The following is a 52,348-nucleotide window of genomic DNA, read 5'->3' as shown; positions in this document are numbered from 1 at the left end:
CGCGTCGACCCAGGTCAGGCGCTCCAGCGGCAGGCCGGCCTCGGCCAGCGCCGGGGCATAGGGGATCCACGGCGGCGCGACGAAGGCGATGCGCTCGCGGCGGGCGATCCTGCGCAGGGCCGGCAGCAGCAGGCCGAGTTCGCCGATGCCGTCGGCCGGCAGCAGCAGCTCGGTCAGCGCCGCGCGCGGGAAACCGCCCCAGGGCAGGGCGGCGTCGAGCACGTCCAGCCCGCTGGCCACCGCCTCGGTGGTCCGCGCCAGCGGCCTGCCGGCACGGTACAGCCGGCCGTCGCCGAGCGCAGCGGAGAGGGAGACGACGGCACCCATGGCTCAGGCGCCCCCGGTCGCAGGCGCGGCCTGGTCCCGCGCAGGCGCGGCTCCGGCCGCGAGCCTCCCCTGTGGGAGGGGCTTCAGCCCCGACGCCTGCCCGGAGCGGGCCGAGCCGACCGCGGCCGAGGCCGCTCCGGCGGAAGTCTGTCGCGCCCGGGGGGGCTCTCCGGATGTGGCTCGCGCCCCTGCAGGCGCGGCTCCGGCCGCGACGGGTGCACCCCGGCCGGGACGCCCGTCGGGGCTGAAGCCCCTCCCACAGATCGCAGCTGGGGCCGCTCCGGCGAAGGGGCGGGGGAAGGCGGGAATGCGCATGACGGCCTCAGGTGCGGCGGATGGCACCGACATACAGGCCCTCGATCGCAAAGTCCGAGACGTCGCGGCCGATCTCGATGGGGGCGAAGGCGGGGTTCTCCGACAGCAGCCGGATCCGCGCCGGGCTGGCGTCCAGGCGCTTGACGGTGATTTCGCCCTCGACGCGGGCCACCACGATGCGGCCGCTGTCGGCCACCGGGGTGCGGTGCACGGCGATGAGGTCGCCGTCGAGGATGCCGGCGCCGGTCATGCTCTGGCCCTCGACCCGCAGCAGGAAGTGCGGGCGCGGCCGGAACAGCGCGGGATCGAGGCCGAAGTGCGCCTCGATGTTGCCTTCGGAGAGGATCGGACTGCCGGCGGCGACGCGGCCGACCAGGGGCAGGCTCAGGCCGCCGGGCAGGGCACGCAGCCGCGGTGCGCGCGCCGCGCTCGCCCCGCTGGACGACGGCGAGGGCGCCCTGCCGCCCAGCAGCCGGATCCCCCGCGCCTTGCCGGCGGCGAGCTCGATCCAGCCCTTGGCCTCCAGCGCCTGCAGGTGCTTGCGCGCGGCATTGGGAAGGATGCCGAAGGCCCGCGCCAGCTCCGCCAGGGTGGGCGGGCGCCCATCCGCGGCGAGGCAGGCGGCGAGGTGGTCGAGGATGGCCTGCTGGCGGTCGGTGGGGGTGTCCATGGTGTCCATTTTTACACCATTCGGGTGGCCGCGGTGTGGAGCCGGTCGCTCCCGCTGATGCGACACTCGCCGGTTCCGGACGGCCCGCGGCCGTCGATGCGCGCGGGGAACGCATGCAGGCAGGACCGTGGATTGCAGTGACGGCAGTGGCGCTCGCCGCGCTCTGGGCCGTCGTGGTGTTCAACCGCCTGGTGCGCCTGCGCAACCGGGTGCGCTCGGCCTGGGCCGACATCGACGTGCAGCTGACCCGGCGGCACGACCTGGTGCCGATGCTGGTGGAGGCCGTGCGCGGCCACGCGGCGCACGAGCGGGCCACCATCGAGGCGGCGACTGCGCTGCGCGCGCAGGCGCTGGCCAGCTCCCGGCCGCCGGAGCTGGCTGCGATCGAAGACGCGCTGGGGCGCTCGCTGGCGCGGCTGCTCGCCCTGCGCGAGGCCTATCCGGACCTCGACGCCAGCGCCAACTTCGCGCAGCTGCAGCGCGACCTGGTGGGGATCGAGGAGCAGCTGCAGTACGCGCGCCGCTTCTACAACGGCGCCGTGCGCGATCTCAACGACGGCGTGCAGCGCGTGCCGGACCGCATCGTCGCCACCGCCGCCGGCGTCCGCGCGGCCGAGTTCTACGAACCCGATCCCGCGGCCCGCGCCGCTCCCGTCGTGGAGGCGACCCGATGAGCCGCAGCCTGTCGTTCCGCCTGCTCCTGGCCGCCGTGCTCGCCTGCCTGGCCTGCGCCGCCGGCGCGCGCGAGCGGGTGCTCGCCTTCGACCAGGACGTGCAGGTCCTGGCCGACGGCAGCCTCGAGGTCATCGAGACCATCACCGTGCGCGCGGAGGGCAGCGCGATCCGCCGCGGCATCTACCGCGAGTTCCCGACCCGCTACCGCGACCGCCTCGGCAACCGCGTAGCGGTCGGATTCGAGGTGCTCGGGGTGGAGCGCGACGGGCGTCCGGAACCCTTCTTCACCGAGGACCGCGCCAACGGCGTGCGCATCAACACCGGCGACGACGCCCTGCTCGATGTGCCGGCCACGATCCGCTACACCCTGCGCTACCGGACCACGCGCCAGCTCGGCTTCTTCGACGACCACGACGAGCTGTACTGGAACGTCACCGGCAACGGCTGGGCGCTGCCGATCGAGGCGGCGTCGGCGCGGATCACGCTGCCCTCGGCGCCCGGCGCCGATGCCATCGCCGCCGAGGCCTACACCGGCGCCTACGGCGCACGCGGGCGCGAGGCGAGGGTGGAGACCCGCGCCGACGGCGCCCTGGTGGAGAGCACCCGCGGCCTGGCCCCGGAGGAAGGCATGACCGCGGTGGTCGCCTTCCCGAAGGGGCTCGTCGCCGCACCGTCGCAGGCGCAGCGGGTGGCCTGGCTGCTGCGCGACAACCTCGGCCTCATCGTCATCGGCCTGGGGCTGGCCGGGGTGCTGGCGATGTACCTGGTCGGCTGGCTGCGCCACGGCCGCGACCCGCGGCCGGGGACGATCATCCCGCGCTACGAGCCGCCCGCCGGCCATACCGCCGGCGGCGTGCGTTTCATGACGAAGATCGCCTACGACGATGCCGCCTTCACCGCGGATGTCGTGCAGCTCGCGGTGGACGGGTTCCTGCGCATCCACCACGACATCGCCGGCAAGGAACCCTGGCGGCTGGAGATCACCGCCGAGGGTCGCATCGGGCCCCCGGACGATCCCGGGCAACGCGCCGTGCTCGCCATGTTCGCGGAAGACCGACGCGTGGTCGCCATCGGACAGGACAACGCCGCCCTCCTGGACGAGGCCAGGACCGGGCACGGCGGTGCCCTGCACGCGCGCTACCGGCCCGCCTACATGCGCGCCAACGGAGGCTGGCTGTTCGCCGGAATCGCCGCCAGCCTGGCGACGGCGGTGCTGGCCTTCGCCGTCAGCGGCGGCCACGGCATCGGCCTGATCGCCGCCGGCGTGCTCCTGCTGGTGGCGCTGAACGTGGTGTTCGGCATCCTGATGCGTGCGCCGACGGCGAAGGGGCGGGCGCTGCTCGACGAGATCGAGGGCTTCCGGCTCTACCTGCGCGTGGCCGAGCGCGAGGAACTGGCCAGGCTCGGCCTGCCCGGGAACGAGCCGCCGCTCGACGGCGGGCGCTACCAGGCGCTGCTGCCCTACGCGCTGGCGCTGGATCTCGAGGAAGCATGGACCGCGCGCTTCACCGAGGCGGTGGGCGAGGCGGCGGCGCGGCGCGAGCTGAGCGGCTCGTCGTGGATGCTGGCGCCGGGCTTCATCGGCGCCAGCGCGCAGGACATCGGACGTGCGCTGGGCGCCTCGCTGTCGTCGCAGATCGCCTCGGCGACGACGCCGCCCGGCAGCAGCCCGGGCAGCAGTTCCTTCGGGGGTGGCGGCTTCTCCGGCGGCGGGGGCGGTGGCGGCGGAGGCGGCGGCCGCTAGGTCCGGACGAAGAACGGCCCGCGCGAGGCGGGCCGTCGGATGCATCACTCTTCCTTCCTGTCCTTCTTCTCGCCCGGCGCCTTGGCCGGCACGAACGGCGAGACCGGATCGCTTGCCGGGAAGGTCTCCTCCAGGGCCTCGTCCTGGTTCTCCTCGCAGTGTTCCTTCTCGGTCTCGTCCTTGCCGGGTGCGGGAGTGCGCTCGCGTGGTGTGTTCATGGAACCTCCTGCTGGTCATGGCGACGCGGCGGGGAGGCCCCGACCGCGTTCGACGCAGCAGGGTGCGACGGGGTTCGTGAAGGCCGCGCGGCCTCACTTCTCGACGAAGGCGCGCTCGAACACGTACTCGGCCGGGGTGCCGATCCGCGGCGAGGCGGTGAAGCCGCGGGCGTCGAGCAGCTCGCGGAAGTCGGCGAGCATCTGCGGGCTACCGCAGATCATGGCGCGGTCGTGGGCCGCATCCAGCGGCTCGATGCCGAGGTGCTCCATCATCGCGCCGCTGGCCATCAGCTCGGTCAGGCGGCCGCGGTGCACGAAGTCCTCGCGCGTCACCGCCGGGTAGTACAGCAGCTTGCCGGCGAGGATCTCGCCGAGCAGGTCGTGTTCCTGCAGCTCGTGCTGGATGTAGTCGCGGTAGCAGAGGTCGGCGACGTGGCGCACGCCGTGGCAGACGACGACGCGCTCGAAGCGCTCGTAGGTCTCCGGGTCCTTGATGATCGCCAGGAACGGCGCCAGCCCGGTGCCGGTGCCGAGCAGGTAGAGGTTGCGGCCCTTGTGCAGGTCGTGGATCAGCAGCGTGCCGGTCGGCTTGCGGCTGACCAGGATCTCGCTACCGGGCTGGATGTGCTGCAGGCGCGAGGTCAGCGGACCGTCGGCCACCTTGATGCTGAAGAACTCCATCTCCTCCTCCCAGTTGGCGGAGGCGATCGAGTAGGCGCGGACCAGCGGGCGGCCGTCGACCGGCAGGCCGATCATCACGAACTGGCCGTTCTCGAAGCGCAGGCCTGCGCTGCGGGTCGTGGTGAAGCTGAAGTAGGCGTCGGTCCAGTGCCTGACGGCGAGGACGCGCTCGGTATCGAATGCGGACATCGGTCTCGTTGGGTTGGGCCGGCGGCGATACGGCTGACCGGAAGCCGCCCATTGTAAGCCGCCGCGCCGTGCGGGTCTCGCGCACCGGATGCACGCCCCCGGCCGGCGACGCCGCGACCGCTCACGCCAGCGGATGGCGCAGGGTCACGTTCGGATCGTGGATGCGCCAGCTGATGCGCGCAGCGCAGGCGGCGGTTTCCCGGTACAGCGTCTCGTCCTGGGCTTCGCTCACCCCCGGGCGGGTGTCGATCACCACGTCGCCCAGGAGCAGCCAGCCCGACTCGCGCAGGCGCACCTCGGCGTCGGCCACGCCCGGCAGCAGGCGCAGGGCCTCCTCGAAGCGCTCGACCAGGTCGTCGGGTCGGGTGTGGTCGGCGATCTGCATCGGCCGCCGGTCCATCAGCGCGCCGAAGGCGCGGCCGCTGTTGCGCACGCCGTCGTGGATGACGCTGAGCGAGACGAAGATCGCCGCGGCCGCGTCCATCCACCACAGGCCCAGGCCGATGCCGAGCACGCCGACCGCGGCGGCCAGTCCCGTCTGCCAGTCGGCCTTGAGCATCTCCGAGCTGCCGTGGAGGGCGCGGTCGTGCAGGGCGATCGACGGCCCCTGCAGCCTGTGGCCCAGCCATACCGCCGGCGCCACCGCCCACAGCAGGGCCGCCCACATCAGCCAGCCCGTCCACAGCTGGCGCTCGCCGACGAACACCGAGCCGAGCGTCGGGCGCTCCCCGCGTGCCAGCGTCGAGAGGCCTTCGTAGAGCAGGATCCCGCCCACCGCGATCAGCGCGAACGAGCTGACCAGGTAGGCGGCGTTGACCGCGCTGAAGCGGCCGAAGGGGAAGATCGCGTCGGGCTGGCGGCGGCGGAGGCGGTCGGCGACCAGGAAGGCGACCGGCGGCACCAGCATCAGCATGTCCTCGATCCAGGCGGTGCGCATGGCCTGGGATTCGCCGGCGGCCAGGCCCATGGTCGCGATCACGGTGAGGCTGTAGGCGATCATCCAGCCCTGCAGCCGGCGCGCACGTGCGGCGTGGGCGACGACCTCCGGCGGCGCGTGGAACGGGGCGATGGGCCTCACCGGGCCGCCTGCCGGTCCTGCTCAAGGAAGGCCTCGACCCGCAGCAGGAAGCGGTTCTCGCCCGGCTGCACCGCCCACACGTGCGCGGGCACGAAGACCTCGGCATCCGCCGCGGCGTAGCGCTTCGCGGGGAAGGGCCGGCTCATGCCGACGCGGCGGTCCCAGGGCGAATCGGCGGCGATCGCGCCGACCACCAGGTCGACGTCGGCGATCTGAAGCGCGTGCATCAGCTGCGATTCGCTGCCCGCCCGCCACACCGGGCGCGCGCCGAGGGTCGCGGCGAAGCGCCGCACCGCGTCCGCCTCCGCACCCGTCCGCGCCGCCGCATCGGTCCAGCCCGGCGCATCCACCACGCCGATGCGCAGGGTGCCGCCGACGATGCGTTCGGTGCTGCCGGCGGGATCGCGCGGCAGGTCGCAGCCGCAGAGCACGAGGACGAGCGCGAGCGCCGATGCGCGCCGCAGCGGAGACGAGGGGATGGACGCCATGGCGCGCGATCATCCGGCGCCATGGCGTGGTGGAGGCGTGTTGATGCCCCGGCGCGCGGGCGATCAGTCCTTCCAGCCGGCGACCACGATCTTGCCGATCGCGGTGCCGCTCTCGAGGCGGCGGTGTGCCTCGCGCAGGTTGGCCGCATCGATGGGCCCGAGCCGGGTCTTGAGCGTCTGCCTGAGGCTGCCGTCGTCGATCCACGCGGCCACGCGCTCGAGGATGCGGTGCTGCTCGATCATGTCGGGCGTGCGGAAGCGGGCGCGGGTGAACATCATCTCCCAGGCGTGGGTGACGCTCTTGGCCTTGGCCTCGGCGGTCGCCAGCGGCCCGGTGTTGTCGACGATGGTGACGATGCGGCCCTGCGGGCGGACCAGGTCGACCATCTGGTCCCAGTACGGGTCGGTGTTGGCGAAGTCGGCGATCCAGTCGACATGGGCGAAGCCCAGCGCCTCGACCTGCGGCCGCAGCGGCCTGCGATGGTCGACGACGTGGTCGGCACCAAGCTCCTGCACCCAGGCCGAGGTCTCCTCGCGGCTGGCGGTGGTGATCACGGTGAGCCCGGCGCGCCTGGCGAACTGGATGCCGAGCGAGCCCACGCCGCCGCCACCGCCGATGATCAGCAGGCTCTGCCCGGCATTGCCACCCTCGGGGTCGAGCTGCAGGCGGTCGAACAGCGACTCCCAGGCGGTCAGCGCGGTCAGCGGCAGCGCCGCGGCCTGGGCGAAGTCCAGCGTCCTCGGCTTGAGCGCGACGATGCGCTCGTCGGCCACCGCGTAGCGGCTGTTGCCGCCGGGGCGGGTGATGTCGCCGGCGTAGTAGACCTCGTCGCCGGGACGGAACATCGTGACCTCGGCGCCGACCGCCTCGACCACGCCGGCCACGTCCCAGCCGAGGATCCGCGGGCTCGGCTGCACCGGGGCGTCCTTGGGCGCGCGCACCTTGGTGTCGACCGGGTTCACCCCGACCGCCTCGACCCGCACCAGCACGTCGCGCGGCTCCGGCACGGGCATCGGCACGCTGAGATCCTGCAGCGCGTCCGGGTCGTCGATGGGCAGGTAACGGGTGAGGCCGACGGCCTTCATGCTGGCGGTGGACATCGTGGGCTCCGGCGGGGGTGGATCCCGCACTCTAGGCCCGCCGTCGCGCCGCGCGAAGGCCCGCGCGCGGCAAGCAGCTTCTCGCTTGGAGTGAAGATCCGGCCCCACGGGCGCTCACGCCGGCCGCGCGCGCGCGCGGCCTAGAATGCATGTCCAGCCCGCATGGGACCGTCCGCATGACCACCCTCCACGAGTTCAGCGCCCGCGACATCGAAGGCATCGACATCGACCTGGCCCAGTTCCGCGGGCAGGTGCTGCTCGTGGTCAACGTCGCCTCCGAATGCGGCTTCACCCCGCAGTACGAAGGCCTCGAACAGCTGCAGCGCACCTACCGCGACCGCGGCTTCGCCGTCCTGGGATTCCCCTGCGACCAGTTCGGCCATCAGGAGCCGGGCAGCGAGGCGGAGATCGCCGCGTTCTGCAGGACCAAGTTCGACGTCGACTTCCCGCTGTTCTCCAAGGTCGACGTCAACGGCGAGGCCGCGCACCCGTTGTGGAAGTGGCTCAAGGCGCAGAAGCCGGGGATGTTCGGCACCGAGCGGATCAAGTGGAACTTCACCAAGTTCCTGGTCGGCCGCGACGGCGAGGTCATCGCACGCTATGCGCCGACCGCGCGCCCGGCCGAACTCTCGCGCGACATCGAGGCGGCGCTGGGAAGTGCCTGACCCTCACGCCGCCGCGCCTGCGCCGCGGCGATCATCGTGCGTCCGCGGAACGGTTCAAGGGACACCATGAGCGACTGGCGCGACAACCTGATCCAGGACACCGCCGGCATCGACGCCCTGCTCGCCGCGACCCGGCGCATCGCCGTGCTCGGCATCAAGACCGAGGCCCAGCGCGGGCAGCCCGCCTTCGACGTGGCCCACTACCTCGCGGGCGCGGGGCTCGACGTGGTGCCGGTGCCGGTCTACTACCCGGAGGTCACCCGCATCCTCGACCGCCCGGTGCACCGGACGGTGGCGGAGATCGAGCCGCGGGTCGACATGGTCGACGTGTTCCGGCGGCCGCAGGACATCCCCCCGCACGTCGACGACCTGATCGCGGCGCGGCCGGCGTCGGTGTGGTTCCAGCTCGGGATCCGCAACGACGGGGTGGCCGAGGTGCTGGCGAAGGCCGGGATCAAGGTCGTGCAGGACCGCTGCCTGCTGGTCGACCACCGCCGCTGGGCGCGCTCGCGCTGAAGCGCGCCTGGCGCGGCTCGATGCCGCCGAAGATGGTCTCGGCGGCGCGGTACCAGGCCTGCCAGTCGTGGCCGCCGCGCACCACGTGCACCTGGCCGTCCGGCAGGACCTGGCGCATCAGGGGCAGGGCGCCGTTGAAGCGGTCGCGCTCGCCGTAGGCGAGGTGAATGCGCGCGGCCCGGGCGGGCGCGTCGGACAGGGCCTGGATGCGGCGCCAGACCTCGCGCTGGAAGTTGGCCTCGGTGACGGCGGCCGGGGCGGGGCCCGGTGCCCAGCTGCCGATGCCGCCTGCGGCGGCGATCTCCTCGAGGATCGCGCGGTCGCCGAGATAGGGACCGAGCAGGACGACGCCCTCCACCTGGTCGGGATAGGTGCTCTCGTAGACCAGCGCGCCCAGCCCGCCGAGCGAGATGCCGGTGAACCAGACCCGGCGGTAGCCGCCGGCACGGCGCGCCGGAGCGACGACCTCGTCGTGCAGGCGCCGGGCGATCCGCCCCTCGCGGTAGTAGGCGAGGGTGGCGCCGGTCAGCAGCACGTCCGCCTGCGGCCAATGGCGGCGGATGCGCCTTAGCAGGTCGCGTCGGGACAGCGTCTCCAGGTCGTCGCCGCGTCCGGGCAGGACGACCACCAGCACGTCGGCGCTGTGTCCCGGGACGGCTCGGTCCATGAGCGTGGGGATCGGCACGGAGGCATCGCCGATCCTCACGCAGCCCGCGACGACGAGCACGGCGGCGAGCAGCCAGGACAGGGAACGCGGACGGTGCATCGGGCGGGGCGGACGGCTCGGGGCCCGCCAGCATCGGGGCCGCCCCGTGCAGGCGGCGTGGCAGCAGGACGGCGACGCGTCAGCGACAGATCCGGTAGCCGCCGCGGTCGAGATGGAAGTGGTCGCGGTGGGCGCGGTTGTAGTCCGGCCCGAGCACGCCGTTGAACAGGCCGCAGGCGCCGTCGTGGATCTCGCGCAGGAAGGCCGCCTCCTCGTCGCCGCCGTCCCAGTCGCCGGCCACGCGGATGCGGCGGCCGTCGTCCAGGATCACGCCGGCCAGGTCGAAGGCGTTCGCGGTCGCATGCTGGCTGCGGCGGCCGCTCGCGCGCCCGTAGACGTTGCGGCAGGCATAGGAGCCGTAGTGCTCGAGCGCGCGCACGCCGCGGCCGAACCGGCGGCGTGCGGCCGGCTGCAGCACTTGGTGCTCCCACAGCGCGAGCGCGCCGGCGGCCGCGCACTGCAGGGTGAAGGCGCTGCCGACCGCCGGATCGGAGCCTGGGCCGATCCGGACCGCGTTGCGCCAGCCGCAGCCGTCGTCGCCGCGGCGGTCGTCGACGGCGACGGCGGCGAAGCCCGAGGATTCCAGGAGGCGCGCGCAGGCCTGCCGGTCGTCCTCGAGGCGGCCCAGCTTCCAGCGCGTGAACGGCCCGGGTGGCTCGTCGAGGACGAGCGGGGCCCACGGGTCCAGGCGGTCCGGGATGGCTATCCAGCCGCGCATCAGCGCCAGCACGCCCAGGGCGACCGCCAGCACCAGCAGCAGGAAGGTGCGCATCCGCCTAGACGATGAGCGCGAACACGAACACGCCGATCATCACGAACGACAGCGCGATCTTGGCGATGGCGCCGACCACGATGCCCAGCCAGGTCGCCATGCCGACCTGCGAGGCCAGGCCGATGCGCCGGCTGTGGATCAGCTCCCCGACGGCGGCACCGGCGAAGGGGCCGAGGATCAGTCCCGGCAGGCCGAAGAACAGGCCGACGACCGTGCCGATCGCCGAGCCCCACAGCGCGAGCGTGCTGGCGCCGTAGCGCCTGGCGCCGAGCACGCCCGCCGCGAAGTCGATCAGGTAGGCCAGCGCGGCCATCACCGCCAGCACGATCAGGGTGACCGCGCCGACCCGCTCGAAGTCCTCCGCCCACGCGGCTACCAGCATGCCGCCGAAGACCAGCGGCGGGCCGGGCAGGGCGGGCAGGATCAGGCCGGCGATGCCGACCACGACCAGCAGCGCGCCCAGGACATAGAGGAGAAGGGTTGGGTCGAAGCTCATGGGGGGGATCGTACGTGGCGGCGGACACCCTGCAGACGGTTTCGTGGTGACGACGTGCAAGCCGCCCACACGGCGCCTTGTCGCAGCGGCTGCGAACCTGCGCGCAACGTCGCCCCGGGCGACTCCACCCCGACCAAGCGAGGTACGCAATGAGCAAGCAGACCACCAGCCTCAACGACCTGATCGACGTGCTCGAGGACAGCCGCGACTTCTACCGCGATGCCGCCGGCGATGCCGATCACGCGCAGTACAAGCAGCTGTTCGAGCGCATGGCCGCGACCAAGGCCTCGATCGCCGGCGAACTCAAGACCAAGGTCGCCGCCCTCGGCGCCACGCCCAGCGATGGCAGCGTCGGCGGCAGCCTGCGCAAGGGCTGGGGCGAGATGCGCGCCAAGCTCAGCAAGAACTCGGACGTCGAGTACATCTCGCAGCTGGAGGAGTTCGAGGACCGCATCGTGCACGCCTTCCGCGAGGCGGTGAACGACTCCGAGCACGCCGAGGTCCGCGCCATCGCGCAGAAGTACCAGCCGCAGGTCGAGCAGGACCACGCGCAGATGCGCGACCTCAAGCATTCGCTCGGCCGCAACGGCTGACGTCGCCGGCGTTACCCAAGGCGACCGCCCGCGAGCCCGCGCCCCCGGCGCGGGCTCGTTGCGTCTCACCCGGTGAGACGGCCGCGGTGTCCACTGGCCCGCCCGTCCGTCCCCGCGCCCATGCAGCTGGTCGACAAGCTCGCGATCCTGGCCGACGCTGCCAAATACGACGCGTCCTGCGCCTCGTCGGGAGGAACCCGGCGCGATTCGCTGGCCTCGCGCGGCATCGGTTCGACCGAGGGCATGGGCATCTGCCATTCCTATGCGCCCGATGGCCGCTGCATCTCGCTGCTCAAGATCCTGCTGACCAACTTCTGCATCTACGACTGCGCGTACTGCATCAACCGGCGCAGCAGCAACGTCAGGCGCGCACGCTTCACCACCGCGGAAGTGGTCGACCTCACCCTGGACTTCTACCGGCGCAACTACATCGAAGGCCTGTTCCTGAGCTCCGGCATCATCGCGAGTCCCGACCGCACCATGGAGCAGCTGGTCGAGATCGCGCGCAGCCTGCGCGAAGACCATCGCTTCGGTGGCTACATCCACCTGAAGACGATTCCCGATGCGGCGCCGGAGCTGATCGATCTCGCCGGCCGCTACGCCGACCGCCTCAGCATCAATGTCGAGATGCCGACGGAGGCCGGGCTCGGCGCGCTCGCGCCCGAGAAGCGCGCCGGCGACATCCGCGCCTCCATGGGTCGGCTGCGCTGGCGTATCGAGGAGGCGAAGGAGGACCGCCGGGCGCCGAGGTTCGCCGCGGCCGGGCAGAGCACGCAGATGATCGTCGGGGCCGACGCCGCGGACGACCGCAGCATCCTCACCTCCAGCGCCAACCTCTACGGCAACTACCGGCTGCGCCGCGTCTACTACTCGGCCTTCAGCCCGATCCCGGACGCATCGCGGCTGCTGCCGGCCAAGCCGCCACCGCTGGTGCGCGAGAACCGCCTGTACCAGGCGGACTGGCTGCTGCGCTTCTACGGCTTCGACGTCGACGAGATCGCGCCCGCGGGGCAGTCGATGCTGCCGCTCGACATCGATCCCAAGCTGGCGTGGGCGCTGCGCCACCGCGAGCGCTTCCCGGTCGACGTCAACACCGCGCCGCGCGAGGAACTGCTGCGCGTGCCGGGTCTGGGCGCGCGCAACGTCGAGCGGATCCTGGCGCAGCGGCGCTTCGCCCGACTGCGGCTGGACGACCTGCGCCGGCTGCGCGTGCCGCTGCGCAAGGTGCGCCCCTTCGTCGTCACCCTCGACCATCGCCCGGCGCTGCGCGAGCGCGACAGCGCGCGGCTGCAGGCCGAGTTCGCGGCGACGCCGGCGCAGGCGGACCTGTTCGCGCCACGGCCATGATCTATCGCGCGCGGTGCACCGTCGCCGGCTACGCGGCATGGCGGCAGGTCGCGCGGCAGGCGCTGGCGGCCGGTCTGGCGCCCGAGGCGGTGGCGTGGTCGGAGACCGATGCGCCCTCACTGCTCGCCACGGCCGACGTCGAGGACGCGCCCGTGGTCGCCGCCGACGCGGTCGCTCACCTGCGGGTGCCGCGGCGCTTCGCCGCCCTCGCCACCGAGGTGCTGGCGCATCGGGATCCGCAGCGTCTCGGGCTGCTGTACCGCATCCTCTGGCGGCTGGCGCGGGGGGAGGCCGGCGTGCTCGACCGGGCGGCCGATCCGGACGTGCTCCGCGCGCAGGCGATGGCGCGGGAGGTGCGGCGCGACATGCACAAGATGAAGGCGTTCGTCCGCTTCAGGGAGATCGTCGCCGACACCGGGGACGACACGCCGGGATATGCGGCCTGGTTCGAGCCCGAGCACCGCATCCTCGGGCTGGTCGCGCCGTTCTTCGCGCGTCGCTTCGCCGGCATGCGCTGGGCGATCGCGTCGCCCGAGGGCTCGGTCGCCTGGGATGGCGATGCACTCCACCACGGCCCCGGCGCACGTCGCGAGGACGTGCCCGCCGAGGATGCCGTGGAGCCGCTGTGGCGGACCTACTACGCCAGCATCTTCAATCCGGCGCGGGCGAACGCGCGGATGATGCGCAAGGAGATGCCGCGTCGCTACTGGAAGAACCTGCCCGAGGCCACGCTGATCCCGCAGCTCGAGCGCGACGCCGCGCGCCAGGTACAGGCCATGGTCGAACGGGCGCCGGAGCCGGCGCGCAGGCGCATCCCGGGGCCGCTGCCGCCTGCGCCGGCGGAGCAGGGCCTGGCGGGACTGCGCGCGGCGGCGTCGGCATGCCGCGCCTGCCGCCTGTGGGAGCCGGCGACGCAGACGGTGTTCGGCGAAGGCCCCGAGGACGCCGAGGTCATGCTGATCGGCGAGCAGCCGGGCGACGAGGAGGATCTGTCCGGCCGTCCCTTCGTCGGGCCCGCCGGGCGCCTGCTCGACCGGGCCCTGGGCGAACTCGGGCTCGACCGCGGCGCGTTCTACGTCACCAACGCGGTCAAGCACTTCGGCTTCGAGCAGCGCGGCACCCGTCGTCTGCACCGCAATCCCGCGGCGGGCGAGCGTGCCGCCTGCAGCGTCTGGCTCGCGGCCGAGCGCATGCAGGTGCGTCCGCGGCGGATCGTCTGCCTCGGCGCGATCGCGGCGGAAGCCGTGCTCGGGCGTGGCGTACGGCTGCAGGAGGAGCGTGGGCGCTGGTTTCCCGCCGGAGATGCGTCGGTGATGCTCACCGCGCACCCGTCGTTCGTGCTGCGCGCGGGTCCGGAGCGGGCGGCCGCCTATCGCGAGCTGGTCGCCGACCTGGCCCTGCTGCAGGCAGGGTGACGTCCGCCTGCCGGTGTGCGGGCGCCGTTCGTCGACGGGCGAGGGGGCTCCGGGGCGTGTTCTCGCAATCGCCTGAATCCGGGGTTAGCATCGCGCGCGGCTGTGTTTGCCGGTGTCATGCTTCGACTCCTGTCGGTCGCGCCCCCCGCCGACCGGCCGCGGAGCCGGAGAAGATCGCAGTTCCTGCAACCAGCTCGATGGCGCAGCCGCGCCGCAATCCACCCATCGATGTAGTTGTAGGAGTCTTGCAATGTCGGATCGTGAAATCGGCACCGTGAAGTGGTTCAACGACGCCAAGGGCTTCGGCTTCGTGAGCCGCGAGAGCGGTGAGGACGTGTTCGTGCACTTCCGCGCCATCCAGGGCACCGGCTTCAAGTCGCTCAAGGAAGGCCAGAAGGTGAGCTTCAAGGTGGTGCAGGGCCAGAAGGGCCTGCAGGCCGACGAGGTCCAGCCGCTCTGACCCCGGAGGCGCGGGCCGTGGCGTCCGCGCCGGTGTCACGTCGGACGAAGCGAGGGCGGGCCGCAGCGCGACCCGCCCTCGATCGTGTCCGGCGATCTCCTCCGGTCAGTCGTGTCAGCGCAGCCAGCCGGAGAGTTCCTGGCGGGTCAGGCTGCCGTCGTTGTCGCTGTCGACGACATGGAACTGGCCCTGCAACGGATGGCCTGCCGGCACCTCGCCGCGGGTGATCCGGCCGTCGCCGTTGCGATCGAACTGGCCGAAGTCGACGACGTACTGCGACCGGTCGATGTCGCCAGGGCGCGAGCGGATGGTGATCGTCTGCCCGGCGGCGCCACGCAGCTGCACCTGGTTCGCGCCGTAGTTCGGCGCCGGGCCCGACATCGTCGAGGCCGGCGCGGCCTGCGCTGGATAGCTGCGGGGCGCCGACTGCGGCATCGGTGCCGGGGCCGGTGTGGGTGCCGGTGCCGCCGAGGGCGGCGGGGGCAGGGGCGGCGGTGGCGGCAGCGTGGAACCGGTCGGACGCGCGACGGGCGGCGTCTGCGCCAGGACCGGAGCGGCGAGTACCGCGCCGAGCAGCAGCGGAAGCATGCGTGTGGAGGTCATTGCTGTCTCCTTGGGGGAACGGGGTGTGCGCTCAGCGCGGCTCGATGTGGCCGTGCTCGCCCATGGCCGACGAACCCTCGCCCGCGAGCGCACGGGCAAAGCCGATCGCGCGCCCCACGAAATTGCCCGAGCCGGTCCAGTAGTCGGCGCTCTCGATGCGCACGCGCAGCACGACCAGGTCCGGATCGTCCTTGCCCTCGGGGAAGAAGGCCTTCGCCATCGGCGTCCACAGGTCGTCGATGAGGGCGCGGTCGCGCTCGATGGTCGCCGTCCCGCGTACCGAGACATAGACCTGCTTGTCGGGCTCGGCATAGCCCAGGTTGACCTCCGGATGCTGGGTCAGTTCGTCGACCTTGCCGCTGCTGGCGGAGGTGAAGAACAGCAGGTCGCCGGACGGCTCCATGCGCAGGGTCTGCAACGGACGACTGACCATGCCGCCGGACGCGGTGCGGGTCGTCAGCATCGCGACGTCGATGCCGTCGATCAGCTCGCCCAGTTCGTGCAGGCTGCGGGTGTGATCGGCGTTGTTTTCCATGGCGGGGCTCACGGTGGGAACGGTGCCGCACCATCACATCGGCGCTATCAAACGTCCGTGAAACGCGTGCCTGTTGCGGCCGCGAGGCGTGGCATCCTCGCGCGGATGGACATGGACCTGCTGTCGCCCGTCGCTTTCGACGGCCATCGCTGGGCGCTGCGCACCACGAACCGGCCCGAAGCGGTCGTAGCCCTGCTGTGGCTGCCTGCGATGGGCGTCCCGGCACGCAACTACGATGCCTTCGCCGCGACGCTGGCGGGTTCCGGCGTCGCCGTGGCTGTGCACGAATGGCGCGGGCTGGGCAGCAGCAGCCTGCGTGCCGGGCGCCACTGCGACTGGGGCTATCGCGAGCTGCTCGAAAGCGACCTGCCGGCATCGCTGGCTGCGCTGCGCGCAGCGCGCCCGGAGCTGCCGCTGATGCTCGGCGGCCACAGCCTGGGCGGACAGCTCGCCTGCCTGTTCGCGGCTTCGCGCGCGGAGGACGCCGCAGGCCTGCTCGTCGTCGCCAGCGGCACTCCGCACCGCAGTGGCTTCGCAGGGGTGCGCGGCGCGGCGCTGCCGGCGGCGTACCGGCTGGCGGCGGCGCTGGCGCACACGTACGGCCATTTCCCAGGGCGGCGCGTCGGATTCGGCGGGCGCGAGGCGCGCGGCGTCATCGCCGACTGGAGCCGGAGCGGCCGCTCGGGCATCTACAGGGCGGCGGGGATGGACGAGGATCTGGAAGCGAAGCTGCGCGCGGTGCGACTGCCGATGCTCGGCGTCGTGCTGCGCGACGACTGGCTCGCACCGCAGGCCTCGCTCGCCAATCTCATCGCCAAGATGCCGCAGGTCGATGCGCAGGTGGCCGCGATGGGACCGGAGGAACTGGGCGTCGCCGCGGACCACTTCGCGTGGATGCGCGCACCGGATGCCGTCGCGCATCGTATCGGCGCGTGGCTGCAGGAGCGCGGCATCCCGTTGCGGAGCGCGCGTTGCGCGACGCCCTGAAACGCGAACGGCCGGGGGCAGGCCCGGCCGTTCGGAAGTGACGCGGCGTCCGTGGGATCAGCGGATCACGTCGATGTCGTTGCCGTTGACGCGCACGTAGGCGCCCTCGCGCAGACCGTTCGGCAGGCCGTTCTGGTTGATCACGATGCGCCTGCCATCGTCCATGCGGACGTAGATGTCGTAGGTCTGCTCGTTCATCTTGCCTTCGATCGCATTGCCGGCGACGGCACCACCGACCGCGCCCGCAACGGTTGCGGTGTTCCGCCGGCCCTTGCTGTCGGTGGTGTTCTTGGCGATCTGGTTGCCGGCGACGGCACCGATGAGTCCGCCGAGCACCGCGCCGGTGCGGCTGTTGTCGCGTGCGCCGTACACCGTCTCGATGCGCTCGACCTGGCCGCAGTCGTAGCAGACGCGCTGCTGCGGCTGTCCATAACCGGCGTTGCTGTAGCCGCCGCCACCGCCGTAGCCGCCGCCATAGCCACCGCCGGTCGCGCAGGCGGCAAGGGCGACGCTCATGGCGGTCGCGGTCAGAAGCGGCTTGATCTTCATGGGTGGCCTCCTGATGGCTGGGTCGTTGCCCGGGATGCCGGCTAACCTAGTTCGACATTCATGAACGGACTGCGAGCGGTCCGTGGTCGGAATGTCGAGCGTTCTTTCAGCGGAAGGCGCGGTGGCAGCCCGAGCACGTCTCGCCGACGGCGGCGACGGCCTCGCCGACAGCCGCGCAGCCGCGCCCCGAGCCGATGTCGGCATCCAGTCCCGCGAGCGCCTCGCGCAGCGCGACGGCGCGTTCGCCGAACTGGGCGTCGTCCCCGGTCGGCGCGAAGATCGGGCCGAGTTGTCCCGCCAGCGCCTGCATCGACGCGACGTGCGGCTGCAACGTCCCACGGTCGCAGCGACCGCCGTCGAGCGCGGCCTTGATGCCGCCGACGTGGTACGACAGCAATGCCATGCTGCCCGCCTGCACGTTCGGCGGCTGCCGCGACTGCCACGCCGCATACAGACTCACCGCAGCGAAGATCCCGATCACGAAGCCCAGGGCGAGCAGGAAGAACTGGCGCATGGTCGCAGCAGCGGTGGATGAAGGCGCACCGTAGCACGCCGTAAACTGCGCGCATGGACAGCGCATCTTCGACCGCCTTCGACCGCCCCGTCCGGACGGATCCGGAACAGGCGAGGCTCGAACGCTTCGGAGCGATCGAGCGCCTCTACGGGCGCGGGTCGCTGGCGCGCTTCGGCGCCGCCTCGGTCTGCGTGGTCGGGCTCGGCGGCGTGGGCTCGTGGGCGGTGGAGGCGCTGGCGCGCAGCGGGATCGGCCGGCTCGGCCTGCTCGACGCCGACGACGTCTGCGTGTCCAACACCAATCGTCAGCTGCATGCGCTCGACGGCGGCTACGGCCGCAGCAAGGCTTCGGTCCTGGCCGAGCGCTGCAGGGCGATCAGTCCCGGCATCGACCTCGCCGTCGTCGAGCAGTTCCTGACCGTCCCGAACATGGACGTCCTGCTCGACGCCGGCTACGACATCGTCATCGACGCCTGCGACAGCCTGCGGGTCAAGGTCGAGACCGTCGCCTGGGCGCGTCGCCGCAAGCTGCCGCTGGTGGTCGTAGGCTCCGCCGGCGGGCGCACCGACCCGACCCAGGTGCGGGTGCGCGACCTCAGTCGCACCGAGCACGACGCCATGCTCGCCCTGGTCCGCAAGAGGCTGCGCCACGCGCACGGTTTCCCGCGCAATCCGGACCGGTTCTTCGGCGTCTCGGCGGTGTACTCGCTCGAGAACGTGCAGTACCCGCAGGCCGACGGCAGCGTCTGCGGAGTGCGTCCCAGCGGCGGTGCCGACGGCGCCTTGCGCATGGAGTGCGGCGGCGGGCTCGGTTCGGCCACGCACGTCACCGGGGCGTTCGCGTTCGCGGCCGTGTCCCGGACCCTGGCGCTGCTGCTCAGGCAGGCGTCGGCGACGAAGGCAGGCGAAACAGCCTGAGCGCATTGGCCGTGGTCGCCGCCGCGATGGCGTCCTCCGGCGCGCCGCGCAGCCCGGCCACGACGGCCAGAACCGCGCCGAGCCGGGCCGGTTCATTGCGCCGTCCCCGCCACAGGCTGTCGGGCTGGTCGGGCGCATCGGTCTCGAGCAGCAGGTGCTCGATGGGCATGGCGGCGACGGTGCGGCGCAGCCGCTGCGCGCGTTCGTAGGTGACCGGTCCGCCGATGCCGAGCATGAATCCCTGCGCGTAGAGCCGGCGCGCCTGCTCCGGACTCCCCGAGAAGCTGTGCACCACGCCGCTCAGGCCGCCCACGCGCCGCACCGCCTGGATCACCGCATCGAGCGCCCGTCGCGCATGCACGATCACCGGCAGGTCGAGGTCGCGTGCGAGCCTGAGCTGCGCATCGAAGTAGACGAGCTGCTCGTCGTGGGACAGGCCCTCGACGTGGAAGTCGAGGCCGCATTCGCCCACGGCGACCGGACGCTCGCGCTCCAGCCACTCGCGCAGGCTGGCCAGGTGGCCACGGCGGTGCCGGGGCAGGAATACCGGGTGCAGCCCGTAGGCGGGATGCAGCCCGGCGTGCGCGGCGCACACCGTCCGCAGGCGCGGCCACGCGTCGTGGTGGGTCGCGGCCAGGACGTGGCGGAGGACATCGGCCGTACGCGCGCGCGCGAGCACCTCGTCGCGGTCGGCATCGAAGGCGGGCATGTCGAGGTGGCTGTGGGTGTCGACGAGCATCCGGCGGCGGAGTCGGGGGCAGGGTGCACCACGATGCCATGCGCGGCGCCGGCGACGGCCACCTGCGCTGGGCATCGGCATGGCCGGCCGGGCATCATGGAATTTTTCGGACCTGTTCAGCCTCGCGATGCTCGAATCGCGCCGTCACCCACCCAGGCGGTCCGCCGCCACTCCAGGAACCGTTGCCATGAACAACAAGATCATCATCGGTGCAGTCGCGGCCGTCCTGATCGGCGGCGTCGCCGTCGCGGCCTACCAGCGCAGCAACAGCGGCCCGCAGTTCGCCGAGGTCGTGCGCGTCGAGCCGGTCGTGGAGACCGAGACGGTCGAGACGCCCCGCGAGGTCTGCGAGGACCGCGTCGTGTCGCACCGCAAGCCGGTGCGGGACCCGAACAAGATCGGCGGGACGGTGGCCGGCGCCGTGGTCGGCGGCCTGCTGGGCAACCAGGTGGGCGGCGGCAGCGGCCGCAAGATCGCGACCGCGGCAGGTGCCGTCGGCGGTGCGTTCGCGGGCCGCAAGGTCCAGGAGAACTACCAGGAGAACAACATCGTCCAGTCGACGCAGCGCGAGTGCCATACCGTCACCGACACCAGCACGCGCGAGCGCCAGGCCGGCTACGAGGTCACCTACCGCTGGAACGACGAGGTGCGCACCGTGCGCATGGATCGCGATCCGGGCGTGGCGCTGCCGGTGGTCGACGGCGCGGTGGTGACACAGGCCGAGGGCAGCTCGCAGCCGGTGTCGCGGCAGTAGTCGCGTCCCACGCGACGCGGACGCCGACGGGCCGGTCGCAAGACCGGCCCGTTCTCGTTGCGGGCCAGCGCGGTCTCCTCCGCGGCTAGACTCGCCGCGTCCCGTCAGGTGCGCCGTCCATGGTTCTCGACCCCAGCGATCTTTACGACCTCGACGCGGAACTGACGCCGGAGGAGCGCGCGGTGCGCGAGAGCGTGGCGCGCTTCGTCGACACGCGCCTGCTGCCGATCATCGCCGAGTGCTTCGACGCCGGGCGGTTCCCCTCCGAGCTGGTGGGCGAGCTCGCGGGACTGGGGCTGCTCGGATCGACGCTTCCGCAGGAGTTCGGCGGCGGCGGACTCGGTCCGGTGGCCTACGGCCTGGTCTGCCAGGAGCTCGAACGCGGCGATTCGGGGCTGCGCAGCTTCGTGTCGGTGCAGAGTTCGCTGTGCATGTATCCGATCCATGCCTATGGCAGCGAGGAGCAGAAGCGCCGCTGGCTGCCGCCGATGGCGCGCGGCGAGGTGATCGGCTGCTTCGGCCTCACCGAGGCGCACGCCGGCTCCGACCCGGCGAGCATGCGCACCCAGGCGCGCCGCGACGGCGGCGACTGGCTGATCCGTGGCGCGAAGACGTGGATCACCAACGGCAGCATCGCGCAGCTGGCGGTGGTCTGGGCGCGCACGGGCGCTGGCGTCAGCGGCTTCCTGGTGCCGACCGACGCCCGCGGCTTCGCCCGCACGCCGATCCCGCGCAAGATGAGCCTGCGCGCGTCCGACACCGCCGCGCTGTACCTCGACGACGTGCGCGTGCCGGACAGTGCGCGGCTGCCGGGGGCGCAGGGACTGAAGGCGCCGCTGGGTTGCCTGACCCAGGCCCGCTACGGCATCGCCTGGGGCGCGATCGGCGCCGCCGTCGCCTGCCACCGCGAGGCCATCGCCTACACCCGCGAGCGCGTGCTCTTCGGCCGTCCGGTCGCAGCGACGCAATCGGTCCAGCTCCGCCTCGCCGACATGGCACGCCGGATCACGCTGGCCCAGCTCATGGCGCTGCGCCTGGGGCGGCTCAAGGAATCCGGGCGCATGCAGCCGACCCAGGTTTCCCTGGCCAAGTGGAACAACGTGCGTACCGCTCTGGACATCGCCCGCGAGTGCCGCGACCTCCTCGGCGCCGCGGGCATCACCACCGACCACGCCGCGATCCGGCATGCGCTCAACCTCGAATCGGTGATCACCTACGAAGGAACCGAGACGGTGCACCAGCTCGTCGTGGGGCGCGAACTCACCGGCATCAGTGCCTTCTAGCCTCCGCAGGAGACGCCTTCATGCACGCCGCCACCCCCGGCCCGATCCTCGAGACCGAACGCCTGCTGCTGCGTCCACCGCAGCTCGCCGACCTCGAGGACTTCGTACGGCTGATGGGCGACGCCGAGCACGTCCGCTTCATCGGCGGCGCGCAGCCGCGCTCGATGGTGTGGCGCGCGCTGATGACGCAGATCGGCGCCTGGCAGGCCTGCGGCTTCGCGATGTTCTCGGTGATCGAGAAGGCGAGCGGGCGCTGGATCGGCAGGCTCGGCCCCTGGCAAACCGACGGCTGGCCCGGGACCGAGGTGGGCTGGACCCTCGTGCGCGACGCGCAGGGACGGGGCTACGCGGTCGAAGGCGCGACCGCTGCGATGGACTGGGCGGTCGACCACCTCGGCTGGAGCGAGATCGTCCATACCATCGATCCCGACAACGTCCCGTCGCAGCGGGTTGCGGCCCGGCTGGGCTCCACGCTGCTGCGGATGGGTCGCCTGCCCGCGCCGCACGACCAGAAGGACATCGGTATCTGGGGGCAGTCGCGCGCGGCATGGCTGGCCCGGCGGCGGCCGGGCTAACGCGCGGGTCGAGCGGCTACTCGACCGCGACGATGTTGATCTCGACCCGCCGGTTCGGTGCCAGGCAGTCGATCAGCGCCCGCCCGCGCAGGTCCGGGCAGTCGACGATGGCGTCGGCCTTGCCGCGACCCTCGGCGGCGATGACGTCGGCGGCGATGCCGCGCTCGACCAGGAACGCGCGCACGGCCTCGGCGCGCTGGCGCGAGAGCTCCTCGTTGTAGCTGTCGGAGCCGATCCGGTCGGTGTAGCCGAGGACCTGCACCGACTCCACGCGTTCCGCCGTGGCGAGCCGCGCGGCGAGGGCGGCGAGGGTCTGCTCGGCCTCGGCGCCGTCGTCGGTGATGTCGGCCCGGCCGAATGCGAACAGCGCATCGGCGGAGAGGCGCACGCTGCTGGCCTGTGCGACCGGTGGCGCGGGCGCAGGCGCGGGTTCGGGCGGCAGCTCCCTGACCTGGCCCGACTGGCATGCCGCCAGCAGCAGCGAGACGGCCACGATGAGGCCCAGCGATCCGATCGACCTGTCCATGCGTTCTCCGTTCTGGATGGGGGCCGGCGGATCCCGCAGGCGTCGAGGCGGTTCCCGCGACATCGCGCTGCGTGTGCCGGAGTCCGCCCGGCGGCGGAGGATAGCAGCCGCTGGCGCCGCTGCTTCCGCGACACCGGGCTCAGCGCGCCAGGCCCTCGCGGAACGGCTGCACCGTACAGGGACTGCCGTTGCACGACAGTGCCGCGGTCCGGTGCTCGAGCGCGATCACGGCCAGGGCGAGGTCGTCGGCAGCGGCGACGACGATGCCGACATCCCGATCTCCCATGCGCACGGCATCGCCGTCCGCGAACCCGCCGCCGGACAGCAGCACCGGGCCGCGCTTGGCCTGGCCGAGGTAGTGGGTGCGCGAGACGATCTCCTGCCCGGGATAGCAGCCCTTCTTCAGGCTGTAGGCGCGCAGGCTGTCCAGCCCCAGCATCTGCGGCGTCCACGCCTCGACCTGGTCGCCGACCAGGCGCGGCAGGCCCGCGGCGAGATCGCTCCGCCGCCACTGCGCCGCGATGGGCGCTGCGCCGCCAGCGTCCGCGGCCGCATCCTCGACGAGTGCCAACCGCCGCGGTGCGTGCGCATCCGACAGGTCCAGCACCGTCATGCCCGCGATCCGCAGGATCGCGGCGGGCGAGGGCGGGGCAGGCAGCACCGCGCCGTCGATGTCGGCGAGGATCCGCAGCCCGTCGCGCACGTCCAGCCTCAGCTTGCTGCGGAAGACATAGCGCGCCAGACGCGTGGCCAGGGTCGCCGCCGGCGCGTCCGGCAGCAGCAGCCACACGCGCTCCGGATCCAGCTTCAGCAGGGCGAACAGCGCGATGACGCGGCCCTTCGGCGTCAGCCAGCCGCTCCACTGCCAATGGCCGTCGGCGAGGGCGGCCGCGTCGTTGGTGAACTGCGCCTGCGCGAACGCAACGGCATCCGGACCGGCGATCTCCAGGACCCCGAACGGAAGCGCCGGAAGCGCAGCGACGCTCGCGTTCGGCTTGAATGGAGTGGTGGTGCGATTTAACATTTGCAGGTTCATCGACCGCTGTTTGCGAATGATAAGCGAAACCCCGAAGCCCACTCCCGAAGACACCGGCAGGCTGCCCAGCGAGGGCGCCGCACCGGGTCCGAAGGACGCCGAGGCGCCGGTCGAGATCGGTGGCCGCGACGGTCCCGATCCGACCCGGTTCGGCGACTGGGAGAAGAACGGTCGCTGCATCGACTTCTAGACCGGCGCAGCGCAGCGCGACCGCCCTCGCATCCCTCCCCAGAGCCAGCAGCCACACCGCCATGGCGAATCCGCAACGACCCCTCTCCCCGCATCTGCAGGTCTACCGCTGGCAGATCACGATGGTCATGTCCATCGCCAACCGCGCCACGGGCATCGTCCTGACGGCCGGCGCCTTCGCGCTGGTGTGGTGGCTGCTCGCTGCCGCGGGCCTTGCGCCCTACGAGCCGCTGGCCGCGGTGTCGGGGTCGATCCTCGGCCTGGTCGTGCTGTTCGGCTTCACCGCCTGCCTGGTCTACCACCTGCTCAACGGTATCCGCCATCTGGTGTGGGACGGCGGCTTCTTCATGGACATCCCGGGCGTCTACGCCACCGGATGGCTGGTGTGGGGCCTGACCGTGGTGTGCACGCTCGGGCTGTGGGTGGCGATCTGGATGACGGGAGCACTGGCATGAGCGGACACCAGCCTTCGATGCGCGACCCGCTCGCGCGCGCCCGCGGCATCGGTGCATCGGGCTCCGGCGTCTCGCACTGGTGGATCCAGCGCATCAGCTCGGTGGCGCTGGCGCTGCTGACCCCGTGGTTCGTGTGGCTGGTGATCGCCTCGGCCGGCGCCGACCAGGCCTCGGTGCGGGCGATGCTCGCGCAGCCGGTGCACGCCACGCTGATGCTCGGCTTCGTGATCGCGCTGTTCTGGCACACCAAGCTCGGCCTGCAGGTGGTGATCGAGGACTACGTGCACACGCGCTGGGTCGAACTGGCGCTGCTGGCGCTGGTCGACTTCGTCTGCATCCTCGCCACGCTCGCCTGCGTGCTGGCGGTCGGGCGCATGGTGTTCACGGCCTGAGCGGCCGTCACCACCCCCAACCTTCCCGTCCATAACGCGTTTCGCCGCGACGGCCGCACCGGCGCCGCGGCGCGGAACTCCAAGGCTCCACGATGACCAAGACCGCCTATCCCATCACCGAACACAAGTACGACATGCTGGTGGTCGGCGCCGGCGGCGCCGGTCTGCGCGCCACCTTCGGCCTCGCGCAGAAGGGGCTGAAGACGGCCTGCCTGACCAAGGTGTTCCCGACCCGCTCGCACACCGTGGCGGCGCAGGGCGGCATCTCCGCGGCGCTCGGCAACATGGGCGAGGACGACTGGCGCTTCCACTTCTACGACACGATCAAGGGCTCGGACTGGCTGGGCGATCAGGACGCGATCGAGTACATGTGCCGCGAGGCGATTCCCGCGATCATCGAGCTCGAGCACCAGGGCGTGCCGTTCTCGCGCACCGAGGCGGGCAAGATCTACCAGCGCCCCTTCGGCGGCATGACCACGCACTACGGCAAGGGCACCGCGCAGCGCACCTGCGCCGCGGCCGACCGCACCGGGCACGCGATCCTGCACACGCTCTACCAGCAGTCGCTGGCGCACGACGCCAAGTTCTTCATCGAGTACTTCGCGCTCGACCTGATCATGGACGAGGAGGGCGCCTGCCGCGGCGTGCTGGCGATGGACATGGCCGAAGGCACGCTGCACCTGTTCCGCGCCCACGGCACCGTGCTCGCCACCGGCGGCTACGGCCGGGCCTACTTCTCGGCGACCTCGGCGCATACCTGCACCGGCGACGGCGGCGGCATGGTCCTGCGCGCCGGGCTCAGCATGCAGGACATGGAGTTCGTGCAGTTCCACCCGACCGGCATCTACGGCGCGGGCTGCCTGATCACCGAGGGCGTGCGCGGCGAAGGCGGCATCCTGCGCAACGCCAATGGCGAGCGCTTCATGGAGCGCTACGCGCCGAACGCCAAGGACCTGGCCTCGCGCGACGTGGTCTCGCGCTCGATGACCATCGAGATCCGCGAGGGCAGGGGCGTCGGCCAGAACGCCGACCACATCCACCTCGACCTCACCCATCTCGACCCGAAGGACATCCACGAGAAGCTGCCCGGTATCGCCGAGAGCGCCAAGATCTTCGCCGGCGTCGACGTCGAGAAGCAGCCGATTCCGGTGCTGCCGACGGTGCACTACAACATGGGCGGCATCCCGACCAACTACCACGGCGAGGTCGTGCAGCTGCGCGACGGCAACCCCGATGCGGTGGTGCCGGGCCTGTACGCCATCGGCGAGGCCGCCTGCGTGTCCGTGCACGGTGCCAACCGCCTGGGTTCGAATTCGCTGCTCGACCTCGTCGTGTTCGGCCGCGCGGTGGCCAACCGCTGCGCCGAGACGATCAGGTCCGGCGCGCCGCACAAGACCCTCGCGGGCGATGCCTGCGACCGCTCGCTGGCCAACCTCGACACGCTGCGCAACGCCGACGGCGGCCAGTCCACCGCGCAGATCCGCTCGAACATGCAGAAGATCATGCAGGAGGACGCGGCGGTGTTCCGCACCTCCGAGACGCTGAAGCAGGGCGTCGGCCGTATCCGCGAGGCGCACGCCTCCTTCGCCGACGTCCGCGTCGCCGACCGCTCGCTGGTCTGGAACTCCGACCTCGTCGAGACGCTGGAACTGCAGAACCTGCTGAGCCAGGCGGTGGTGACCATGGTCTCGGCCGAGAACCGCAAGGAGTCGCGCGGCGCGCACGCCCACGAGGACTTCCCGGACCGCGACGACGTCAACTGGCACAAGCACACCATCTGCGCCATCGACGAGGCCGGCAACACCACCATCGATTACCGCCCGGTGCACATGACCACGCTGACCAGCGACGTGGATCCGGTGCCGCCGAAGGCGCGCGTGTACTGATGCACGCGCGTTTCGCCTGAGCCAACGAGATCAGCCATGGCAGAGTTCACCCTCCCCAAGCACTCCCGAATCGGAAAGGGCAAGCACTTCCCCGCGAAGGACGCGAAGAACCCGCGCGTCTTCAAGGTGTACCGCTGGAACCCCGACGACGGCGCCAATCCGCGCGTGGACACCTACGAGGTGGACCTCGCCGCATGCGGCCCGATGGTTCTGGACGCGCTGATCAAGATCAAGAACGAGATCGATCCGACGCTGACCTTCCGTCGTTCCTGCCGCGAGGGCATCTGCGGCTCCTGCGCGATGAACATCGACGGGACCAACACCCTGGCCTGCACCCGCGCGATCGACGACTGCGGCAAGAAGGAAGTCCCGATCTACCCGCTGCCGCACATGCCGGTGGTGAAGGATCTGGTCCCCGACCTGTCGCACTTCTACGCGCAGTACGCCTCGATCAAGCCGTGGCTGCGCACCCAGAGCGCGACGCCGGCCAGCGGCGAGCGCCTGCAGTCGAAGGAGGACCGGGCCAAGCTCGACGGCCTCTACGAGTGCATCCTCTGCGCCTGCTGCAGCACGTCCTGCCCGAGCTACTGGTGGAACGGCGAGCGCTACCTCGGCCCGGCGATCCTGCTCCAGGCCTACCGCTGGATCGTGGACTCGCGCGACGAGGACACCGGCGCGCGCCTGGACGACCTCGAGGATCCGTTCAAGCTCTACCGCTGCCACACGATCATGAACTGCGCGCGGACCTGCCCGAAGGGCCTGAACCCGGCGAAGGCGATCGCCGAGATCAAGAAGCTGATGCTGCAGCGGCGCGTCTGACGCGCCGCCCGGTCGATCGCGCATGCCAGCGGCCAGCGACGCCGATGCGGTGACCGTCAAGCGCCTGCGCTGGCGCTGCCGGCGCGGCATGCGCGAGCTCGATCGCCTGCTCGAGCGCTGGCTGGACGACGCCTGGCCACGGGCGGACGCAGCGACGCGGGCGGCATTCGAGCGCCTGCTCGAGACCGAGGACGACCGGCTCTGGCGCTGGTTCATGGGCAAGGACGCGCCCGACGATGCCGCACTCCGCGCGCTCATCCACGACATCGCCGACCGTCCGGCTTGACTGGCGGCCGTCGCGGCTGCTCGTCGCGCTGCTCGCGGTGCTGATGGTCGCCGCGGCGTGCGCGCCGTGGCTGTCGTCGCTGCCGTCCGCCGTCGCCCTCGCAGCGAGTGCCGCGGCGTTCGCCCACGGCGCGGTCCTGGTGCGGCGGGAGGCGAGGCGTCCACGCTTTGAACTGGTGTGGCCTCCGGGCGACGTGCCCGCTCGCCTAGTGCAGGGCGACGTGGGTGTGCCGGTCGAGATCGAGGCCCTGCGCATCCAGGCCGGGGTTGCGATCCTGCGCCTCCGCCACGCCGACGGACATCGCCGCAGCCTGCTGTGGTGGCCGGACACGCTGGGCGCGGCGGGCAGGCGCGCACTGCGCCTGGCATGGGCGGGAGCCCGGGCACCCGAGGCGGTGCGTGCGCCTCCCGGGGCGCCCGCTGCGGATCAGCCCGCGATCAGGCAAACCCGCTAAGCTGTCGGCCCTCGCCGTGCGCCGCATCACCTTCGTGCTGCCGCCGACGCGGTCCCGAAGGATCCGATCCCACGCATGTTCCGACCGCTCTCGCTCGCCATCGGCCTGCGCTACACGCGCGCCAAGCGCCGCACCGGCTTCATCTCCTTCATCTCCGCCGTTTCCGTCCTCGGCATCGCCGTCGGCGTCATCGCCCTGATCACGACGATCTCGGTCATGAGCGGCTTCACCGGCGAGTTCCGCGACCGCCTGCTCAGCATGGTCGCGCACGCGACCATCAGCGGTGCCGGCGACGCCATGGCGGACTGGCAGCAGGCCGTCGACGTCGCGCACCGCGATCCGCGGGTGACCGGCGCCGCGCCCTATGTCGAGCTCACCGGCCTCATCAACGGCCGCCGCGCCGAGGGCGCGGTGATCCGCGGCATCGAACCGTCGCTGGAGCCGGAGGTGTCGGTCGTTGCCGAGAAGATGAAGGCGGGCGCGCTCGCCGACCTGCAGCCGGGCGAATTCAACATCGTGCTCGGGCGCGAGCTCTCGCAGTGGCTGGCCGTCGACGTCGGCGACCGGGTCAACGTGCTGATCCCGCAGGGCAGCGTCACCCCGGTGGGATTCGTGCCGCGCTCCAAGGCGTTCCGCGTCTCGGGGATCTTCGAGGTCGGGATGCAGGAGTACGACCGCGGCATGGCGATCGTCAACATCGCCGATGCGCAGCGCCTGGCGCGGCTCGGCGACGACGTGACCGGCGTGCGCCTGCGGCTCGACGACATCTTCGGCGCCTGGCGCGTGGCGCGCGACCTCGCCGACGAGCTGCCCGGCATCTACGCGGTCAGCGACTGGTCGCGCGACCACGCCAACATGTTCCGCGCGTTCAAGCTCGAGAAGACCATGATGTTCATCATCATGTCGTTGATCGTCGGCGTGGCCGCGTTCAACCTGGTCTCCTCGCTGGTGATGGTGGTGACCGAGAAGCAGGCCGACATCGCCATCCTGCGCACGCTCGGCGTCAGCCCCGGCACGGTCATGCGCATCTTCATGGTGCAGGGCATGCTGATCGGCGTGTTCGGCGTCGCCCTCGGGGTGGTCGGCGGCGTGCTGCTGACCCTCAACCTCGGCCACCTCGTGCACCTGATCGAAGCCACCTTCGGCATCGAGGTGATGCCGTCGGATGTCTACTACATCACCGGCGTGCCGACCGACCTCGACTGGAACGAGGTCGCGCTGATTGGCGGCATCGCCTTCCTGATGTGCCTGCTGGCGACGCTGTACCCGGCCTGGCGCGCCTCGCGCACCGATCCCGCCACCGCGCTGCGCTACGAATGAGGCCCGCGACGATGACGACCGCTCCCGCCTCCGCTGCCGCACCCGCCGAGGCCCTGCGCGCCGAGAAGCTCGGCAAGACCTATCTCGAGGGCGCGCTGCGCACGCACGTGTTCCACGAGCTCGACCTGCGCGTGGCCGCGGGCGAGACGGTGGCCATCGTCGGCGCCTCCGGTGCCGGCAAGAGCACCCTGCTGCACCTGCTCGGCGGCCTCGATACGCCCACCGCGGGCGAGGTCTACGTCGCCGGGCAGCGCATGTCGGCGCTGTCGGATGCCGCGCGCGGGGCGCTGCGCAACCGCGCGCTCGGCTTCGTCTACCAGTTCCACCACCTGCTGCCGGAGTTCACCGCGCTGGAGAACGTGATGCTGCCGCGGATGATCGCTGGCGCCACGCCGCAGGAGGCGGCGGCCACCGCGCGCGCGCTGCTGGAGGAGGTCGGCCTCGGCCAGCGTCTGGAGCACAAGCCGGGCGAGCTCTCCGGCGGCGAGCGCCAGCGTGCCGCGGTGGCGCGCGCCCTGGTCAATCGCCCGGCCTGCGTGCTCGGCGACGAGCCCACCGGCAACCTCGACGAGCGCACCGCCGCGACCGTGTTCGACATGATGCTCGAGCTCAACCGCGAGCACGGCACGGCCCTGGTGCTGGTGACCCACGACCGCCGCCTGGCGCGGCGCCTCGACCGCGTCCTCGAGCTGACCCGCGGCGCCCTGCACGAGCTGGCCGCCGCCGAGGTCTGAAGCGCCGGCGTTCGGCTAAGCTCGCACGCGCCGTAGCCGGCACGCGCCCGAGGGAACGGGCGCGCCTCCATCACCGCAGGGGAAGACAGACGTGCCATGGACGGGCATCCCGCGGCCGGCGCCGTTCGGGCCGGCGGTCGCGGTCGCGCTGCTGCTGGGAACGGGATCCGCGCTGGCGCTGCCGGCGCTCCCGCATGTTGCCGTGGCTTTCGCCTGCGCCGCGGCGGGCGCGCTCGCGTGGTGGCGCGGGCGGCGGACGAGGTGGTTCGGCGTCCTGTTGTTCGCCGCGGGATGGGCGTGGCTGCATGGCGACGCCGCGCTCGCGCTGCGCCTCCCGCAGGAGCTCGCCGGCCAGGACCTCCGCGTCGAAGGCCGGATCCTGGGCCTGCCGGCGCCGGGCGATGCCTCGACCCGCTTCGACCTGCGCATCCTTTCGGCCCCGCCGGGGGCGGCGCAGGCGCTGGTCGGGCGCCGCGTCCGCCTCGGCTGGTACGGCGCCGCGCCGACGCTCGAACCGGGCTCGCGCTGGGCGTTGACGGTGCGGCTGCGGCGGCCGCGCGGCAGCCAGAATCCCGGCGGCTTCGACTTCGAGCGCCACGCCCTCGAGCGGCGGCTGGCGGCTACCGGGTACGTGCGCGATGCGGACGCCGCGCGCCGGCTCGCGGCCGGCGGCGGCGTCGACGCGCTGCGGGACCGGCTGGCGGTGCGCATCGTCGCCGCCGTGCCCGGCGAGGCGAGCCGGTTCGTGCGGGCCCTGGCGCTGGCCGACACGCGCGGGCTCGAGGACGGCGACTGGGACGTCCTGCGCGCGACCGGGCTGACCCATCTCATCGCCATCTCCGGCTTCCACGTCGGCGTGGTGGCGGGCTTCGGCGCGCTGCTGATCGGCGGGCTGTACCGCCTGCTGCCTGGCCTCGGCCGGCGCCTGCCGCGGCCGCAGGGCGCGGCCTGGGGCGCATTGGCCTTCGCCGTCGCCTATGCCGCGCTGGCCGGCTTCGGCCTGCCGACGGTGCGCACGGTGCTGATGATCGCGGCCGCGCTGGCGACGGTGCTGCTGCGCCGCACGGCGGGGCCTTGGCAGTCGCTGGCGCTGGCGGCGATCGGGGTGCTGCTGGCCGACCCGCTGGCGGTACTCGGCGCCGGCTTCTGGCTGAGCTTCGCCGGCGTGGCCTGGCTGATGTGGTGCCTGCCGCGCGACGGGCGCCGGCGCTGGCTGCGCGAGATCGCCGGCGCGCAGGGCGTGGCGACCATCGCCCTGCTGCCGCTCACCGTGTGGTTCTTCGGCCAGGCCTCGATCGCCGGGCCCCTGGTGAACCTGGTCGGCATTCCCGTAATCAGCCTGGGGGTGACCCCGCTGGCGATCGCCGGCACGCTGCTGGAGCCGGCCTGGCATGCCGGCGGCGCCGCGCTGCTGCGGCTGGCCGCATGGACGATGGCCCGGCTGTGGCAGGGCGTCGAGCCGGTGGCCGGCTGGAACGGCGCCTTCGTCTGGCTGCCCGAGCCGACGCCGGTGGCGTTCGCATTCGCGCTGGCCGGTGCGTTCTGGCTGCTGCTGCCACGCGGCGTGCCCGGCAAGTGGCTCGCGCCGTTGCTGTGGCTGCCGCTGCTGCTGCCGGCGCGGAGTCCGCCTGCGGCGGGCGAGGTCGATGTCGCCCTGATCGACGTGGGGCAGGGGCTGTCGGTCCTGGTGCGCACGCGGACGCATGCGCTGCTGGTCGACGCCGGCCCCGCCTGGCCGGGCGGGCTGGACATGGGCGAGGCCGCGGTCCTGCCGACCCTGCACGCGCTCGGGGTCCGCCGCCTGGACGCGCTGGTGCTGAGCCACACCGACGGCGACCATGCCGGCGGCCTGGCGGCGGTGCGCGCGGGCCTGCCGCCGGCGCGCCTGCTGGCGCCGCCGGATGCCGCGGTCGCGGGCGCCGCGGCTTGCGTGGCGGGGCAGGGCTGGCAGTGGGACGGGGTGCATTTCGGATTCCTGCATCCGCCGCCGGACTTTCCCTATCTCGGCAACGAGAGCAGCTGCGTGCTGCGCGTCGAGGGCGCGGGCGGCGCGGTCCTGCTGCCGGGCGACATCGGCCGCCAGATCGAGGCGCGCCTGCTCCGCGAGCGGCCGGAGGGCCTGCCCGCGCGGATCCTCGTGGTGCCGCACCATGGCAGCGGCGGCTCCTCGAGCGAAGCCTTCGTACGCGCCGTGGCGCCGGAGCTGGGCCTGATCGGCGTCGGCCACGGCAACCGCTTCGGCATGCCGAGGCCGGAGGTCGTCGCCCGCTACCGCGCCGTCGGCACCACCCTCCTGACCACGGCCGAGGAGGGTTTCGTCGAGGTCAGGCTCGGGACCGACGGCAGCCTGCGCGAGGCGCGCCGGCGCCGCAGCCATCGCCGCTTCTGGCACGAAACCGTGCGCTAGGCCCGCTGGGGCTCGTCCCGCGCGCGGGCTATGCTATCGGCCCCGCGCTTCCCCCCGACGCGCATCCGCGTCCCCAAGAGGTTCACCGCGTGCTCGAACTGCTCATGGCCGGCGGCTGGCCCATGATTCCGCTGCTGATCCTGTCGGTGCTGGCCCTGGCCATCATCATCGAACGCTTCTGGAGCCTGCGCCGGCGCGCCGTGCTGCCGCCGGGGCTGGGCGAGGAGGTCCGCGCCTGGGCGGTCCGCCAGCAGCTCGATCCCGCGCACATCGAGATCCTGCGCCGCAACTCGCCGCTGGGCGAGCTGCTCGCGGCGGGGCTGGACATGCGTCAGCGCCCGCGCGAGGTGATCCGCGAGCGCATCGAGGACGTCGGCCGCCACGTCGTGCACCGGCTGGAGCGGTTCCTGAACACGCTCGGCACCATCGCCCAGGCCGGGCCGCTGCTCGGCCTGCTCGGCACCGTGCTGGGCATGATCGACATGTTCCTGGGCATCCTCGACCACGGCGTCGGCGACGTGAACCAGGTCGCCGGCGGCATCGGCAAGGCGCTGATCTGCGCGGCGGCCGGCATGTGCGTGGCGATCCCGGCGCTGATGTTCCAGCGCTACTTCCACGGCCGCGTCGACGGCTACGTGGTCGAGATGGAGCGCCAGGCGATCTCGCTGGTCGATACCCTCGATCCGGCGCCGCAGGTGCTGACGCCGTCGATCGCCTCGCCCGAGCGCCAGCCGGCGAAGGCGGGCGCTCCGGCGGCGCGCGCGCGCGCCGGCGCCGCGGCGGTGCCCGGTCCGGCACGATGAGGCTCGGCCGCGACCGCCGGCGCGGGGAGAGCGAACTCAACCTCGTGCCGCTGATCGACGTGATCCTGGTGCTGATCATCTTCTTCGTCATCACCACCACGTTCACCTCGCGCTCGGCGCTGCAGGTGCAGCTGCCGGAAGCCTCCCTCAGCGACGACAGCGCGCAGGCCGAGGCCCTGGTCCTGCAGATCGGCGCGGACGGACGCATCTTCGTCGGCGACCAGGAAGTGCTGCGCAACGACGTCGAGTCGCTGAAGGCGGCGATCAATGCCGTGGCCGGCGACGACCACGAACGCCCGGTGACGCTCCGCGCCGACGGCCGCACGCCGCACCAGGCGGTGGTGACCGCGATGGACGCGCTGGGGCAGCTCGGGTTCGCGCGGCTCTCGATCGCCACCGAACAGGAGGCGGCGGAGTGAGCGGACGCGCACGGGCCTGGCCGCTGTACCGGCGGCTGATGGGCGTGGCGGCCAGGTACTGGCCGCTGCTGGCGGTGGCCACCGTCGGCATGGCGGTCGAGGCCGCGGCCGCGGCCGGCTTCAGCTACCTGATGAAGCCGATCGTCGACCAGACCTTCGTCGCCCGCGACATCGACCTGATCCTGCCGCTGACCATCGTCGGCATCTTCGTGCTGCGCGGTGTCGCCACCTTCGTCACCGACTACGGCATGTCGCGCTCGGGCCGCAGCGTGGTGCGCGACCTGCGCCAGCGCATGCTGGCCAAGTATCTCCGGCTGCCGACCGCACACTTCGACACCGAGGCGGTGCCGACCCTGGTGTCGCGGCTCAACTACGACACCGACCAGGTCGCGCATGCGGCGGCAGAGTCGATGAAGATCGTCATCACCGACTCCCTGACGATCCTGTTCCTGCTCGGGGTGATGTTCGTCACCAGCGTGCGCGTGACCCTGGTGATGCTGATCGTGGCGCCCCTGATCGGGCTGATCGTCAACTACGTCGGGCGCCGCTACCGCCGCATCAACCGCAACATCCAGGACAGCGTCGCCAGCCTCGCGCAGTCGGCCGAGCAGACCATCGCCGCGCAGCAGGAGGTCAAGGTCTACGGCGCGCAGCGCCAGGAGCTGGGGCGCTATGCGCGCCTGGCCGACCGCATCGTCGGCCTCAACGTGAAGGTCGAGAGCACCAAGGCCACCGCCTCGTCGACGGTGCAGCTGCTGGCCGCGATCGCGCTGGCGATCATCCTGTTCGTGGCCGGCCGCGAGGCCATGGCCGGGCGCCTGAGCGCCGGCGACTTCGTGCGCCTGATGGTCTCGATGATGGCGCTGCTGCCCTCGCTCAAGCGGGTGACCACGGTGCAGAGCCAGATCGGACGCGGCATCGCCGCTGCCGAGAAGATCTTCGGCCTGCTGGACGCCCCGGAGGAGCGCGACGAGGGCCGGCGTCCGCTGGCGCGCGCGCGCGGCGAGCTCGTGTTCCGCGACGTGTCGGTGCGCTACCCCTCGCAGATGCGCGCGGCGCTCGAGCACGTGGGCTTCGAGGCGCGGCCGGGCACGGTCACCGCGATCGTCGGCCGCTCGGGCAGCGGCAAGTCGACGCTGGTGCGCCTGCTGCCGCGCTTCTACGAGCCCTCGGCGGGACAGGTGCTGCTCGACGGCGAGCCGCTCGATGCCTACGCGCTCGCCGACCTGCGGCGCCAGATCGCCCTGGTCGGGCAGCGGGTGATGCTGTTCGACGACACCGTCGCCGCCAACATCGCCTACGGCCAGCCCGATGCCGACCCCGAGCGCATCCGCGCCGCGGCCAAGGCCGCGAACGCCCTCGAGTTCATCGAGCGCCTGCCGCAGGGCATGGACACCCGCATCGGCGAGAACGGCGCGCTGCTCTCCGGCGGCCAGCGCCAGCGCCTGGCGATCGCGCGGGCCATCCTCAAGGACGCGCCGATCCTGATCCTGGACGAGGCCACCGCCGCGCTCGACACCGAGTCCGAGCGCCTGGTGCAGGACGCGCTCGACCACCTGATCCCGGACCGCACGACCCTGGTCATCGCGCACCGGCTCAGCACCATCGAGCACGCCGACCAGGTGCTGGTGCTCGACGAGGGGCGCCTGGTCGAGCGCGGCACCCACGCCGAGCTGCTCGCCCAGGGCGGCACCTATGCGCACCTGCACCGGATGCAGTTCCGGGAGCAGGCGACCGCGTGAGCCGTCCGTTGCAGTCGGTGTGGTACGGCGATACGCCGCCCAACGCGGCGCTGCGTGCGGTGGCGGGTCTGTATGCGGGAGCCACGGGACTGCGGCGCTGGGCCTATCGCCACGACTGGATCCGCCGCCAGCGCGTGCCGGTGCCGGTGATCGTGGTCGGCAACCTGGTCGCCGGCGGCGCCGGCAAGACCCCGCTGGTGATCGCCCTGGTCGAATGGCTGCGCAGCCGCGGCCGCAATCCGGGCGTGGTCAGCCGCGGCTATGGCCGCAAGGGCGCCGGCGCGCTCACGGTCGCGGCCGACACGCCGGCCGCCGAGGCCGGCGACGAGCCGCTGCTGATCGCCCGCCGCACCGGTGCGCCGGTGCGGGTCGACGCCGACCGTTTCGCCGGCGCGCAGGCGCTGGTCGCCGCGGGCTGCGACATCCTCGTCGCCGACGATGGCCTCCAGCACTACCGCCTCGGCCGCGACCTCGAGATCGAGGTGATCGACGGCGCGCGGCGCTACGGCAACGGCCGCCTGCTGCCGGCCGGGCCGCTGCGCGAACCGCTGGAGCGCGCGGCGGCCTGCGATTTCCACGTCGTCAACGGCGAGGAGGCGGGCGCGGGCGAGTGGCCGATGCGGCTGGAACTGGCCGGAGCGCAGCCGCTCGCCGCGGGCATGGCGCGGCCGCTGTCGCATTTCGCCGGGCGGCGCGTGCATGCGGTGGCCGGCATCGGCAACCCGCGCCGCTTCTTCCTCGCCCTCGAGCGCGCCGGCATCACGCCGCTGCCGCACGCCTTCCCCGACCATCATGCGTTCGTCCGCGAGGACTTCGCGTTCGCCGAGGCGCTGCCGGTGCTGATGACCGAGAAGGATGCCGTCAAGTGCGCCGGCTTCGGCCTGGCCGACCTGTGGGCGGTGCCCGTCGCCGCGCGCCTGCAGAAGGGATTCTGGGACGCGCTCGCCACCCGCCTCGCCGTGATCGAAGAGGACCGCCAAGCATGACGTCGACCGCCGACTTCATCGTCGCCATTCCCGCCCGCCATGCCGCCTCGCGCCTGCCCGGCAAGCCGCTGCGGCGGATCGGCGAGGATCCGCTGGTCCTGCACGTGGCGCGGCGTGCGCTGGCGGCCGGCGCCAGGCAGGTGGTCGTGGCCACCGACGATGCGCGCATCGCCGAGGCGCTCGCGGGACAGCCGGTGACCGTGTGCATGACCGATCCCGACCTGGCCTCCGGCAGCGACCGCATCGCCGCCTGCGCCGACCAGCTGGGCTGGGACGAGGCCACCGTCGTGGTCAACCTGCAGGGCGACGAGCCGTTCGCGCCGCCGGAGGGCATCCGCGCTGTGGCCGAGCTGCTGGAGGACGCCGGCACCGAGATGGCGACGCTCGCCGCACCGTTCACCGACACCGAGACCCTGTTCGATCCGAACGCGGTCAAGGTCGTCGCCGACGCACAGGGCCACGCGCTCTACTTCAGCCGCGCGCCGATTCCCTGGCACCGCGACCGCATGGCGCAGGACCAGCTCTCGCCGCTGGAGCCGGGCTGGCTGCGCCACATCGGCATCTACGCCTACCGGGTCGGCTTCCTGCGCCGCTTCACGGCGCTGCCGCCGGCGCGCCTGGAGCGCCTGGAGGCGCTCGAGCAGCTGCGCGTGCTCGAAGCCGGCTACCGCATCGCGGTCGCGCCGACGCCGGTGGCCTTCCCGCCGGGCGTCGACACGCCGGCCGATCTCGAACGGGCGGAGCGGCACTGGCTCGAAATCGCCGCCGCCGCCCCCATCTGAGTACGGGCGGCGCCCGCGTCGCGGCTTCGTTCCCGAGTACGGCTTCTTCCGACATGCGCATCCTGTTCGTCTGCCTGGGCAACATCTGCCGTTCACCGCTGGCCGAGGGCGTCCTGCGGCGCCGGCTCGCCGAGGCGGGCCTCGAACACGTCGAGATCGATTCCGCCGGCACCGGGGACTGGCACGTCGGCCAGCCGCCGGATTCGCGTACCGTCGCCGTCGCCCGCGCGCGCGGCCTCGACATCAGCGGGCTGCGCGCGCGCCAGGTGCACATGGACGACTTCCACGCGTTCGACCTGATCCTGTGCGCGGACCGCAGCAACCTGCAGGCGCTGCGCCGCCTGGCACCGCCGGACGCGCGGGCCGAGATCGCCCTGATCCGCGACTGGGCCGGGGCGGGGCAGGACGGTCTGGAGGTGCCCGATCCCTACACCGGCGGCGCGGAGGATTTCGAGGCCGTGCACGCCATGCTCGACGCCGCCGCCGAGGCGATCGTCGCGCGCCTGCACGGGCGTCCGGCGCCGGCTGCGTGACGGGGCGGGGCGCATGATCGCGACCGGCACGCGGGGGCGGGCATGAACGACGCCACCGTCGCCTTCGACGGCAAGGCCTTCGTGCGCGGCCTCACCACCGCGCCCGGCGTCTATCGCATGTACGCGGCCGACGACAGCGTGCTCTACGTCGGCAAGGCCGCGTCGCTGAAGAAGCGCGTCGCCAACTACTTCACCAAGGCGCTGCCGCACCGCACCGCGACGATGGTGGCGCAGATCGCGCGGATGGAGGTCACCGTCACGCGCACGCCGGGCGAGGCGCTGCTGCTCGAGAACCAGCTCATCAAGGCGTTGAAGCCGCGCTTCAACGTGATGCTGCGCGACGACAAGAGCTATCCCTTCATCCTGCTGACGAAGGAGACCTTCCCGCGCATCGCCTTCCACCGCGGCGGCCGCGCGATCCGCGGGCGCTACTTCGGTCCGTATCCGAGCGCGGGCGCGGTGCGCGAGACGCTCAACGTGATGCACCGCCTGTTCCGCCTGCGCAACTGCGAGGACAGCGTCTTCCGCAACCGGTCCCGGCCCTGCCTGCAGTACCAGATCGGGCGCTGCTCCGGCCCCTGCGTCGGGCTGGTGGAGGCGGCCGACTACGCGCTCGACGTGCACCGCGCCGAGCTGTTCCTGGAGGGCCGCGGCAACGAGCTGGCGCAGGAGCTGACCGAGGCGATGGAGACCGCCGCCGGGCGCCTGGACTTCGAGACCGCCGCACGCCTGCGCGACCAGCTCGGCACGGTGCGCAAGATCACCGCGCGCCAGTACGTCGACGGCGTCGAGGTGGAGATGGACGTGCTCGCGTGCGAGGTGCGCGAGGGTCGCGCCTGCGTGCTGCTGCTGGCCTTCCGCAACGGCATGAACCAGGGCACGCGCACCTTCTTCCCCAGGCTCAACGGCGTCGGCCTGGAGCCCGACGAGGTGCTCAGCGCCTTCGTCGCGCAGTATTACGCCGACCAGCGGCCGCCGAAGGAGATCGTGCTCGACCGCACGGTGCCCGACCAGGACCTGATCGAGATCGGCCTGAGCGAGCAGGCGGGACGGCGGATCGAGATCAAGTCCTCGGTGCGCGGCGACCGCGCGCGCTATCTCGAGCTGGCCCGGCGCAACGTCGAGCTGGCGCTGGCCAGCGACCTCGCCAGCAACGCCACCCAGCGCATGCGCATGGATGCGCTGCAGCGCCTGCTCGGACTCGACGCGCCGCCGCAGCGCATGGAGTGTTTCGACATCAGCCACACCATGGGCGAGGCCACGGTCGCCTCCTGCGTGGTGTTCGACGCCGAGGGTCCGGTGCGCAGCCAGTACCGGCGCTTCAACATCGCCGGCATCACCGGCGGCGACGACTACGCGGCGATGCGCCAGGCGCTGGAGCGCCGCTTCCGCCGTGCGCAGGGCGAGGGCGTGATGCCCGACGTGCTGTTCATCGACGGCGGTCCCGGCCAGCTCGCGCAGGCGCGCGCGGTGCTGGACGCGCTGTCCATCGCGAGCGTGGAGATGATCGGCATCGCCAAGGGCGAGGCGCGCCGCGCCGGCCACGAGGCGCTGATTCGCGCCGACGGCCGCGTGCTGCGGCCGGGCCCGGATTCGCCGGCCCTGCAGTTGATCCAGCAGATACGCGACGAGGCGCATCGTTTCGCCATCACCGGGCACCGCGGGCGGCGCCAGAAGGCGCGCGAGACCAGCCGCCTCGAGGACATCCCGGGGATCGGGCCGCGCCGTCGCGCTAACCTGTTGCGGCACTTCGGCGGCCTCGGCGGCCTGCGCAACGCCGGGGCGGAGGAGATCGCCGAGGTGGAAGGCGTCAACGCCAGCCTCGCCCGGCGCATCTATGCCGCCCTGCACGGGCTCGAACACCAGACGGACACCGACGCTTGAAGCTGACCCTGCCCACCATCCTCACCCTGTTCAGGATCGTCCTGATCCCGGTGCTGGTCGTCACGTTCTACCTGCCGTACCGGTGGTCGAACTTCGTCGCCGCGATGATCTTCACCATCTGCGCGGTGACCGACTGGGCCGACGGCTGGATCGCCCGCCGCTACCGCCTGACCTCGGCGTTCGGCGCGTTCCTGGACCCCGTCGCCGACAAGCTCGCGGTGACCGTGGCGCTGTTCGTCGTGGTGCAGTCGCACCCCACGATCTGGCTGGCGCTGATGTCGGCGATCATCGTCGGCCGCGAGATCACCATCTCCGCACTGCGCGAGTGGATGGCCGAGGTCGGCGAGCGGCGCAAGGTGCGGGTGGCGGCGATCGGCAAGATCAAGACCATCGTGCAGATGGTCGCCATCGTCTGCCTGGTGTACCGCGACGACATCCTCGGCCTGCCGGTGTTCTCGATCGGAGAATGGCTGCTGGGCGTCGCTGCGGCCCTGACCCTGTGGTCGGGCCTCGGCTATCTGCGCGCGGCCTGGCCGGCGTTCCAGGCCGACGCCGGGGAGCACAGGAACGACCCCGACGACCGGCGCGGCGACCGCGAAAACAGTTGACGCCGACGCGGCCGGTGTGAATAATTTGCGGCTCCGCGGGAATAGCTCAGTTGGTAGAGCACGACCTTGCCAAGGTCGGGGTCGCGAGTTCGAGTCTCGTTTCCCGCTCCAGTTTCGAAACGCAGACCTCGGTGCGCCGAGGTCTTGTCGTTAGAGGGTCAGAATCACGCAACACGGCCTGATGGCAGAGTGGTCATGCAGCGGACTGCAAATCCGCGTACGCCGGTTCGATTCCGACTCAGGCCTCCAGAAAATCAAGCGGGAATAGCTCAGTTGGTAGAGCACGACCTTGCCAAGGTCGGGGTCGCGAGTTCGAGTCTCGTTTCCCGCTCCATGATGTAGACGACGCCCCGCTGCCCGTGCAGCGGGGCGTTTTCGTATGCGCTTCCCACGCGTCGCGCGCGTTCACCGCAGCGGGACGGGCGCCGGCGCAGGCTGTCGCACATGGTGCCGGCCTGGCTGCACATCCTCGCGATCGTCTCGCTCGCCGCGGGCCTGGCCTGCGCCGCGTTCATCGCCTGGGACCAGACCCGGCATCCGCAGCACATGTGGATCATGTACCTGGTGTGGCCGTTGTGCGCGCTGTTCGGTTCGGTGCTGGCGCTGTGGGCGTATCTCCGGATCGGTCGCATGCAGGCCCACGGCGACCACCAGAAGCCGCCGTTCCCGGCCTCGGTGGCGAAGGGCGCGCTGCATTGCGGCGCGGGCTGCACCCTGGGCGATATCGTCGCCGAGTGGCTGGCATTCGCCGTGCCGGCGGTGGCGGTATGGGCCGGCTGGCAGTCGCTGTTCGCCGAGAAGATGTTCGCGGTGTGGATCGTCGACTACCTGTTCGCACTCGCCTTCGGAGTGGCGTTCCAGTACTTCAGCATCAAGCCGATGCGCGACCTGAGCGTGGGGCAGGGGCTGGTTGCGGCGCTCAAGGCCGACGTGCTGTCGCTGACCGCGTGGCAGGTGGGCATGTACGGGTTCATGGCGATCGCGCAGTTCCTGCTGTTCCGCGGCCTGCTGGGCGTGCGCCTGGAGGTCGCCAGCGTGGAGTTCTGGTTCATGATGCAGATCGCCATGCTGGCCGGCTTCGCCACCAGCTACCCGGTCAACTGGTGGCTGCTGCGCCGGGGCATCAAGGAGCGGATGTAGGCGCCGGCCGCGGCAGCCGTGCCAGTCGCGGACGCTGCGACGCGGCGCCCGGATCCTGCCGCTCCTTCCTCGACCCCGGATGCGCCCATGCGCCACTCCAACCTCGTCGGCTGCAGTCGCTGCGGCTTCCTGCGCCTGGGCCGGAGCGGCTTCTGCGAACACTGCGGCGGCACCCTTGCGCGGCCCGGGCGGGGCAGGAGGACGACGCGGATGCTCAGCCTCGCGGCGGGTGCGGCCGTGGCCTTCGCGCTCTACCGCCTGCTCGGATGGGCTGCGGGCTGATCCCGCAGCCGTCGGCGCCGCATCCGCTGCGTTCCGCGGCGGCGCGATGTGCGTCGAGCCGCCGCCGCAGATCCGCGCAGACGCGCCCGCGCGTCGGCGTCCTGCGCCCGAACAGCCCGTCGGCCTCGTCGAACACCAGCACGGCGCCGCCGCCCTCCGCGGCCTCGAGGATGCGCCGCAGGTTGGCCTCGGTGCCGGCGATGTAACGGCTGACGACCTGCGCGAGATCGATGCGCCAGATGTCGGCGCCGGCCGCGGTCGATCCGGTCCGGACCACGCCGCGGACCGGCCCGTGCGGACGGCGGAGACGCAAGCTCATGCCAGTCACTCCCGAGGCCATGGGTGCCGGTCGTGCCGGCGCTCTGGTGCCCGGAGCCGGGTTCGAACCGGCATGGCCTTGCGGCCGGAAGATTTTAAATCTCCTGCGTCTACCGATTTCGCCATCCGGGCGGATGCGGACCGTCCGCCAAGGATACCGCCGGGGCGGGCGCGGAGTGGGGCGGTTAGCATGTCGGCGGTCACTACGCAGAGGCGAACCGCGATGCGCTCACCCCTCCCGATCCGCTACTGGCCCCTCGCCCTGGCCCTCGGCGGGCTCCTCGCCTGCCTGTGGATGACGGCACGGCATCCGGCCTGGGGATGGGCCGCCGGCGCGTTCGGCGTGCTCGCGGCGCTGGGCCTGGCGGACATGCTGCAGACCGCGCGCACGGTCGTGCGCAACTATCCGCTGCTGGGCCACATCCGCAGCTTGAGCGAATCGATCGGGCCGAACATCCGCCAGTACTTCATCGAGTCGGACATGGACGAGCGACCGTTCTCGCGCGAGCAGCGACACGCCATCTACGACCGCTCGCTGCGCGAACCCGACGTGCTCCCGTTCGGCACCCTGGTCAACGTCTACGGCAACGACTACGAGTGGATCAACCACTCGCTGCGGCCGGCGCAGATCGCCTCGCGCGACTTCCGCATCACCGTGGGCCCGGAGCGCGCGCAGCCGTACTCGGCCAGCGTGTTCAACATCTCCGCGATGAGCTTCGGCTCGCTGTCGCCGAACGCGATCCGCGCACTCAACGAGGGCGCGCGGCGCGGTCGCTTCTACCACGACACCGGCGAGGGCTCGATCTCGCGTTACCACCGCGAGCACGGCGGAGACATCGTGTGGGAGATCGGATCGGGCTACTTCGGCTGCCGGCACGCCGACGGCAGCTTCGACGAACGCCGCTTCGCCGAGCAGGCGCGCGACCCGCAGGTCAGGATGATCGAGATCAAGCTGAGCCAGGGCGCCAAGCCGGGCCACGGCGGCATGCTTCCGGGCGCCAAGGTCACCGCCGAGATCGCCGAGGCGCGCGGCATCCCCGTCGGGCAGGACTGCATCTCGCCGGCGGCCCACGGCGCTTTCTCGACGCCGCTCGGACTGCTGCAGTTCGTCGCCCGCCTGCGCGAGCTCTCGGGCGACAAGCCGGTCGGCTTCAAGCTCGCGATCGGTCATCCCTGGGAGTGGTTCGGCATCGCCAAGGCCATGCGCGAGACCGGCATCGTGCCGGACTTCATCGTCGTCGACGGCGCCGAGGGCGGCACTGGCGCGGCGCCGCTGGAGTTCGTCAACCACATGGGCGCGCCGCTCACCGAGGCGCTGCTGCTGGTCCACAACACCCTGGTCGGCCTCGACCTGCGCAAGCGCGTGCGCATCGGTGCGGCGGGCAAGGTCAGCTCCGCCTTCGACATCGCACGGCTGCTGGCGATGGGCGCGGACTGGTGCAACGCCGGGCGCGGCTTCATGTTCGCGCTCGGCTGCATCCAGTCGCTGCGCTGCCACACCGACCATTGCCCGAGCGGGGTGGCGACGCAGGATCCCAGGCGCTGGCGCTCGCTCGATGCCACGCGCAAGGCGACGCGGGTCTACAACTTCCACCAGGCCACGCTCGAGGCGCTGCGCGAACTGCTCTCGGCGGCCGGGCTCACCCATCCAGACCAGCTCGGGCCGGAGCACGTCATCCGCCGCGTCTCGTCGACCCAGGTGCGCTCGCTGGCCTCGCTGTATCCCTACCTGGAGCCCGGCGAACTCCTGCACGGCGTGCCCGACCACCAGGTGTTCCGTCGCTTCTGGCTCGCCGCGCGCGCCGACGCCTTCAGCGTGCCGACCCGCAGTCGCGCCGGCCATGCGCCGGCCGAGATGGAGCCGGCCTAATCGCCGAGAAGCTCGAGCACGCGCTCCGGCGGGCGTCCGACGACGGCGCGGTCGCCGTGCACGAACACCGGGCGTTCGATCAGGCGCGGATGGCGGGCCATGGCATCGACCAAGGCGCCGCGCCCGATCTGCGGGTCGTCCAGCCCCAGCTCGGCGTAGAGCGCTTCGCCGGTGCGCATCAGCGCGCGCGGATCGGCGCTGCCGAGGCGCGCGAGCAGGGCGTCGATCTCCGTCGCGGACAGCGGCGTGTCGAGGTAGCGCAACTCGCGCACGGCGACGCCGCGCTCCTGCAGGAGGGCGAGCGCGCCACGCGACTTGGAACAGCGGGGGTTGTGCAGCAGGTAGGGCATTCCGGTCATCGGACGAGTCTAGCGGGCCGCACTCCCATGCCGATGCTTGACCGCGATGCGCGGGCCCCATTACCATGCGCGCCCTCTTGGGCGGTTAGCTCAGCGGTAGAGCACTGCCTTCACACGGCAGGGGTCACAAGTTCGAACCTTGTACCGCCCACCATGGTTGTTGCGATGTGTGATGACGAAACCGGCCTCGCGCCGGTTTTTTCATGCCCGTCCGCAGGCCGTGGCTCCGCCGCTCCGCGCCGCGCGACCGCCGGTCGGGCGTGAGCGGCGCGTAACGAGCGGGTAACTTCGCCTCGCGTACCGTGGACACGGGAATCCGGAGCGGAAGTGGCGACGGAGGCAGCGTGCTCGACAGGATCGGATTGGTGATGCGGGCGGTGCTCGAGGCTGCGGAGCGCGGCGAGACGCTGTCCCCCGGGGTGATCGATGCCCTTGGCGACGGCGACGGCTGGATCGGCACGCATGGCGGCCGCATCGGCCTGACCGACGAGGGCCGCATCGCCCTCGGCGTCTTCAGGACCGCCTGCGCCGCCGACGCGTCGCCTCGACGCGCCCTGGTCGAACCCTCCTGACGAAGGCCTCGGGCGCAGCGCCCGCACCGGCGGCGGACGCGTTCAGCTCCCCTGGCAACGGCGCCAGCGCACCGGCACGCCGCTGCCCTGCGGTGGCACCAGCTGGATGCGGGTCATGTCGAGCTCGCGGTAACGGCCCAGCAGTCGACAGACCTCGGCGATCAGCGGCGCGTCGTCCGCCTGCCCGCCTGCATCTTGTGGATCCAGCACCAGAGTGGAGGCGGTCGCCCAGCTCGCCGAGGCGACGCCAGGCAGGGCGCGGATGTCGACCGTCACGGCGGTACGGCGCCGCTGCAGTTCGGCCTCGTCGAGAACCTGCGGAGCGTCCGCCACGGGCGGCGGCGCAGCCGGCCCGGTCCGTGGCGCGGCGACGGGCGCGGACACCACCGCCTGGTCGCGCCGTCCATCGAGGTCGCGCAACAGCGGGTTGAGGGCGAGGAAGGCGAGCAGTCCCAACGTGGCGCTGGCGCCGACACCGATGGCCAGCTGCCGCCGAGTGTCGCGCGCGACCTGCGCCTCGATCGCGGCCAGCGTCTCCGTCGGGATGTCGGCGCGCAGACGCCACCACAGCGCCTCGCCGTCCAGCAGGGTCACGTCGTGCACGTTGCGTCGGCGCCTCGCGTCGTCCTCGATACGGCCGAGCGTGGCCAGGGTGCCGCTGCCGGCGCCGTGCATCCCCAGGGTGCGGTCGAACTCGGCCACCGCTGCCGCGCGGAGGCGATAGGCCGTGCCGTGCTTGCACGCCAGCAGGTGCGGCACGCCGTCACGGACCAGGGCGAAGTCGAAGCCGTCCTCGGGCCGCGGTGCCTCGGCGCGGCGGCTTTCGAAGTAGCCTTCGCGGCGCATCGCTGCCCGCAGCGCCACCGCGAGTTCGCGCCACTTCATCGCAGCCATCGCCGCGACGCCCAGGCGCGCGTCCGCGCGCCGGCGTCCGACGATGCCGATCTGCCACGCCACGCCGGCCGCGGCCACGAGCGCGATGCCCAGGCCTGCCAGCAGCGCTATGCCGCTCATCCGTCCACTCCCCCTGTCGGCGCGCCGCTGTGACGCGCGCCGTCCTGCATCAATCCTGGTTGCCGGTCCGGCCGGAGGCCGGGCGGGTGCGCAGCGCCGACTTGCGCGCCGCGCTCTTGGTCGGCGCCACCGGCGCGCGCTTGACCGCCGGCGCCTTGCGCGTCGCCCGCGCCGCCGGCCGGGCGCGCAGCGCGGCGACTTCGGCCGACAGCGCATCCACCCGTGCGGTCAGCGCATCGAGTTCGACGCGGCGCGGGATGCCCAGGCGCAGCATCGCGCGCGCCATCCGCTCGTCGAACGCAGCCTCGATCCGTTCCCAGGCCTCGCCGGCGCTGCCCCGCGCCTGGCCGACCTGGGCATCGACCGCCTCGCGCATCTGCTCCAGGCCCTCGGAGGCGGCGCCACGGGTGCGCTGCTGCGCCTCGGCGCCCTCGCGGACCAGGGTCTCGAACAGGCGTGCGCCCTCCTGCTGCGCACGCCCGAGCGCGCCCAACCCGGCCAGCCAGACCTGCTGCGCGGAGTCGGAGATGGACTGCGGCGAGGGCGTCTTGCCGCTGCGGCGGCGGGAGGTGGTGCGGTCGCTCATGTGCGGCTCCTGTTGCGGGGGAAGCGGATCGGTGGCGGACGGCGGCCTCAGGGCGCCGGGCCGAAGCGCTCGTCGAGCACCCGGTGGATCTCCTGCTCGATCGGCGTCTTCAGCATGCCCATCATCATGCCGAGCCTCGCGCCGACGTGGACGCGGTCCTCGCTCACCGTGATCGCGCCGTCCACGCCGGGTCGGCTGAAGCCGAGGGCGTCGCCGCGCCAGGCGTAGTCGATCCCGAAGCGTTCGGCGATGCGACGGGCCACGTCCTCCACGGCCTGCCGTGCCTGCGCCAGCCCGAGGGCGTGCGTGCGTTCGATGTCGATGGATGCCATGGAGAACTCCCGGACGATGGGTGCGCGGCACACGATGACAGTGGCGATGTCATGCCGCCGTGCGTGGACGATGTGCCAAAGTGCCTAGAATGACAGACCCTTCGACGCTGGCGACGCACGCGGCGCGAGCGCAGCCGGAAGCCGCATGCGACTGACCTTCCCCAATGGCGAGCATCCCGACGTGGCGCTGGCGGGCGAGCGCGTCACGCTCGGGCGCGCAGCGGACAACCGGGTGGTGCTCGACATGGCCGGCATCGCCGCCCGCCAGGCGCTGATCGCCAGCGAGCACGGCGGCACCTGGCTGTGCCTGGTGGGGGAGGAGGCACGCGCACACGTCAATGCGCGCGCGGTGCACCGGCTTGCGCTGCTGCGTCCGGGCGACACCGTCACCCTGGCCGGCGTGCGCATGCTGCTGCAGGGCGACGTCGACACGGCGGAGACCACCGCCGAGCCCGCGCCCGCCGAGCGGCTCGCGGGGCTGCGGCACGTGCTGCGCGGCGTGGCCGGTCCCCATTTCGGCCGCTGCTACTCGCTCGAGGCACCGCGCATCCTCGGCCGCGGCGGCGGCGCCGACATCCGCCTGCCCGATCCCGCGATCGGCGAGCGTCACGTCGCCATCGAACTGGTCGGTCGCGAGGTGCGCCTGCGCGCGCTCGGCGCCGAGCCCTGCCTCGTCAATGGTCAGCCGGTGCGCACGGCGCGGCTGCGCGTCGGCGACCAGGTCGCGATCGAGCAGCACCGCTTCGTGCTGGAAGGCCCGCCGCACGCGCCGGGGGCGGCGACGCTGGCCCCGGAGGCGCTGGATGAGCTGCCGCTGCCCGAGGTGGTGCGGGAGCCGGACCCGGTGCCGAGGCGGTGCGAGCCGGTGGGCATGGCCTGGTGGCTGCTGCTCGCCGCCGCGCTCCTCGGCGGCGCGATCACTGCATTGCTGGTCTACGCCCCGCGCTTCAGCGGCTGAGACGCGGACGCGCGCCGCGGCGCCGCCTTCGCCGCCTTCGCCGCACGCAGCCGATACCAGATGCGGATGCCGAACAGCACCGCGAGGATCGCCGCATACAGCGCCGGTTCGCGCAGGTCGGCCTTCACCAGCCACACGAAGTGCAGCACGGCGAGGACCGCCGCGACGTACACCAGCCTGTGCAGTTGCGCCCAGCGGCGGCCGAGCCTGCGGATCGCCCTGGTGGTCGAGGTCGAGGCCAGCGCCAGCAGGATCAGCCAGGCGCCGAAGCCCACGATGATGTAGCTGCGCGTGGTCAGGTCCTCGAGGATCTGCGCCCACAGCCCGCCGAGGTCGAGGAACAGGTAGGTCGCGAAGTGCAGGCTGGCGTAGAAGAAGGCGTACAGCCCGAGCATGCGTCGGAAGCGCACCCAGCCCGGCCAGCCGGTGAGGCGCCGCAGCGGGGTGATCGCCAGCGACACCAGCAGCATGCGCAGCGCCCACAGGCCGGTGAAGTGGGTGATCGCGGCGACCGGGTCGGCGCCGAGCGCGTCGCCACCCTGGAAGGCGTCGAGGACGCGCCAGCCGAGGACGCCGGCCGGCACCAGCGCGAGCAGGTGGACCAGCGTCTTGGCCGCGATCCAGCGCGGCTGCGGGCGGCGTCGCGGACGCGCGGGTGCGGCGCTGCGCGCGGCCATCAGAACCACTTGCGCAGGTCCATGCCCGCGTAGAGCGGCGCGACCTGCTCGGCATAGCCGTTGAACGGCCGGGTCGGGATCCTGCCGGCGAAGATGCGGTTGCCGCCGCCGGCGATGCGCCGCTCGCTGGCCTGGCTCCAGCGCGGGTGGGCGACCGCCGGATTGACGTTGGCGAAGAAGCCGTATTCGCGCGGCGCCGACTTGTTCCAGCTGGTCGGCGGCATGTCCTCGGTGAACTCGATGCGCACGATCGACTTGATGCCCTTGAAGCCGTACTTCCAGGGCACGACCAGGCGCAGCGGCGCGCCGTTCTGGTTGGGCAGGGGGCGCCCGTACATGCCCACCGCCAGGAACGCGAGCGGATGCATCGCCTCGTCGATGCGCAGCCCCTCCTCGTACGGCCAGTCCAGCACCGGATAGCGCAGGCCCGGCATCTGCCGCGGGTCGTCCAGGGTCACGAAGCGCACGTACCTGGCATTCGAGGTCGGCTCGAACTGCCTGAGGAAGGTGCCCAGCGGCATGCCCAGCCACGGGATCACCATCGACCAGGCCTCGACGCAGCGCATCCGGTAGATGCGTTCCTCGCCGGCGCGGTCCTTCAGCAGGTCCTCCAGCGCGAAGGTGCCGCGCTTGCCGGCGGCACCGCCCACGGTGACCGACCACGGCACCGGCTGCAGCGTGTGCGCGTTCTCCGCCGGATCGGCCTTGCCGGTGCCGAACTCGTAGAAGTTGTTGTAGGTGCTGGCGTTGGCGAAGCGCGTCTGCTCCTCGCTGGTGCGGAAGCCGTCGGGCGTGTCGGTGGCGGCATCGGCGGCGCCGCCGGCGGCGGGCGTGTCGGCCTCCGCGCAGCCGGCGAGCCCCAGCAGCGGCGTGGCCAGCGCCGCGCCCATCAGCTGGCGGCGGGCCCGGTAGACGGGCTCCGGCGTGATCTCGGACGGCAGGACGTCGGCGGGACGGCGGATCAGCATGGTCGGCTCCGGGCAGCGCGGAAGGGCGGCTTGCGAGGGTCAGACGCACGGCGCCGCCGAAAAGTTCGCGCGGACCGCAGCGTCGGGCGAGGGAAGCACGTCTGGCGCGGGGGTGGCGTCAGCGCGAAACGGCCTCCGCGCCGCGACCGCCGTCCCCACGCGCCCGCTTCAGAACGGCAGGTCGAGGGCCGCGCACAGGTAGTCGACCAGCGGTGCGGTGGCGCGCACGCCGGCCAGGATCTCCTCGCGCAGGTCCTCGCCGAGGACCACCGTCGCGTCGAAGCGGCGCGAGGCCACGAAATCCTTGCGCTTGAGGTCCTCGATCAGCGGATGCTCGGGCGGGAAGCCGCGCGGCGGCCGCTTGAGCGTCTCGCCGCCCCAGGCCGCCTCGCGCCCGATGCCGGCGGTGGCCTCGGTCCACGCGGTCGGGTTCTCCAGCAGGAAGTCGCGCAGCCGGCGCAGCGTCGGCGCGTCCGGCTGCCACAGGCCGCCACCGGCGTAGCCGCCGCCTGCGTCGACGTGGAAGTAGAAGCCGGGTGCGTGCACCTCGCGCGCGCGCTCGTGGAACAGCCGCGCCGCCGCCCAGGTCTTGTACGGGCTCTTGTCGTTGGCGAAGCGGGTGTCGCGCTGGATCCGGAACAGCGAGCCGCCGACGCGGCGCGGGTCGGCGCGGAAGTGGGGGCTGATCGCGGCCAGTCCCGGCTGCAGGTCGGTGATGAGCTGCAGCATCGGCTCGCGGAGGTGGCGCTCGTAGTCGGCCTTGTGGGCCTGGAACCAGGTGCGGTCGTTGTTGCGCGCCAGGCCGCGCAGGAAGCGGAAGGTCTTGTCGGTGAAGTAGGTCGTCATGTCGGCAGAAGGAGGCGGAACAGGGCACCTACGGGGGCGAGGCGGGAGCGGATGGGGCGAGGTCGCCCTGCAGGCGCCGGCCCCATTCGGCGTAGGCGTCCATCAGCACCTGCGTGGCGCCGTCGGGATGGGCGCTGCGGATCGCGGCGATCTCGGCGAAGTAGGAGGCGAAGTCGTACTCGCTGCACTCGCTGCCGGGCGCCAGCCGCCCGCGCCGGAACGCGTCCCAGCGCTCGCGGCCGGCGGCATCCAGCGACTCCGGCCAGTTGCGCGCGCGGTAGCGGAACAGGAGCTCGCCGAAGCGCGGATCGGCGAAGGGGAATGCGTCCGCGGTCAGCGCCTCCGGTGGCGCTGACCGCACGCGCGCGAAGCGGGCGCGATCGGCGTCCGGGATGAAGCCGTCGTAGAGCGCGCCGTCGACGTCGCCACCGCCGCCCCGCGGCGGCCGCGCGAACACCCGCCGCAGCTTCTCGGGAAGGTCGGCGTCGGCGCGCAGCCGCGCCGCGCGCGCCAGGGCCACCCCCGGGTCGATGCCGAGCCGCGCGTAGTCGGCCTCGCGCAGGTGGCGGATCGGCACCAGCGCCGGGCAGCGGTTGAGGTGCACTTCCTTGAGCCCGATCCGCGCCTCGCCCTCGGGCAGGTCGGCGCGCGGCGTGTACAGCCGGTCGGCGATGTCCCCGGCGTCGAGCTCCAACAGGGCGTCGGGGGGCTGGTCGAGGTCGGCGACGATGACGCGGCTGTCGATGGCCGGATGCCGCGCGATCGGCAGCACCAGCGCCGCGCACAGGCGGCTGGCGGGATAGCGCCCGGACACGTGCAGCAGCGGCTCGCCATGGACCACGTCGACGAGGCCGCCGCAGTGCTTCTTGCTGCGCAGCGTCAGCCCGTAGTCCCACAGTCGCGGCTGCGCGGCGCGCAGCCTCCGCGCCAGGCCGATCAGCGCCTCGACGTCCGACAGCGCCTCGTGGGCGCGGCTGTGGCCGATGCCGTTGGCCGCGGCCAGCTCCTCGAGGCGGAAGCTGGGGCTGCCATCCTCGCGCCGCGGCCACTCCAGGCCCTCGGGCCGCAGCGCGTGCGCCAGGCGCATGAAGTCGAGCAGGTCCCAGCGCGAGTTGCCGCCGCGCCACTCGCGCTCGTAGGGGTCGAAGAAGTTGCGGTAGAGCGCGTGCCGCACGAACTCGTCGTCGAAGCGCAGCGAGTTGTAGCCGAGGCTGCAGGTGCCCGGACGGCTCATCTCCTCGTGGATGCGCGCGACGAACTCCGCTTCCGGCAGCCCGTCGCGCTGCGCCCGTTGCGGACTGAGGCCGGTGATCATCGCCGCGCCGGGCGAGGGCAGCAGGTCGTCGGCAGGACGGCAGAACAGCGAGACCGGCGCCTCGGCCTGCTCCAGGTCCGCATTCGTGCGGATCGCCGCGAACTGGGCGATGCGCGTGCGCCGCGGATCGCGGCCGAAGGTCTCGAGGTCGTACCAGAGGAAGCTGGGTGCGGTCATCCCGCTATGGTTCCACGCGCGCCGCGGAGTGTCATCGCGGCGACGCGGCCGATTCAGTCGGAGATGATGCGGTTGGCGCTGCGCTCGGCGGCGTAGCGGTTCCACAGCGTCGCGACGTCCTCGCCGGCGAGCGCGGACCAGGTGGCGTCGTCGTAGCGGCCCTCGCGCAGCGCCGCGTCCAGGCCCTTCACCAGCCCCGCATGGCGCTGTTCCGCCCACTTCAGGAAGGCCGCGGTGACGCGATAGCCGCTGTCGTGGCGATGCTCGGGCGTCACCGTCTCCGGCAGCGCCCAGCCCGCGGCGGCGTTGTCGCGGCCGTAGGCGTCGCGCGCCCAGTCGGCGATGCCCTCGGTGAGCCAGCCGGGCGCGTCGCCGTCGCCGTAGGCCTGCACGATGTGCATGGCCTCGTGGGTGACGAGATCGGTGTCGCCCGGATGCCTCTCGAGCCAGCCCGGGTTGATGGTCATGACCGCGCCGTCGACGTAGGCGATGCCGTCGTAGGCCGGATCGACGGTGATCGTCACCGCACTGGCCGCGCCCGGGTTGAAGTCGGCGCGCTGGCGCGCGTAGGCGGCGAAGAAGGTCTCGATGATCGCCTCGTCGGTGGCGCGGGGCAGGGCGTCGCCCGCGTCGACGAAGGTGAGCGTGGTGCCGTCGCGTTCGACGGTGGCCTCGAAGGCGTGCGCGCCGCCGCTGGCGGC

61 protein-coding genes, 5 tRNA genes and 1 pseudogene (2 of these 67 only partly in view) are annotated in these 52,348 nt (G+C 72.4%); 39 read left to right on the top strand and 28 right to left on the bottom strand.

What is annotated here, in order from left to right:
* Nucleotides 1-327 carry the 5' portion of a translesion DNA synthesis-associated protein ImuA gene (gene imuA, locus KB893_RS01765; RefSeq protein WP_211925955.1) on the bottom strand. 297 nt of this gene lie to the left of the window's left edge, so the window shows 327 of its 624 coding nt (coding positions 1-327); it begins with the start codon at nt 325-327; the stop codon falls past the left edge of the window.
* 322 nt (nt 328-649) lie between these two features.
* On the bottom strand, nt 650-1,312 hold the full coding sequence (gene lexA, locus KB893_RS01760; protein ID WP_211925956.1) for a transcriptional repressor LexA: 663 nt from the start codon (nt 1,310-1,312) through the stop codon (nt 650-652).
* Nucleotides 1,313-1,425: 113 nt separating this feature from the next.
* On the opposite strand from lexA, the gene KB893_RS01755 reads away from it, so the two are divergent.
* Both KB893_RS01755 and KB893_RS01750 read left to right on the top strand, forming a co-directional pair.
* Nucleotides 1,426-1,986: a LemA family protein gene (locus KB893_RS01755; protein ID WP_211925957.1), complete on the top strand. Its 561-nt coding sequence runs from the start codon at nt 1,426-1,428 to the stop codon at nt 1,984-1,986.
* Nucleotides 1,983-3,731: a DUF2207 domain-containing protein gene (locus KB893_RS01750; RefSeq protein ID WP_211925958.1), complete on the top strand. Its 1,749-nt coding sequence runs from the start codon at nt 1,983-1,985 to the stop codon at nt 3,729-3,731. The genes KB893_RS01755 and KB893_RS01750 overlap by 4 nt, the downstream gene beginning before the upstream one ends.
* A 44-nt stretch (nt 3,732-3,775) precedes the next feature.
* Here the strand turns inward: KB893_RS01750 and KB893_RS01745 are convergent, their stop codons facing one another.
* The 5 genes from KB893_RS01745 to KB893_RS01725 form a co-directional block, all read right to left on the bottom strand.
* On the bottom strand, nt 3,776-3,949 hold the full coding sequence (locus KB893_RS01745) for a hypothetical protein (RefSeq protein WP_211925959.1): 174 nt from the start codon (nt 3,947-3,949) through the stop codon (nt 3,776-3,778).
* Nucleotides 3,950-4,042: 93 nt separating this feature from the next.
* On the bottom strand, nt 4,043-4,819 hold the full coding sequence (locus KB893_RS01740; protein WP_211925960.1) for a ferredoxin--NADP reductase: 777 nt from the start codon (nt 4,817-4,819) through the stop codon (nt 4,043-4,045).
* 121 nt (nt 4,820-4,940) lie between these two features.
* Nucleotides 4,941-5,897: a cation efflux transmembrane domain-containing protein gene (locus tag KB893_RS01735; RefSeq protein ID WP_211925961.1), complete on the bottom strand. Its 957-nt coding sequence runs from the start codon at nt 5,895-5,897 to the stop codon at nt 4,941-4,943.
* A complete protein-coding gene (locus tag KB893_RS01730) occupies nt 5,894-6,385 on the bottom strand; it encodes a transglycosylase SLT domain-containing protein (protein WP_211925962.1) in 492 nt (163 codons plus the stop codon). The genes KB893_RS01735 and KB893_RS01730 overlap by 4 nt, the downstream gene beginning before the upstream one ends.
* A gap of 63 nt (nt 6,386-6,448) precedes the next feature.
* Nucleotides 6,449-7,471, bottom strand: a complete 1,023-nt coding sequence (locus KB893_RS01725) for a zinc-binding alcohol dehydrogenase family protein (protein WP_211925973.1) — start codon at nt 7,469-7,471, stop codon at nt 6,449-6,451.
* A gap of 191 nt (nt 7,472-7,662) precedes the next feature.
* Here KB893_RS01725 and KB893_RS01720 point away from each other — a divergent pair, with 191 nt between their 5' ends.
* Together KB893_RS01720 and KB893_RS01715 are read left to right on the top strand one after the other, a co-directional pair.
* Entirely contained in the window at nt 7,663-8,151 is a 489-nt protein-coding gene (locus tag KB893_RS01720) for a glutathione peroxidase (RefSeq protein WP_211925963.1), read from the top strand.
* 66 nt (nt 8,152-8,217) lie between these two features.
* Nucleotides 8,218-8,667 carry a CoA-binding protein gene (locus tag KB893_RS01715; RefSeq protein WP_211925964.1) on the top strand — a complete coding sequence of 150 codons (450 nt, stop codon included), beginning with the start codon at nt 8,218-8,220 and terminating at the stop codon, nt 8,665-8,667.
* On the opposite strand, the gene KB893_RS01710 is transcribed toward KB893_RS01715, so the two are convergent.
* The 3 genes from KB893_RS01710 to KB893_RS01700 form a co-directional block, all read right to left on the bottom strand.
* Entirely contained in the window at nt 8,606-9,334 is a 729-nt protein-coding gene (locus KB893_RS01710; protein ID WP_246505162.1) for an alpha/beta hydrolase-fold protein, read from the bottom strand. The genes KB893_RS01715 and KB893_RS01710 overlap by 62 nt on opposite strands.
* Before the next feature lie 178 nt (nt 9,335-9,512).
* The gene (locus KB893_RS01705; RefSeq protein ID WP_211925966.1) at nt 9,513-10,205 is read right to left on the bottom strand and encodes an extensin-like domain-containing protein; all 693 of its coding nucleotides are present in this window, start codon (nt 10,203-10,205) and stop codon (nt 9,513-9,515) included.
* A 4-nt stretch (nt 10,206-10,209) separates the two neighbouring features.
* Entirely contained in the window at nt 10,210-10,701 is a 492-nt protein-coding gene (locus tag KB893_RS01700; protein WP_211925967.1) for a DUF456 domain-containing protein, read from the bottom strand.
* A 149-nt stretch (nt 10,702-10,850) separates the two neighbouring features.
* Here KB893_RS01700 and KB893_RS01695 point away from each other — a divergent pair, with 149 nt between their 5' ends.
* From KB893_RS01695 to KB893_RS01680, 4 genes are all read left to right on the top strand, one after another.
* Nucleotides 10,851-11,294 carry a PA2169 family four-helix-bundle protein gene (locus KB893_RS01695; RefSeq protein ID WP_211925968.1) on the top strand — a complete coding sequence of 148 codons (444 nt, stop codon included), beginning with the start codon at nt 10,851-10,853 and terminating at the stop codon, nt 11,292-11,294.
* 120 nt (nt 11,295-11,414) lie between these two features.
* The gene (locus KB893_RS01690) at nt 11,415-12,641 is read left to right on the top strand and encodes a putative DNA modification/repair radical SAM protein (protein WP_211925969.1); all 1,227 of its coding nucleotides are present in this window, start codon (nt 11,415-11,417) and stop codon (nt 12,639-12,641) included.
* Nucleotides 12,638-14,056: a UdgX family uracil-DNA binding protein gene (locus KB893_RS01685; protein ID WP_211925970.1), complete on the top strand. Its 1,419-nt coding sequence runs from the start codon at nt 12,638-12,640 to the stop codon at nt 14,054-14,056. The genes KB893_RS01690 and KB893_RS01685 overlap by 4 nt, the downstream gene beginning before the upstream one ends.
* A 250-nt stretch (nt 14,057-14,306) precedes the next feature.
* A complete protein-coding gene (locus tag KB893_RS01680) occupies nt 14,307-14,516 on the top strand; it encodes a cold-shock protein (RefSeq protein WP_211925971.1) in 210 nt (69 codons plus the stop codon).
* Nucleotides 14,517-14,630: 114 nt separating this feature from the next.
* Here KB893_RS01680 and KB893_RS01675 read toward each other — a convergent pair whose 3' ends face one another.
* Both KB893_RS01675 and KB893_RS01670 read right to left on the bottom strand, forming a co-directional pair.
* Entirely contained in the window at nt 14,631-15,119 is a 489-nt protein-coding gene (locus tag KB893_RS01675) for an EF-hand domain-containing protein (protein ID WP_211925972.1), read from the bottom strand.
* A 31-nt stretch (nt 15,120-15,150) separates the two neighbouring features.
* Nucleotides 15,151-15,654 carry a pyridoxamine 5'-phosphate oxidase family protein gene (locus KB893_RS01670; protein WP_213173344.1) on the bottom strand — a complete coding sequence of 168 codons (504 nt, stop codon included), beginning with the start codon at nt 15,652-15,654 and terminating at the stop codon, nt 15,151-15,153.
* Here KB893_RS01670 and KB893_RS01665 point away from each other — a divergent pair.
* Entirely contained in the window at nt 15,634-16,641 is a 1,008-nt protein-coding gene (locus tag KB893_RS01665) for an alpha/beta hydrolase family protein (RefSeq protein ID WP_338026831.1), read from the top strand. The genes KB893_RS01670 and KB893_RS01665 overlap by 21 nt on opposite strands.
* 57 nt (nt 16,642-16,698) lie before the next feature.
* Here the strand turns inward: KB893_RS01665 and KB893_RS01660 are convergent, their stop codons facing one another.
* Together KB893_RS01660 and KB893_RS01655 are read right to left on the bottom strand one after the other, a co-directional pair.
* Complete coding sequence (locus tag KB893_RS01660) at nt 16,699-17,190, bottom strand: glycine zipper 2TM domain-containing protein (RefSeq protein WP_211927897.1); 492 nt, start codon at nt 17,188-17,190, stop codon at nt 16,699-16,701.
* Nucleotides 17,191-17,296: 106 nt separating this feature from the next.
* Nucleotides 17,297-17,704, bottom strand: coding sequence for a cytochrome c (locus KB893_RS01655; RefSeq protein ID WP_211927898.1), 408 nt, complete (start codon nt 17,702-17,704; stop codon nt 17,297-17,299).
* A 53-nt stretch (nt 17,705-17,757) separates the two neighbouring features.
* Between KB893_RS01655 and KB893_RS01650 the strand changes: the two genes are divergently transcribed.
* Nucleotides 17,758-18,621, top strand: a complete 864-nt coding sequence (locus KB893_RS01650; RefSeq protein WP_211927899.1) for a tRNA threonylcarbamoyladenosine dehydratase — start codon at nt 17,758-17,760, stop codon at nt 18,619-18,621.
* Here KB893_RS01650 and KB893_RS01645 read toward each other — a convergent pair.
* Nucleotides 18,581-19,360: a TatD family hydrolase gene (locus KB893_RS01645; RefSeq protein ID WP_211927900.1), complete on the bottom strand. Its 780-nt coding sequence runs from the start codon at nt 19,358-19,360 to the stop codon at nt 18,581-18,583. The two genes, KB893_RS01650 and KB893_RS01645, sit on opposite strands and share 41 nt — an antisense overlap.
* A gap of 187 nt (nt 19,361-19,547) precedes the next feature.
* On the opposite strand from KB893_RS01645, the gene KB893_RS01640 reads away from it, so the two are divergent.
* The 3 genes from KB893_RS01640 (at nt 19,548) to KB893_RS01630 (ending at nt 21,972) form a co-directional block, all read left to right on the top strand.
* Nucleotides 19,548-20,114, top strand: a complete 567-nt coding sequence (locus KB893_RS01640) for a glycine zipper 2TM domain-containing protein (protein WP_213173343.1) — start codon at nt 19,548-19,550, stop codon at nt 20,112-20,114.
* A 119-nt stretch (nt 20,115-20,233) separates the two neighbouring features.
* Nucleotides 20,234-21,397: an acyl-CoA dehydrogenase family protein gene (locus tag KB893_RS01635; protein WP_213173342.1), complete on the top strand. Its 1,164-nt coding sequence runs from the start codon at nt 20,234-20,236 to the stop codon at nt 21,395-21,397.
* Nucleotides 21,398-21,417: 20 nt separating this feature from the next.
* Nucleotides 21,418-21,972 carry a GNAT family N-acetyltransferase gene (locus KB893_RS01630; RefSeq protein ID WP_211928193.1) on the top strand — a complete coding sequence of 185 codons (555 nt, stop codon included), beginning with the start codon at nt 21,418-21,420 and terminating at the stop codon, nt 21,970-21,972.
* A 16-nt stretch (nt 21,973-21,988) separates the two neighbouring features.
* Here KB893_RS01630 and KB893_RS01625 read toward each other — a convergent pair whose 3' ends face one another.
* Complete coding sequence (locus KB893_RS01625; RefSeq protein WP_211928194.1) at nt 21,989-22,498, bottom strand: OmpA family protein; 510 nt, start codon at nt 22,496-22,498, stop codon at nt 21,989-21,991.
* Between the two features lie 139 nt (nt 22,499-22,637).
* On the bottom strand, nt 22,638-23,522 hold the full coding sequence (gene ygfZ / locus KB893_RS01620; protein ID WP_213173341.1) for a CAF17-like 4Fe-4S cluster assembly/insertion protein YgfZ: 885 nt from the start codon (nt 23,520-23,522) through the stop codon (nt 22,638-22,640).
* 28 nt (nt 23,523-23,550) lie between these two features.
* On the opposite strand from ygfZ, the gene KB893_RS18770 reads away from it, so the two are divergent.
* From KB893_RS18770 to KB893_RS01510, 22 genes and pseudogenes are all read left to right on the top strand, one after another.
* Nucleotides 23,551-23,724 (top strand): DUF1674 domain-containing protein, encoded by a 174-nt coding sequence (locus tag KB893_RS18770; protein WP_211925566.1) that lies wholly within the window; start codon nt 23,551-23,553, stop codon nt 23,722-23,724.
* 61 nt (nt 23,725-23,785) lie between these two features.
* The gene (gene sdhC / locus KB893_RS01610; RefSeq protein ID WP_211925565.1) at nt 23,786-24,178 is read left to right on the top strand and encodes a succinate dehydrogenase, cytochrome b556 subunit; all 393 of its coding nucleotides are present in this window, start codon (nt 23,786-23,788) and stop codon (nt 24,176-24,178) included.
* Nucleotides 24,175-24,570, top strand: a complete 396-nt coding sequence (gene sdhD, locus KB893_RS01605) for a succinate dehydrogenase, hydrophobic membrane anchor protein (protein ID WP_211925564.1) — start codon at nt 24,175-24,177, stop codon at nt 24,568-24,570. The genes sdhC and sdhD overlap by 4 nt, the downstream gene beginning before the upstream one ends.
* A 92-nt stretch (nt 24,571-24,662) precedes the next feature.
* The gene (gene sdhA, locus KB893_RS01600; protein WP_211925563.1) at nt 24,663-26,456 is read left to right on the top strand and encodes a succinate dehydrogenase flavoprotein subunit; all 1,794 of its coding nucleotides are present in this window, start codon (nt 24,663-24,665) and stop codon (nt 26,454-26,456) included.
* A gap of 36 nt (nt 26,457-26,492) precedes the next feature.
* A complete protein-coding gene (locus KB893_RS01595) occupies nt 26,493-27,275 on the top strand; it encodes a succinate dehydrogenase iron-sulfur subunit (RefSeq protein WP_211925562.1) in 783 nt (260 codons plus the stop codon).
* Between the two features lie 22 nt (nt 27,276-27,297).
* The gene (locus tag KB893_RS01590) at nt 27,298-27,561 is read left to right on the top strand and encodes an FAD assembly factor SdhE (RefSeq protein WP_211925561.1); all 264 of its coding nucleotides are present in this window, start codon (nt 27,298-27,300) and stop codon (nt 27,559-27,561) included.
* Complete coding sequence (locus KB893_RS01585) at nt 27,512-28,015, top strand: hypothetical protein (protein ID WP_213173340.1); 504 nt, start codon at nt 27,512-27,514, stop codon at nt 28,013-28,015. Before KB893_RS01590 ends, KB893_RS01585 begins: the two co-directional genes overlap by 50 nt.
* A 75-nt stretch (nt 28,016-28,090) precedes the next feature.
* Complete coding sequence (locus KB893_RS01580) at nt 28,091-29,335, top strand: lipoprotein-releasing ABC transporter permease subunit (protein WP_213173339.1); 1,245 nt, start codon at nt 28,091-28,093, stop codon at nt 29,333-29,335.
* A gap of 11 nt (nt 29,336-29,346) precedes the next feature.
* Nucleotides 29,347-30,069: a lipoprotein-releasing ABC transporter ATP-binding protein LolD gene (gene lolD, locus KB893_RS01575; RefSeq protein WP_211925559.1), complete on the top strand. Its 723-nt coding sequence runs from the start codon at nt 29,347-29,349 to the stop codon at nt 30,067-30,069.
* Nucleotides 30,070-30,160: 91 nt separating this feature from the next.
* A pseudogene (locus KB893_RS01570) lies at nt 30,161-32,672 on the top strand (DNA internalization-related competence protein ComEC/Rec2); the annotation flags it as partial.
* On the top strand, nt 32,566-33,279 hold the full coding sequence (locus KB893_RS01565; RefSeq protein ID WP_211925557.1) for a MotA/TolQ/ExbB proton channel family protein: 714 nt from the start codon (nt 32,566-32,568) through the stop codon (nt 33,277-33,279). The pseudogene KB893_RS01570 and the gene KB893_RS01565, both read left to right, overlap by 107 nt.
* On the top strand, nt 33,276-33,698 hold the full coding sequence (locus tag KB893_RS01560; protein ID WP_211925556.1) for an ExbD/TolR family protein: 423 nt from the start codon (nt 33,276-33,278) through the stop codon (nt 33,696-33,698). The genes KB893_RS01565 and KB893_RS01560 overlap by 4 nt, the downstream gene beginning before the upstream one ends.
* 38 nt (nt 33,699-33,736) lie before the next feature.
* Complete coding sequence (gene msbA, locus KB893_RS01555) at nt 33,737-35,440, top strand: lipid A export permease/ATP-binding protein MsbA (RefSeq protein WP_211925570.1); 1,704 nt, start codon at nt 33,737-33,739, stop codon at nt 35,438-35,440.
* The gene (gene lpxK, locus KB893_RS01550) at nt 35,437-36,426 is read left to right on the top strand and encodes a tetraacyldisaccharide 4'-kinase (RefSeq protein ID WP_211925555.1); all 990 of its coding nucleotides are present in this window, start codon (nt 35,437-35,439) and stop codon (nt 36,424-36,426) included. Before msbA ends, lpxK begins: the two co-directional genes overlap by 4 nt.
* The gene (gene kdsB, locus KB893_RS01545) at nt 36,423-37,208 is read left to right on the top strand and encodes a 3-deoxy-manno-octulosonate cytidylyltransferase (protein WP_211925554.1); all 786 of its coding nucleotides are present in this window, start codon (nt 36,423-36,425) and stop codon (nt 37,206-37,208) included. The genes lpxK and kdsB overlap by 4 nt, the downstream gene beginning before the upstream one ends.
* A gap of 53 nt (nt 37,209-37,261) precedes the next feature.
* Nucleotides 37,262-37,741 carry a low molecular weight protein-tyrosine-phosphatase gene (locus KB893_RS01540; RefSeq protein WP_211925553.1) on the top strand — a complete coding sequence of 160 codons (480 nt, stop codon included), beginning with the start codon at nt 37,262-37,264 and terminating at the stop codon, nt 37,739-37,741.
* 42 nt (nt 37,742-37,783) lie between these two features.
* Complete coding sequence (gene uvrC / locus KB893_RS01535) at nt 37,784-39,625, top strand: excinuclease ABC subunit UvrC (RefSeq protein ID WP_211925552.1); 1,842 nt, start codon at nt 37,784-37,786, stop codon at nt 39,623-39,625.
* On the top strand, nt 39,622-40,233 hold the full coding sequence (pgsA, locus tag KB893_RS01530) for a CDP-diacylglycerol--glycerol-3-phosphate 3-phosphatidyltransferase (protein ID WP_211925551.1): 612 nt from the start codon (nt 39,622-39,624) through the stop codon (nt 40,231-40,233). Before uvrC ends, pgsA begins: the two co-directional genes overlap by 4 nt.
* Nucleotides 40,234-40,268: 35 nt before the next feature.
* Nucleotides 40,269-40,344 (top strand) — tRNA-Gly (locus tag KB893_RS01525).
* A 64-nt stretch (nt 40,345-40,408) separates the two neighbouring features.
* Nucleotides 40,409-40,482: transfer RNA gene (locus KB893_RS01520), tRNA-Cys, on the top strand.
* A 9-nt stretch (nt 40,483-40,491) separates the two neighbouring features.
* A tRNA-Gly gene (locus KB893_RS01515) sits at nt 40,492-40,567 on the top strand.
* A 110-nt stretch (nt 40,568-40,677) separates the two neighbouring features.
* Nucleotides 40,678-41,373: a DUF4396 domain-containing protein gene (locus KB893_RS01510; RefSeq protein WP_246505160.1), complete on the top strand. Its 696-nt coding sequence runs from the start codon at nt 40,678-40,680 to the stop codon at nt 41,371-41,373.
* A 214-nt stretch (nt 41,374-41,587) separates the two neighbouring features.
* Here KB893_RS01510 and KB893_RS01505 read toward each other — a convergent pair whose 3' ends face one another.
* Both KB893_RS01505 and KB893_RS01500 read right to left on the bottom strand, forming a co-directional pair.
* Nucleotides 41,588-41,974, bottom strand: coding sequence for an AAA family ATPase (locus KB893_RS01505; protein WP_246505159.1), 387 nt, complete (start codon nt 41,972-41,974; stop codon nt 41,588-41,590).
* Between the two features lie 44 nt (nt 41,975-42,018).
* Nucleotides 42,019-42,105: transfer RNA gene (locus KB893_RS01500), tRNA-Leu, on the bottom strand.
* 91 nt (nt 42,106-42,196) lie between these two features.
* On the opposite strand from KB893_RS01500, the gene KB893_RS01495 reads away from it, so the two are divergent.
* Nucleotides 42,197-43,843, top strand: a complete 1,647-nt coding sequence (locus KB893_RS01495) for an FMN-binding glutamate synthase family protein (RefSeq protein WP_377730552.1) — start codon at nt 42,197-42,199, stop codon at nt 43,841-43,843.
* On the opposite strand, the gene arsC is transcribed toward KB893_RS01495, so the two are convergent.
* Nucleotides 43,840-44,193 (bottom strand): arsenate reductase (glutaredoxin), encoded by a 354-nt coding sequence (gene arsC, locus KB893_RS01490; RefSeq protein ID WP_211925567.1) that lies wholly within the window; start codon nt 44,191-44,193, stop codon nt 43,840-43,842. The genes KB893_RS01495 and arsC overlap by 4 nt on opposite strands.
* Nucleotides 44,194-44,281: 88 nt before the next feature.
* On the opposite strand from arsC, the gene KB893_RS01485 reads away from it, so the two are divergent.
* Nucleotides 44,282-44,356, top strand: a tRNA-Val gene (locus KB893_RS01485).
* 190 nt (nt 44,357-44,546) lie between these two features.
* The gene (locus tag KB893_RS01480) at nt 44,547-44,774 is read left to right on the top strand and encodes a hypothetical protein (RefSeq protein ID WP_211925549.1); all 228 of its coding nucleotides are present in this window, start codon (nt 44,547-44,549) and stop codon (nt 44,772-44,774) included.
* A 42-nt stretch (nt 44,775-44,816) separates the two neighbouring features.
* Here KB893_RS01480 and KB893_RS01475 read toward each other — a convergent pair whose 3' ends face one another.
* Genes KB893_RS01475 through KB893_RS01465 form a run of 3 tightly spaced genes read right to left on the bottom strand, consistent with a single transcriptional unit; the run spans nt 44,817 to nt 46,706 of the window.
* On the bottom strand, nt 44,817-45,788 hold the full coding sequence (locus tag KB893_RS01475) for a restriction endonuclease (RefSeq protein ID WP_211925548.1): 972 nt from the start codon (nt 45,786-45,788) through the stop codon (nt 44,817-44,819).
* A 49-nt stretch (nt 45,789-45,837) separates the two neighbouring features.
* On the bottom strand, nt 45,838-46,374 hold the full coding sequence (locus KB893_RS01470) for a phasin family protein (protein ID WP_211925547.1): 537 nt from the start codon (nt 46,372-46,374) through the stop codon (nt 45,838-45,840).
* A gap of 47 nt (nt 46,375-46,421) precedes the next feature.
* Nucleotides 46,422-46,706 (bottom strand): polyhydroxyalkanoic acid system family protein, encoded by a 285-nt coding sequence (locus KB893_RS01465; protein WP_211925546.1) that lies wholly within the window; start codon nt 46,704-46,706, stop codon nt 46,422-46,424.
* Between the two features lie 145 nt (nt 46,707-46,851).
* Between KB893_RS01465 and KB893_RS01460 the strand changes: the two genes are divergently transcribed.
* Nucleotides 46,852-47,664 (top strand): FHA domain-containing protein, encoded by an 813-nt coding sequence (locus KB893_RS01460; RefSeq protein WP_211925545.1) that lies wholly within the window; start codon nt 46,852-46,854, stop codon nt 47,662-47,664.
* Here the strand turns inward: KB893_RS01460 and KB893_RS01455 are convergent.
* The 5 genes from KB893_RS01455 to KB893_RS01435 all read right to left on the bottom strand — a co-directional run.
* Complete coding sequence (locus KB893_RS01455; RefSeq protein WP_211925544.1) at nt 47,640-48,341, bottom strand: protein-methionine-sulfoxide reductase heme-binding subunit MsrQ; 702 nt, start codon at nt 48,339-48,341, stop codon at nt 47,640-47,642. The genes KB893_RS01460 and KB893_RS01455 overlap by 25 nt on opposite strands.
* Complete coding sequence (gene msrP / locus KB893_RS01450; RefSeq protein WP_211925543.1) at nt 48,341-49,309, bottom strand: protein-methionine-sulfoxide reductase catalytic subunit MsrP; 969 nt, start codon at nt 49,307-49,309, stop codon at nt 48,341-48,343. The genes KB893_RS01455 and msrP overlap by 1 nt, the downstream gene beginning before the upstream one ends.
* 168 nt (nt 49,310-49,477) lie before the next feature.
* The gene (locus KB893_RS01445) at nt 49,478-50,155 is read right to left on the bottom strand and encodes a DUF2461 domain-containing protein (RefSeq protein ID WP_211925542.1); all 678 of its coding nucleotides are present in this window, start codon (nt 50,153-50,155) and stop codon (nt 49,478-49,480) included.
* A gap of 28 nt (nt 50,156-50,183) precedes the next feature.
* Nucleotides 50,184-51,647 carry an exodeoxyribonuclease I gene (gene sbcB / locus KB893_RS01440; RefSeq protein WP_211925541.1) on the bottom strand — a complete coding sequence of 488 codons (1,464 nt, stop codon included), beginning with the start codon at nt 51,645-51,647 and terminating at the stop codon, nt 50,184-50,186.
* Nucleotides 51,648-51,700: 53 nt separating this feature from the next.
* A protein-coding gene (locus KB893_RS01435) for a basic secretory protein-like protein (protein WP_211925540.1) crosses the window boundary here: on the bottom strand, nt 51,701-52,348 show its 3' portion. The gene runs 45 nt beyond the window's last position; 648 of the gene's 693 nt are visible here — the last part of the coding sequence; its start codon lies off the right edge, out of view; it ends in the stop codon at nt 51,701-51,703.

The organism is Coralloluteibacterium stylophorae, from assembly GCF_018122625.2.
GTDB lineage: Bacteria > Pseudomonadota > Gammaproteobacteria > Xanthomonadales > Xanthomonadaceae > Coralloluteibacterium > Coralloluteibacterium stylophorae.
Note: the sequence above shows the minus strand (reverse complement) of the source record. Positions and strands in the feature narration are given on the sequence as shown.

Excerpts from the sequence above, each read along its gene's own strand:
- KB893_RS01715 (WP_211925964.1), top strand. The coding sequence starts at position 8,218 with ATGAGCGACTGGCGCGACAACCTGATCCAGGACACCGCCGGCATCGAC.
- KB893_RS01495 (WP_377730552.1), top strand. The coding sequence starts at position 42,197 with ATGCGCTCACCCCTCCCGATCCGCTACTGGCCCCTCGCCCTGGCCCTC.
- msrP (WP_211925543.1), bottom strand. The coding sequence starts at position 49,309 with ATGCTGATCCGCCGTCCCGCCGACGTCCTGCCGTCCGAGATCACGCCG.
- KB893_RS01740 (WP_211925960.1), bottom strand. The coding sequence starts at position 4,819 with ATGTCCGCATTCGATACCGAGCGCGTCCTCGCCGTCAGGCACTGGACC.
- KB893_RS01670 (WP_213173344.1), bottom strand. The coding sequence starts at position 15,654 with ATGGAAAACAACGCCGATCACACCCGCAGCCTGCACGAACTGGGCGAG.
- ygfZ (WP_213173341.1), bottom strand. The coding sequence starts at position 23,522 with ATGTTAAATCGCACCACCACTCCATTCAAGCCGAACGCGAGCGTCGCT.
- KB893_RS01470 (WP_211925547.1), bottom strand. The coding sequence starts at position 46,374 with ATGAGCGACCGCACCACCTCCCGCCGCCGCAGCGGCAAGACGCCCTCG.
- KB893_RS01655 (WP_211927898.1), bottom strand. The coding sequence starts at position 17,704 with ATGCGCCAGTTCTTCCTGCTCGCCCTGGGCTTCGTGATCGGGATCTTC.
- KB893_RS01685 (WP_211925970.1), top strand. The coding sequence starts at position 12,638 with ATGATCTATCGCGCGCGGTGCACCGTCGCCGGCTACGCGGCATGGCGG.
- KB893_RS01720 (WP_211925963.1), top strand. The coding sequence starts at position 7,663 with ATGACCACCCTCCACGAGTTCAGCGCCCGCGACATCGAAGGCATCGAC.
- lexA (WP_211925956.1), bottom strand. The coding sequence starts at position 1,312 with ATGGACACCCCCACCGACCGCCAGCAGGCCATCCTCGACCACCTCGCC.
- KB893_RS01630 (WP_211928193.1), top strand. The coding sequence starts at position 21,418 with ATGCACGCCGCCACCCCCGGCCCGATCCTCGAGACCGAACGCCTGCTG.
- sdhC (WP_211925565.1), top strand. The coding sequence starts at position 23,786 with ATGGCGAATCCGCAACGACCCCTCTCCCCGCATCTGCAGGTCTACCGC.
- KB893_RS01460 (WP_211925545.1), top strand. The coding sequence starts at position 46,852 with ATGCGACTGACCTTCCCCAATGGCGAGCATCCCGACGTGGCGCTGGCG.
- KB893_RS01705 (WP_211925966.1), bottom strand. The coding sequence starts at position 10,205 with ATGCGCACCTTCCTGCTGCTGGTGCTGGCGGTCGCCCTGGGCGTGCTG.
- KB893_RS01680 (WP_211925971.1), top strand. The coding sequence starts at position 14,307 with ATGTCGGATCGTGAAATCGGCACCGTGAAGTGGTTCAACGACGCCAAG.
- sdhA (WP_211925563.1), top strand. The coding sequence starts at position 24,663 with ATGACCAAGACCGCCTATCCCATCACCGAACACAAGTACGACATGCTG.
- KB893_RS01595 (WP_211925562.1), top strand. The coding sequence starts at position 26,493 with ATGGCAGAGTTCACCCTCCCCAAGCACTCCCGAATCGGAAAGGGCAAG.
- KB893_RS01625 (WP_211928194.1), bottom strand. The coding sequence starts at position 22,498 with ATGGACAGGTCGATCGGATCGCTGGGCCTCATCGTGGCCGTCTCGCTG.
- KB893_RS01475 (WP_211925548.1), bottom strand. The coding sequence starts at position 45,788 with ATGAGCGGCATAGCGCTGCTGGCAGGCCTGGGCATCGCGCTCGTGGCC.
- arsC (WP_211925567.1), bottom strand. The coding sequence starts at position 44,193 with ATGCCCTACCTGCTGCACAACCCCCGCTGTTCCAAGTCGCGTGGCGCG.
- KB893_RS01560 (WP_211925556.1), top strand. The coding sequence starts at position 33,276 with ATGAGGCTCGGCCGCGACCGCCGGCGCGGGGAGAGCGAACTCAACCTC.
- KB893_RS01700 (WP_211925967.1), bottom strand. The coding sequence starts at position 10,701 with ATGAGCTTCGACCCAACCCTTCTCCTCTATGTCCTGGGCGCGCTGCTG.
- KB893_RS01505 (WP_246505159.1), bottom strand. The coding sequence starts at position 41,974 with ATGAGCTTGCGTCTCCGCCGTCCGCACGGGCCGGTCCGCGGCGTGGTC.
- KB893_RS01750 (WP_211925958.1), top strand. The coding sequence starts at position 1,983 with ATGAGCCGCAGCCTGTCGTTCCGCCTGCTCCTGGCCGCCGTGCTCGCC.
- KB893_RS01675 (WP_211925972.1), bottom strand. The coding sequence starts at position 15,119 with ATGACCTCCACACGCATGCTTCCGCTGCTGCTCGGCGCGGTACTCGCC.
- KB893_RS01465 (WP_211925546.1), bottom strand. The coding sequence starts at position 46,706 with ATGGCATCCATCGACATCGAACGCACGCACGCCCTCGGGCTGGCGCAG.
- KB893_RS01635 (WP_213173342.1), top strand. The coding sequence starts at position 20,234 with ATGGTTCTCGACCCCAGCGATCTTTACGACCTCGACGCGGAACTGACG.
- KB893_RS01510 (WP_246505160.1), top strand. The coding sequence starts at position 40,678 with ATGGTGCCGGCCTGGCTGCACATCCTCGCGATCGTCTCGCTCGCCGCG.
- msbA (WP_211925570.1), top strand. The coding sequence starts at position 33,737 with ATGGGCGTGGCGGCCAGGTACTGGCCGCTGCTGGCGGTGGCCACCGTC.
- KB893_RS01590 (WP_211925561.1), top strand. The coding sequence starts at position 27,298 with ATGCCAGCGGCCAGCGACGCCGATGCGGTGACCGTCAAGCGCCTGCGC.
- KB893_RS01710 (WP_246505162.1), bottom strand. The coding sequence starts at position 9,334 with ATGGACCGAGCCGTCCCGGGACACAGCGCCGACGTGCTGGTGGTCGTC.
- KB893_RS01455 (WP_211925544.1), bottom strand. The coding sequence starts at position 48,341 with ATGGCCGCGCGCAGCGCCGCACCCGCGCGTCCGCGACGCCGCCCGCAG.
- sbcB (WP_211925541.1), bottom strand. The coding sequence starts at position 51,647 with ATGACCGCACCCAGCTTCCTCTGGTACGACCTCGAGACCTTCGGCCGC.
- KB893_RS01650 (WP_211927899.1), top strand. The coding sequence starts at position 17,758 with ATGGACAGCGCATCTTCGACCGCCTTCGACCGCCCCGTCCGGACGGAT.
- KB893_RS01730 (WP_211925962.1), bottom strand. The coding sequence starts at position 6,385 with ATGGCGTCCATCCCCTCGTCTCCGCTGCGGCGCGCATCGGCGCTCGCG.
- KB893_RS01695 (WP_211925968.1), top strand. The coding sequence starts at position 10,851 with ATGAGCAAGCAGACCACCAGCCTCAACGACCTGATCGACGTGCTCGAG.
- KB893_RS01640 (WP_213173343.1), top strand. The coding sequence starts at position 19,548 with ATGAACAACAAGATCATCATCGGTGCAGTCGCGGCCGTCCTGATCGGC.
- KB893_RS01660 (WP_211927897.1), bottom strand. The coding sequence starts at position 17,190 with ATGAAGATCAAGCCGCTTCTGACCGCGACCGCCATGAGCGTCGCCCTT.
- KB893_RS01690 (WP_211925969.1), top strand. The coding sequence starts at position 11,415 with ATGCAGCTGGTCGACAAGCTCGCGATCCTGGCCGACGCTGCCAAATAC.
- uvrC (WP_211925552.1), top strand. The coding sequence starts at position 37,784 with ATGAACGACGCCACCGTCGCCTTCGACGGCAAGGCCTTCGTGCGCGGC.
- KB893_RS01580 (WP_213173339.1), top strand. The coding sequence starts at position 28,091 with ATGTTCCGACCGCTCTCGCTCGCCATCGGCCTGCGCTACACGCGCGCC.
- sdhD (WP_211925564.1), top strand. The coding sequence starts at position 24,175 with ATGAGCGGACACCAGCCTTCGATGCGCGACCCGCTCGCGCGCGCCCGC.
- KB893_RS18770 (WP_211925566.1), top strand. The coding sequence starts at position 23,551 with ATGATAAGCGAAACCCCGAAGCCCACTCCCGAAGACACCGGCAGGCTG.
- kdsB (WP_211925554.1), top strand. The coding sequence starts at position 36,423 with ATGACGTCGACCGCCGACTTCATCGTCGCCATTCCCGCCCGCCATGCC.
- KB893_RS01445 (WP_211925542.1), bottom strand. The coding sequence starts at position 50,155 with ATGACGACCTACTTCACCGACAAGACCTTCCGCTTCCTGCGCGGCCTG.
- KB893_RS01645 (WP_211927900.1), bottom strand. The coding sequence starts at position 19,360 with ATGCTCGTCGACACCCACAGCCACCTCGACATGCCCGCCTTCGATGCC.
- KB893_RS01745 (WP_211925959.1), bottom strand. The coding sequence starts at position 3,949 with ATGAACACACCACGCGAGCGCACTCCCGCACCCGGCAAGGACGAGACC.
- KB893_RS01585 (WP_213173340.1), top strand. The coding sequence starts at position 27,512 with ATGCCGCACTCCGCGCGCTCATCCACGACATCGCCGACCGTCCGGCTT.
- lolD (WP_211925559.1), top strand. The coding sequence starts at position 29,347 with ATGACGACCGCTCCCGCCTCCGCTGCCGCACCCGCCGAGGCCCTGCGC.
- KB893_RS01725 (WP_211925973.1), bottom strand. The coding sequence starts at position 7,471 with ATGAAGGCCGTCGGCCTCACCCGTTACCTGCCCATCGACGACCCGGAC.
- KB893_RS01755 (WP_211925957.1), top strand. The coding sequence starts at position 1,426 with ATGCAGGCAGGACCGTGGATTGCAGTGACGGCAGTGGCGCTCGCCGCG.
- KB893_RS01540 (WP_211925553.1), top strand. The coding sequence starts at position 37,262 with ATGCGCATCCTGTTCGTCTGCCTGGGCAACATCTGCCGTTCACCGCTG.